This is a genomic window from Tractidigestivibacter sp., from assembly GCF_050946515.1.
GTDB lineage: Bacteria > Actinomycetota > Coriobacteriia > Coriobacteriales > Atopobiaceae > Tractidigestivibacter.
In genome coordinates, this window is sequence record NZ_JBMNUX010000013.1 from 1 (window position 1) to 57671 (window position 57671).

A 57671-nucleotide genomic window follows, 5' to 3' on the forward strand; every position below is an offset into this window, starting at 1 on the left:
AAGGGGAAACTGAAGCGACTCCCTCCACCCGCGCGCACTCGTGCTACACTCAACCACGTAAAACGGGGAGCTGGGGAAAGCCTGGCTGAGAGGCGGCGCGCGCGTCGCGACCCGAAGACCTGATCCGGGTAATGCCGGCGTAGGGACCAGAGCAGCACGTTCGGGCGCCTACGGAAACGTGGGCGCCTTTTTTGCGCGGCGCCCAGGGAAGGAGCGTTTATGGAGTGTTCCGTTGCTATCCAGTTCTTGCCGATGGACGCCACCACTGACGACGAGATTTGCCGCATCGTCGACGAGGTCATCGCCTACATTGACTCCACGGGCGTCGACTACTTCGTCGGCCCGTTCGAGACCGCCATCGAGGGCGACTACGACACCTGCATGGAGATCGTGAAGAACTGCCAGCTCGTGGGCGCAAAGGCCGGCTGCAAGAAGATGGCCGCCTACGTGAAGATCGACTACCGCCCCGAGGGCGAGGTCATGACCACCGAGCACAAGGTTGGCAAGTATCACGCCGGCGACCCCGAGTTTGCCCAGAAGGCAAGCGAGGTCGCATAGGGTGGCCGCTCGAGAAGGACATGGTCGCGCGAGAAGCGCCGCCACGCCGGCTTCCCCGAGAAGCGCCACGGCTCCCAGCCGTGCGCGTCGCATCCTGACGCCGCTGCTCACCATCGCTGGGCTTCTCGTTGTGTGGGAGCTCGTCGTTGACACGGGGCTCGTTGCCAACTACCTCTTGCCGACTCCGATACAGGTGGTGCTCGCGCTGGTCGAGGACTTCGGCCTCATCATGCAGCACGCAGGCACCACGCTCATCGAGTCGGCAATCGGCCTTGGCCTGGGCGTGGCGCTCGGCTTCGTGTTCGCCGTGCTCATGGACCGCTTTGAGGGGTTCCGCCTTGCCATGAACCCGCTTGTCACGATCTCGCAGACCATCCCCACCATCGCCATCGCGCCGCTTTTGGTGCTGTGGCTGGGCTACGGGCTTCTGCCCAAGGTGGTCCTGATCATCATCACCACCTTCTTTCCCATAACGGTCTCGCTGGTGGCGGGCTTTGCGTCTGTCGACCCCGACGTGATCGACCTCATGCGCACGATGGGGGCCAGCCGCTGGCAGATCTTCCGCTACGCGAAGCTGCCCGCCGCGGCCGACCAGTTCTTCAGCGGTCTGCGCATCAGCGCCACCTACGCCATCGTCGGCGCCGTCATCGCCGAGTGGCTCGGCGGCAACTGGGGCCTTGGCGTCTACATGACGCGCGTCCGCAAGTCCTTCTCGTACGATCGCATGTTTGCCGTGATCATCATCATCTCCGCGCTGTCGCTTGCACTCATGGAGCTCGTGAGCGCCCTGCAGCGCCTGTGCATGCCCTGGAAGAGGGCGGAGAGGAACAACAAACAATGAAGCATCTGAACCGTGCGCCCATGTCCCGCCGCGCCTTTCTCGCCGCGACGGCCGGCCTTGGCGCCGCCGCTCTGGCTGGCTGCGGCTCGTCCTCTAGTTCGAGCAGCGATTCCAGCGCTTCTGCCGACTCGTCGAGCAGCGATTCCAGCTCGTCGGACCTCACGCACATCTCGTTCGTGCTTGACTACACGCCCAACACCAACCACACCGGCATCTACGTCGCCAAGAACAAAGGCTGGTTCGCCGACGAGGGCCTGGACGTCGAGATCGTCCAGCCGCCTGAGGACGGCGCCGACGCCCTGATTGGCGCGGGCGGCGCCCAGCTTGGCGTGAGCTATCAGGACGTCATGGCCAACAGCTTCTCGTCTGACCAGCCCATGCCCTACACGGCAATCGCAGCCGTAATCCAGCACAACACCTCGGGCATCATGAGCCGCCAGGAGGATGGCATCACGAGCCCCAAGGCCATGGAGAACCACACCTACGCAACCTGGAACCAGCCCGTCGAGCAGGCCACGATCAAGGACGTGATGGAGGCCGACGGCGGCGACTACTCAAAGCTCAACATGGTGCCCTACGACGTGGACGACGAGGTCAGCGGCCTGCGCGCCAACATGTTCGACTGCGTGTGGGTCTATGAGGGCTGGGCCGTCCAGAACGCAAAGGTGCAGGACTACGCCGTCAACTACTTCTCGTTCATCTCGATTGACGACGTGTTTGACTACTACACGCCGGTCATCGCCGCAAACGACGACTTCCTGAGCGAGAACCCCGACCAGGCTCGTGCCTTCCTGCGCGCCGCGAAGAAGGGCTACGAGTTCTGTGCCGAGAGCCCCGACGAGGCTGCCGACATCCTTTGCGAGGAGGTTCCCGAGCTGGACGCCGACCTCGTGCGCGCAAGCCAGGAGTACCTGGCCGACCAGTACATCTCTGACGCCTCCTCGTGGGGCCAGATCGACGGCGAGCGCTGGGCGAAGTTCTACCAGTGGCTGAACGACCAGGGCCTCGTCGAGAACCAGCTCGACGTGAGCGCCGGCTTCGACACCCAGTATCTGGAGTAGCCATGAGCCAGGCGAGCGACGTGGAGAAGGGCGCGGGAGCCAGAGCGGCCGCCGGCAGGGGCGACGGCACGACTCCGGCGCTTGAGGCGGACGGCCTCACGCTTTCTTGGGACGGCGGCAGCCCCGTCGTGCGGGACATCTCTCTCTGCGTGGGCGAGGGAGAGGTGGCCTGCCTTGTGGGCCGCTCCGGCTGCGGGAAGACCACGATCCTCCACGCGCTCGCAGGCCTCACCACCCCCGACGAGGGCCGGGTCATCTTGCACGGCCAGGACGTCACTGGCCGCCCCGGCAAGATCAGCTACATGCTGCAGAAGGACCTTCTTCTGCCCAACCTGCGCATCATCGACAACGTGTGCCTTCCGCTGGTGATCGCGGGCGTCCCGCGCGACGAGGCGCGCAAGAAGGCTGAGCCCCTCTTTGAGCGCTTTGGCCTTTCGGGCACCGAGAAGAGCTGGCCGGCCGAGCTCTCCGGCGGCATGCGCCAGCGCGCGGCGTTCATGCGCACCTATCTGATGGGGACCGACGTCACGCTTCTGGACGAGCCCTTCTCGGCGCTTGACGCCATCACGCGCGCCCAGATGCGCACCTGGTTCTGCGACATGGCCCGCGAGCTGGGGATGTCCGCGCTGGTGATAACGCACGACGTGGACGAGGCGGTCTCTATGGCAAGCGTCATCTACGTGCTGGCGGGAAATCCCTCTGCGGGCGAGCCCAGCCGCCTTGCAGGCACCGTTGCGCCCGACCGCGGTAGCATGAGCGGCGTCGCGGGCGAGCAGGACTTTGCCCTGACGCCCGAGTTTCTCGCTGCAAAGCGCCGGGTCATCGAGCTTCTGGGGTAGGGAAGAGCGCCGTTCTGGCAGCGCAGTGCGCCTGCGGAACGGCATGACAAAAGAGGAGGGCCCCGCACGATGCGGAGCCCCCTCCCCGATGTATGGCGACGCGCCGTGGCGAAAATGGGACGCACGGCGCGTTGTCAACTAGCTTGACGAGCTCGTCCCCGTTCCGGAGGAAGTGGTGCTCGTCGTTGTGCTGGTAGTCGTGCTCGTGCCCGAGTCGCTTGAGGAGCTGTCTGTCGAGCCAGTGGAGCTGCCTGTGCTCGAGCTGGTGTCGGAGCTGTCCGTCGAGCTGCTGCTGTCGCTGCTGTCGCTGCCCGTGGTGCTCGACGAAGAGTCGGTCGAGCTGTCGCTTGTGTCGGAGCTGCTCGTGGTTGACCCAGAGCTCGTGGTGCCGGAGCCGGAGTTGCTGGAGCTTGTGCTGCCAGAGTTGTCGCTCGTGGTGCTGCTGCCGGTTGAGCTGGTGTCGGAAGTGTCGTCCGTCGTGGTGCCGGTGGTTGAGGTGTCCGACGTCGTGCTGTCATCCTTGGTGGGCGAATTGCCCTCGTTCTTGTCGGTGGGGCTTGTCGAGCTTTCGGTTTCCGTCGCCGTCTGCGTCGTGGTTGTCGTCGTGCGCCCGGGCGTGGTGCCGATGCCCTGGCCGGCGGTGGCAAAGTTGACGACAAGAGCCGTTACCAGCACGGATGCCAGCGCAATCACAACGCACACGATGGCGATCTTCTTGCGCGTGTAGGTCTTCGAGCGCTCGCGCACAGCGGAGCGCACGCTCTCGGGCGCGATGGGCGTGCCCGTGGAGGCAACCCTGCGCACCACGGTCTTGTCGGCGCTGCTGGCGCTGGCAGTGGCGCTCGTCTTGGCGTTGCCCCTCTCGTCAATCGCGGTTCCGTAGATTGTGGAGTCAAGGATCTTTGGAGCGTCAGCGGTCGAGGCGGCGTTGCCGCTCACCACGGTGGTCTTCTCGATGGAGCTGGAAGAGCCCGACTCGGCGTTGCTGCGGACCTTCTCGGCAGATGCGCTGAATAGGTTCTTCAACACGTTGGTGGTAATGGCGGTCACGGCGGTGCCTACGACGGTTCCGATGAGCGATCCCGCAAGGCCAATCTGAGACGACAAGGCAAACGAGACTCCAGCCGCAAGTGCGCTTGCCAAAACCTGTGCAAATGAGAGGTCTTCGAAGACGGTCTTGTTGTTGCTATTATTGCTATCGCTGGTAGATTCTTTGCTCTTAGCGCTACTGGTACGATATGCTGCGTTTCTGGTGTTTTTAGAAGTGGCTGGCACGAATCGTTCCTCCCTAACGAAGCGTCCCTTGGTTGGTGCTCACCTACAGTAGTACCCGCTTCGGACAAAAGCGACTCCGCCAAGCACTCGCCCACGAAAGAGACAATACCAAACGAACCTTAATTCGAATAGCTGGTTGGCCGTCTGATGGGTTCGAAGCCTCCAATATCCGCTATTATTAGCAAAGGTACGGCTTTACTTCTCACAACAGATGGAGGTAACTATGCTCGTCAATGCAGCTGCTATGCTTCAGAGCGCTGAGAAGGGCCACTATGGCATTGGTGCTTTCAACACCAATAACCTTGAGTGGGCCACGTCTATCCTGGACGCCGCTGAGGAGCTCCAGTCCCCGGTCATCATTCAGTGCACCGGTGGCGCTTCCAAGTGGCAGACCTCCTATCGCGTCGTCGCTGACATCGTCCGTGACCTCGTCGAGGACAAGCACATCACCGTTCCTGTCGCCCTTCACCTTGATCACGGCTCCTATGAGGACGTCTTCAAGTGCATCGACGCCGGCTTCACCTCTGTCATGTATGACGGCTCCCATGAGCCCGACTTCCAGACCAACCTCGACCGCACCGCTGAGGTCATCAAGGCTGCCCACAGCAAGGGCATCTCTGTTGAGGCCGAGGTCGGCGGCATCGGCGGCACCGAGGACGGCGTGACCGCCCGCGGCGAGCTGGCCGACCCCGACCAGTGCAAGCAGATTGCCGACCTGGGCGTTGACTTCCTCGCCTGCGGCATCGGCAACATCCACGGCATCTATCCTCCCAACTGGGAGGGCCTGTCCTTCGACCAGCTGGCAGCCATCAAGGCCAAGACGGGCGACCTGCCGCTGGTCCTTCACGGTGGCACCGGCATCCCCGTTGACCAGATCCAGAAGGCCATCTCCCTCGGCGTCTCCAAGATCAACGTCAACACCGACCTCCAGCTTGTCTTTGCTGCCGCCACTCGCAAGTACATCGAGGAGGGCAAGGACAAGGAGGGCAAGGGCTACGATCCTCGTAAGCTCCTGAAGCCTGGCCGCGAGGCAATCGTCGAGCGCACCAAGGAGCTCATCAAGGAGTTTGGCTCCGAGGGCAAGGGCTGGAACTAACAGCCTTGCGTTTCCGGCGCTCGTGCGTCGTTGATTTGGCACGCATGCGCATCTTTCAGGGGTCGGCCTGGCGCCGGCCCCTTTTCTTGTGGCGCGGAGAGCGGAGGGGAGGCGGTCGCGGCCGCCTCCGCTATGCGATCAGCGAGAGCGACTTCAGCAGCCAGAGCCAGGCGGTCAGCGTGAAGGCGCAGCCAAAGGTGGTCATCATGACCGTGGTCGAGGTGAGCGTGCCTTCATGGCCCATGTTCTTTGCCATGATGTAGCAGCTCACCGTGGAGGCGGAGCCCAGCATCACGAGAAGCGCCACAAGCTGCTGGTCGCGGAAGCCCATCTGGATCGCAAGCGGCATGAAGATTGCGACGAGGGCCACGAGCTTGATGAAGCTTGCGACCAAAGCCGCCGGCACCTCTTCTTTGGACCTCTCGAGCGAGAACGATGCGCCGAGCGCCATAAGACCCAGCGGCGTTGCCAGCACGGCCACGTTGTGGACGGTGGACGAGAGGATCTCGGGCATCGGGAGGCGCAGAAGCGACCAGGCAAGACCAACCAAAATGCCGATGATGATTGGATTCTTGATGATCCCGACGCCCGCCTTGCGCAACAGCTGGCCAACCGTCGGCTTCTTCTCGCCCGTGCTTGGGGCCGTCAGCGTCAGGTCGAGCACGGCCACGAGGTTGTAGAGCGGGACGCTGCCCAAGATCATCAGGGGAGCCATGCCGGTGGTCGCGGTGCCATAGATGTTCTGGATGAACGCGATGCCAAGGATGGCGGCCGAGCTTCTGTAGCTTACTTGGATGAACTCGCCGCGCCTGGGCGTGTCGTGAATCACAAAATGCGACACGCACACAATCAGGAGGATGCTCAGCGCCGTGGCTACCAGGCAAAAGAGAACGTATCGTCCGTCCCAGGCGGAGGCGAAGTCCTGTGTCGCGAGGTCCTGAAACAACAGCACGGGCAGCGCTACCTTGAAGACGAAGCTGTTGAGGTAGTCAGTGAACTTCTCGTCCATGACGCCGACTTTGCGAAGAAATGTTCCCACCAGCATCGTGAGAAAGATCGGCAGCGTGGCGTTCAGGCTGAAGATGAGGTCGTCCAAGGCGAGAAGTCCCTTCAATTATTGAGAATAACTTAGTCACTATGCGGTATTCGAGGCGGGGTATCGCCCGGGGCGATGACTCATTATCGGAAATTTAATGGGCATCCGGGCTTGCATCTGTTGGGTCTGGCGTCTATCCTTCATATAAACCTACCAGTTAACTAGGATTTAGAGGGGAGGACGCGATGGCTGCGTACGAGTGCCAGAGGATGTGTTGTTGTCGGCTGTGCCGCGCTGGTGCGCCATGTAGATGCCATCGATGTCTGCCACATCAAAGGTAGCAGCAAATAGGTACATCTATCTGGGCGGCGTCAGCGCAAGTTGACGCCGCTTTTCTGTTGGCAATCAAGTGAGGAGACCTCAATGGACATTGATTTGCAAGCACTTCTCGCCCTTGTCGTGGCGGCAGCGTTCTTTGCGCTGCTCGTCGTGCTGAAGCGCAAGTTCAAGATGGGCTTTGGCGCCCGCACGCTCATCGCCACCGGGCTGGGCGTCATCCTTGGCCTGGCGTTTGGGCAGGCGTACACGTACTATGCCGTGGTCGGCACGATATTCGCGAACGTGATTTCGGCCATCGTGGTGCCATTGCTGTTTTTCAGCATCATCGCGAGCATCACGAACCTCTCGCAGACGGTGCGCCTGCGCGGCATCGGCCTGAAGTCGGTGCTGTTCTTGGAGCTGAACACCCTGATCGCATCCATCCTGACGCTGCTCATTGCGGTGCCGCTGGGCGTCGGCCGCGGGTTCTCGCTTGAGGGCGTAGACTACCAGGCAGAAGAGGTTCCGTCAGTTACCGACACCATAGTGGGGCTCTTCCCCAAGAACCTTGCCGATGCGTGGGCAAACAACCTCGTGGTTCCCATCATCATCTTTGCGCTGATCGTGGCCTTGGCGTACAACCGCCTTGCCTCCAAGGAGGCAGCTGACGAGAAGGTCTCGGTCAAGCCGTTCAAGTCGTTTGTCGACGCAGCGAACAAGGTGCTCGGCGAGACCGTGAGCTGGGTCGTTGGCTTTACGCCTTACGCCGTGGTCGCGCTGATTGGCCGCGCTGTCGGACGCGCCGACGCAAGCCAGCTGGTGCCGCTTCTGGGCGTGCTCGCGATTGCGTACGTGGTGCTTGCCATCCAGTTCTTTGGCGTCGAGAGCGCGCTTGTCGCTTGGATTGGGCGCCTGTCGCCGGTGCGCTTCCTTCGCGGCATGGTTCCGGCGACCGTCACGGCCTTCACCACGCAGTCAAGCGTGGGCACCATTCCCGTCACCGTGCGCTCGCTGACCGAGAACCTGGGAGTGGACGAAGACGTCGCGAGCTTCACCGCGGGCCTTGGCGCCAACCTTGGCATGCCCGGCTGCGCTGGCATGTGGCCGACGCTCGTCGCCGTCTTTGCGATGAACGCGCTGGGCATGCCGATTGGCCCGACCCAGGTTGTGGGCATCGTCGTGCTGGCGCTGGTCGTTTCCATTGGCACGGTGGGCGTGCCCGGCACCGCCACCATTACGGCGACGGCGATGCTCGCCGCGATGGGGCTGCCGGTTGAGACCATCGCCGTCGTTGCGCCCATCTCTTCGATTGTCGATATGGGTCGAACCGCGACCAACGTGCTTGGAGCGGCTGAGTCCTCGCTTCTGGTTGCGAAGACCGAGGGCCTTGTGGACGAGAGGGTCTACGAGGGCGAGGAGAGCTACGTGCTCAACCGCAAGCAGCAGGGCGCTGCTGCGTAGGCGCTCGCGCTTGTAGCGGAGCGGCAGATTGGGGCGATGGGCCGTGATGGCCTGCCGCCCCTTTCTTCGCTCGCTGCGGAGCCAAAGTCTTGGCGCTACTGCTGCTGCTGATCCTGGTCGAGCTGCTCGGCGCCCTCCTCGATCTGCTCGGCGATTGGCTGTTCTGGCGATTCGGGGTTTACCGCGGACTTCGAGTGGCGGAGGATCGTCTTGTAGTCGTGGCTGAGGATGTTCGCCGCAGATTCGGGCAGGTAGACAGAGCACTTTCCGTCTCCCACGGGGAAGGTGGCGTTGCCGCCCTCGTCGATGTTGACTGCGTTCTCCTCGCCCATGACGCAGATCCAGCGCTCGTTTGCATGGCGCGTGCCCACGTACATGTTCTTCTCGCTGTGCTCCTTGTCGGTCAGGACCACGGCGCACCCCGAGACTTCCATGTCGTCCACGCCCTCGCGCGTCCATCCGATTACGTCGGGGTTGTCGAGGTAGTCATGCTGCGGACCATAGGCAAACCTGCGGCGCACCTCCATCAAAAGTGGAAGCTCCTTGACCGCCGGGATGCCACCGTCGTTGGGCATGCCAAACAGGTCGCCGAAGAAGACGCAGGGGTATCCGGCCTCGCGCAGAAGGATGATGGCGTAGGCACTCGGCTTGAACCACGCCTCGATGAAGCTCTGGAGAGCCTGGCCGGGCTGGGTGTCGTGGTTCTCCACGAAAGTTACGGCATGGATGGGGTCGACCTGCACGAGCGTGCCGTCAAAGAGGTGCGAGAGGTCCATCTGGCCCATGGAGTTTGACGCCTGGAAGAGCTTGTAGTGCAGCGGCACGTCGAAGAGGCTCATGATTTCGGAGTCGCCCAAGTATCCGCGCAGGTCGTCGAGGTTCGGCGACCAATACTCGCCGACGGTGAAGAGCTCGCGGCCGGTGTATTCGCGCATTGCGGAAAGCCAGCGCAGGTAGAAGTCTCGGCTCATGTGCTTGAGCGCGTCCAGGCGGAAGCCGTCGACGCCCGTGGTGTCGACGTACCACTTGCCCCACTTGACCAGCTGGTCATAGACGGGCTGGTAGCTGACGTCCACGTCGCAGCCCATCAGGTAGTCGTAGTTGCCGTTGTCGTTGTGGTCGACGGACTGGTCCCAATGCTTCCCGTCAAAGAGAAAGACGCTGCTGCGCTGGGTGTTCTCGTCCCAATCGGTTCCGTGGAAGTGGGTCCAGTTCCACGCGAAGTCATCGTAGGTGCCGTGGCGACCGGGAAAGGTGAAGCTGGTCCAGGCCTTGATGGTCTGGAGGTCGCCCGATATCTCGTTTCTGTTCTGCGGGTTTGCCTCGCGCGCCGGGACGTCTTCGCACGCGTCGCCGCCCATGCGATGGTTGAGCACGATGTCGCCAAGTACCTGGATGCCGACGTCCTGAAGCGCCTTGATGGCCGCCAGGTACTGGTCCTTTGTCCCGTACTTGGTGGCCACGCTTCCGCGCTGGTCAAACTCTCCAAGGTCCCATAGGTCATAGACGCCGTAGCCCACGTCCTCGGCGCCGCCCTGCCCCTTATAGGCGGGCGGCAGCCAGATTGCCGTGATTCCGGAGTCAGAAATTATCTTTGCATCCTCGACAAGGCGGTTCCAGTGCTCGCTATCGGCATCCAGATACCATGAGAAGCCTTGCAGCATGCATCCATTAACTGTTGTCATATTTGAACCTCCTGAATGGGTCGCACCTATACCGTACCCCTCTTTCGTGCACCCTTCTTGCACGGGGTGTTTCCCCCGTGTATCCGTTTCCGGCGCCGTCGCTGCTTCGGCGTTGCGCCGCCCTTTTCGCAAACCGCCACGTTCCGTAGCGTTTGACCCCTCTTTCGGGCCCATAACGGCACGGTTCGTGGCGGTTTGCGCCGTCCTTCTCACACACCTCCACGTTCCGTAGCGTTTGGCTGGCTTGAGCGCCCTGTACGCTACGGTTCGTGGAGGTGTGCGGAAGGTGGGACGGTCCGTGCCGCACATTGTGTGGGACGCAAGCCGCGTTGTGTGGGGATTCGCCATACGAAGAAACGTCTATTGTGTGGGACTTAGTGGCAATTGCGTGAACATCCAAGGCCGCAGGCAGACGCTCGGTCGGCACCCCCCTAGCATGTCATCCACCAGAGGCGTCTTGGGGAGGGGATGGCAATGCGAGGAGGAACGAGGAAAGAGGTACTTCGGCAAGTGAGGCTCGTGTGGAAGCGGGGCTCATGCCTCACGGCGAGAAGCGACCAGCAACGTCGATGGCTCATGGAGCTATGCGGCGAGGGGCTTCTCGCAATGCCCGACAGGGACTGCTTCGCCGAAAAGGCCGAGTGGGACAAACTCGATCCCGCACAGCGCGCCGAAGTGCGGATGCGTACGATCTGCTCTTCTCGACCAAGCTGCGTATTTTGCGGCATCTCTGCAGCACACATGCTTGGCCTTCCCATTCCGTACCGCGCCTTATCGCGGCTCCATTACTGCATTCCCGGGGACGACCACAGCCGACAGCTCATCTGCGGCGTCCAACATACGATGGGGAAGGTCGATTCAGTAATCGTGCGCGGCGTGCGCACGACCACCCTTGAGCAAACCGTCGCAGACTGTCTCTGCCATTTGGACTTTGCAAGCGGTCTCGCCGTTGCGGACAGCTACTTGCGGATGACGGGAGAAACGATAAGCCAGCTGCTAGCGAGGCTTGAGAAGTATTCACGGCATCGGGGCATCAAGCAGGCGCGGTTTGTTGCGCAATTTGCTGACCCGCGAAGCGAGAGCTGGGGCGAGTCAATCGCCCGCGCGACGTTTATTGAGCTGGGATACCAGATTCCCGACCTGCAGGTGGAGATTCCGAACCTTGTCGAGTGGGGGAGGGTCTATCGCGTTGACTATCTATGGAAGCTGCCGCGCGGCAAGCTGGTTGCGGGTGAGTTTGACGGAAAGGAGAAGTACGAGGCTCCCGAGATGACTCAAGGGCGTACGGCGCTCGAGGTGATGAGCGACGAGAGGGTCCGCGAGTCGAGAATATCGGCTGCCGGGGTGACAGTGATGCGGATGAACTTCCGTGACGTGCTGGACCTTGACAAGATGGACCGGGTCCTTTCGCTGTATGGCGTGCCGAGGTCGTCGGTCGATTATGGCGACCGCTTCGACTATCGTCCTCGGACGGCAGACCGCCGAGACGACCTTCGCTAGCGCTTCCGCGTCGCGGTGACGGTTCGTGGCGGTGTTGGCGGGCGGGTACGCAAACCGCCACGAACCGTAGCGTTTCGGGCGCTCCGACCAGCCAAACGCTACGGAACGTGGAGGTGTACGAGAAGGACGACGCAAACCGCCACGAACCGTGCCGTTGAGGGCCCGAAAGAGAGGCCAAACGCTACGGAACGTGGAGGTGTACGAGAAGGACGACGCAAACCGCCACGAACCGTGCCGTTGAGGGCCCGAAAGAGAGGCCAAACGCTACGGAACGTGGCGGTTTGCGAGAAGCGGGGCGGGGCGAGAAGCGGGGACGACGCGCAGGGGCTACGAAACGGCAGGGGCACCGCCGGCGTCGGCGCAGTTGTCGGCGTCTGGAGTGATGAGGTCGGCAAGGGTCTTGCTGTCGAGGTAGCTCGACGTCACGCGGCCAAGGTCGCGCCAGATGCCCACGGTGGGGCAGGTCTCGATGCGCGAGCAGATCTCGTCGTTGGTGCATTGCAGGCACGAGACGGGCGCAAGCGACCCCTCCGCGGCGCGAAGAAGCTCTCCCAGCGTGTAGTCCTCGGGCTTGCGCGTCAGGCGGTATCCGCCGCCCTTGCCGCGCTGGCTCTCCACGTAGCCGGCCTTGTGCATGAGAGAAATGACCTGTTCAAGGTACTTGCGAGAGATGTTCTGCCGCTTGGCGACATCGCCCAGCGACACCCAGCCGTCGTGCGAGGCGAGGTCAGCCATTGCGCGCAGCGCGTACATGCCTTTTGTCGAGAACATCCCAGCCATGATCAGTCCCTTTCTTTGGCGCTCCCCGCCTCTTTGTCCCATGAAGCGAGAGGCAAGCGGGAGGCGCACGTGTGAGGCGCCGTGAGGAGCTAGTCGGAGGCCTTGGCAGCCTCGGCCTTGCCCTCGCCCTTGCGCGCCTCGAGCATCTCCTTGAGCGTTCGCCACGCAAGCTCGGCGCACTTCACGCGCGCGGGCATGTGGGCGATGTCCTTCAGCATCTCGGCGTCCCCAAGCGGCGCGAGCTCGTCCTCGTCGGTGACCTCGCCGCGCACCATGCGCTCGAAGAGGTCGCAGAGCTCGATTGCCTGCTCGGGGGTCTTGTCCAGCATGAGGTCGCTCATGATGTCGGCCGAGGCCTGCGAGATGGCGCAGCCGCGGCCGGTGAAGGCCGCCTCGGCAATCTTGCCGTCGTCGCCCAGCCGCACGGAGAACTCGAGCTCGTCGCCGCAGGAGGGGTTCACGCCCTCATGCGTGCAGGTGGGGTTCTCCATCTGGTACTTGTAGTCGGGGTTGGAGACGTGGTCCATGAACTCCGCGTTGTAGAGGTCAGTTATTGCCATTGAAGACCTTCCAAACCTTGTCGAGGCCTGCAACCAGGCGGTCAATGTCCTGCTTGTCATTGTAGAAGGCAACGCTCGCGCGGCAGGTGCTGCCGATCTCGACGCCAAGCTCGTTGATGAGCGGCTGCGCGCAGTGGTGGCCGGCGCGGATGCAGACGTTGTCCATGTCAAGAATCGAAGCGACGTCGTGGGGGTGGATGCCGTGCACGTCGAAGGCGACCGACCCCACGTGGCGCGCGCCGTCGGCGGGACCGATGACCGTCACGTAGGGGAGCGCCGCAAGCTGGTCGGTGAGGTAGCGGGCGAGAAGCCGCTCGCGCTTCTCGAGCGCGTCAAAGCCCTTCTCGTTCAGGTAGTCGATTGCGGCGCCAAAGGCGTAGGAGCCCGCCGCGTCCTGCGTGCCGGCCTCGAACTTCTGCGGTACGGGCGCCCAAACGGCATCGGTCTCGGTGACGGAGTCGATCATCTCGCCGCCGGTCAAGAACGGCGGCATGGCATCGAGCACCTCGGGCTTGCCCCACAGGACGCCGATGCCCATAGGGCCGCACATCTTGTGGGCAGAGAAGGCGAGAAGGTCGCAGCCCAGCTTGCGCACGTCCACGCGAAGGTGCGGCACGGACTGCGCACCGTCGACCACCATGTAGGCGCCCATCTCGTGTGCGCGGGCGGCGATCATCGGGATGTCGTTCTCGACGCCGAGCACGTTGGAGACCTGCGTGACCGAGACGATCTTGGCCTTGGGGCCAATCTTGGCAGCAACCTCCTCGGGCGTGATCGTGTAGTCGTCGTTCATGCGCAGGTAGACAAGGTTGGCTCCGGTGGCGCGGCAGACCTGCTGCCAAGGAATCAGGTTGGAGTGGTGCTCCATGATGGAGATGACCACGTCGTCGCCCGGCTTGAGGATGGTGCGGCCAAGCGTCCATGCAACCAGGTTCAGCGACTCGCTGGCGTTTCTCGTGAAGACGATCTGGTTGCCACAGGGATTTCCCGCCTCGTCAACGGCTCCGATAAAAGAGGCAACCTTCTTGCGAGCGTCGTCAATGGCCGCGGTGGCCTCGACCGAAAGGCGGTACAGGCCGCGCAGCGGGTTGGCGTTCATGGTCTCGTAGAAGCGGCGCTGCGCGTCAAGAACCACGCCCGGGCGCTGAGCGGTGGCCGCGCTGTCGAGAAACACCAGGTCGGGGTTCTGTGCAAGCAGCGGGAAGTCTGCCTTGTAGGGGCTCTGCTCGATTTCCGCGAGCTCTTCGTTATTCAGCATGACACGCCTCCTCGGCCGCGTCGGCGTTCGCGCTGTCGTCGAAGTCGTGCGCGACCTCGGCGCCCAGCACTCTCTCGGCCTGGGTCACGGCAACCTTGTGCGAGAACTCCTCGGGTGCGTTGATGATGGCGTCCTCAAAGAGGGCGCGCACGAAGAGCGCCTCGGCCTGGCTGCGAGAAAGCCCGCGGTCGGCCAGGTACTGCATGGCCTCGGGGGCCACGGAACCGATAGTTGCGCCATGGTTGCCCTGGACGTCGTCCTCGTCGCAGAGGATGACGGGCATGGTCTTGTTGGTGACGCCGTCGCCAAAGACGAGCACGCTCTCCGCCTCGTTGCCCTTGGAGCCGCGCCCGCCGTGCACGAGGTCGATCGTGGCGCGCAGGGCCTTGGTGGCGTCGTCGTCCAGGATGCCTGACTCGTGCACCTCGGCGCGGGTGTTGTGGCCGCGCTGGCGCACCACGTGGTTCACGTCGAGCACGTCCTTGCCGTCAGCGAAGTAGCGCATGAGAAGGTCGGTGCGCGCGCGGTCGCCGTCGAGCGCCACGCAGCTGCCGAAGGCGATGGTGCCGCCGCCGAGCGCGTACTGGCGCACGGTGACCTGCGAGTCGTCGTCGGCGGTGACGCCCAGGCTCTCGAGGTGCTGCTGGCTGGCGCCCACGCCCACGACCTCGACGATCGAGACGTTCGTGTTCTCCTCGGCAATCACGCGGAGAAGCGAGGCGGACGTGGTGGCGCCGGCGTCCGTGCCCAAGGCGGCAACCACGATCGTGGCTGAGGCTCCGCTGCGCACCATGACGCCCGTGTCTGCGACCTCGCCCTTGTCGGCGTCGATGGTCACCACGATGGGCTCAGCGCGCTTCTCGTGAGCGCGGACCTCGACGTAGCGGGAGTCGGCCGCCTGCGAGGTGACCCAGCTGGTGACCTTCTCGCCCATGCCGCACTCCACGCGCTCGAAGAGCTGCGGAAGCGCAAAGTAGACGTCGCCCTTGCGCGAGAGCCTGGGCACGGTGAGCGTGATGTCGTTCACGCGAAGGCGGTTCCACGTCTCCGCAGGGGGCTCGTTCACGCGCTCAAGCGTGAGCATGGGCGTGTCTTCGGACGTCTCTGCCATTAGCCGATCGCCCCTTCCATTTCAAGTTTGATGAGGTTGTTCATCTCGACGGCGTACTCCATCGGGAGCTCCTTCGAGACCGGGTTAGCAAAGCCGTTGACTACCATCGTGCGTGCCTCGGCCTCGGAGCAGCCGCGGCTCATGAGGTAGAGGATCGTGTCGTCGGAGATGCGGCCGATGGTGGCCTCGTGGCCCACGCTTGCTGATGCGTTGCGCACGTCCATCGCGGGGATGGTGTCGGAGCGGCTGATGTTGTCGAGCATCAGCGACTGGCAGCTGACGGTGCAGCGCGCGTTGTCGGCGTGGCGCCCTACGACCACGGACGAGCGGAACGTGTTGATGCCGCCGTCCTTGGAGATCGACTTGGTGCTCACCGAGGCGGTGGTGTCGGCGCCGTTCAGGATGACCTTGCAGCCAGTGTCGAGGTCCTGCGTGGCGCCGGCGAAGGTGATGCCGGTGAACTCGCAGCTCGAGCGGTCGCCCTGAAGGATGGTGGTGGGGTAGAGGTAGGAGACGTGGCTGCCGAAGCTGCCCGAGACCCACTCCATCTTTGCGTCCGCGCCAACCTTCGCACGCTTGGTGTTCAGGTTGTACATGTTCTTCGACCAGTTCTCGATCGTGGAGTAGCGCAGGCGCGCGTGGTCCTTCACGTAGAGCTCGACCGCGCCGGCATGCAGGTTGGCCGCGTAGTACTTCGGCGCGGAGCAGCCCTCAATAAAGTGCAGGTCAGCGCCCGGCTCCACGATGATCAGCGTGTGCTCGAACTGGCCGGCGCCCTGGGCGTTCAGGCGGAAGTAGCTCTGCAGCGGGTAGTCAAGGCTCACGCCCTCGGGCACGTAGACAAACGAGCCGCCGCTCCAGACCGCGTAGTGCAGCGCGGCGAACTTGTGGTCGGTCATGGGGATGAGCTTGCCGAAGTACTCGTGGATGACGGGCTCCCACTTGGGATCGTGCAGCGCGTCCTCGATCGTGGTGTAGACGACGCCCTGCTTGGCGACCTCCTCGCGCATGTTGTGGTAGACGATCTCGGAGTCGTACTGGGCGCCCACGCCGGCCAGGCTCTCGCGCTCGGCCTCGGGGATGCCCAGGCGCTCGAAGGTGTCCTTGATGTCTGCGGGCACGTCATCCCAGCTCGAGGCCTGCTTGGTCTTGGGCGAGACGTACGTTGAGATATGGTCTAGGTCGAGCCCCGCGATCGACGGTCCCCAGTTTGTGGCCATCGGGCGGCGGTGGTACTCGTCGAGGGCCTCGAGGCGCATCTGGAGCATCCAGTCAGGCTCGTCCTTCTTTGCGGAAATGGCGCGCACGATGTCCGGCGTCAGTCCGTCGGCGTAGCGCTCGTATCCCTCCTCGGACTTCGTGAAGTCGTAGAGGGAGCGGTCAACGTCTTTGACCTGGGTCCTCTCTCGGCTCACTGGGCATCGGCCTCCTTGGCAGTGGTCTTCTCGAAGCGCTCGAAGCCGTTCTTGTCGATGTCGTCGATCAGCGACGCGGGGCCCTCGGCGACGAGGTGGCCCTTGACCATCACGTGCGTTCGGTCGACGGTCAGGCGCTCGAGGATGCGGGTGTTGTGCGTGATGATGAGCAGCGCGCCGCCCACGTTGTCGCGATAGCTTTGGATGCCGCGCGACACGGTTGCCAGCGCGTCGACGTCGAGGCCGGAGTCGGTCTCGTCGAGGATGGCCAGCTTGGGACGAAGCAGCAGCAGCTGGAGCATCTCGATCTTCTTCTTCTCGCCGCCCGAGAAGCCCACGTTGAGCTCGCGCATCAGGAAGGACTGGTCGAGCGAGAGCTCGTCGGCGATCTTGCCTACGCGGCGGCGGAACTCGCGCGCCGTGCACTTGAGCTCGGGGCGCATCTGGCTGATTGAGCGAAGGAAGCTGTAGAGGGGCACGCCGGGCACCTCGACGGGCGCTTGGTACGAGAGGAAGATGCCTGCGAGAGAGCGCTTGTCAGGAGTTAGAGAAGTGATGTCCTGGCCATCAAAAGCGATACTGCCTGAGCTGACCTTGTAGGTGGGGTCGCCCATGATGACGTGGCCGAGCGTCGACTTGCCGGCGCCGTTGGGGCCCATGAGGACATGGGTCTCGCCCGCGCCAACTGCGAGGCTGACGTTATGAAGGATGGGCTTGTCCTCGGTCCCGGCTGAAACCGAGTTCACCTCGAGAAGCGTATCTGCCATGCTGTACTCCTTGCCAACGAGCGCCGGGTTCTTTTCTATGTCGGCGCTTGCTCTTCTCACTTATTACCCACGCAGAGACCGCGGGGCAACCTAATTCATAGTAATTTGTAGGGAATTAAAGGCAACCCACAATTGGGCGTTTCTCGCCCCCTTCACAAATTCCTACATGATTGGGGGTATTTATAGGCGGGCCGAGCCAACTGGGGCGGTCCCGCGCCGACCGCGCCGCCTGCCGGAGGCACCTTGCAATGCTGACCCAAGCATGCTGAAATAGCGCGCGTAGTTGATTGGACCCTGGGAAGTGAGCGCATGGTGACGGGAACGACACTCAAGCACTAGGTCGGCGGCCGGCTGCCTATCTCTCCGTCCCTTCTCGCTCGATCTATCCAGGAGCTGCCATGTCTTCTGCTCAATCCGACAAAGCGTCTCTCGTGGCGTCCGAGCGCCGCCTTGTTGCAGCGTCCTTTCTGATCTTTCTCGGCTTCCAGACGACCTACTTCGTCGGCATCATCGGGCTTGTCACTTACGAGCTTGGCGCAAACGCCTACATCGTCTCCGCTATGGTCGTCATCCTGAACCTGGTGCTGGTGGCTGCGGGTGGGGTTGCCGGAGTGATTGTGGACCGCATAGGACCGCGCATCACCATCGCCGCGTCGTGCGCGCTCATGGCCATAGAAGGTTTTCTGCCGTTGGCGCTTCCGATGGGATATCCGCTGCTTCTGACCCTAGCGGTGCTTGACGGCGTCGTTGCGGGCGTGGGCGGAGCCGCGCGCGAGGCGTACCCGCGCTTTTTGACCGACGACGCCCGCGAGCTCTTGAAGACCAACAGTTGGATCAATACGGCAAGCAACCTCTCCGTGATTGTGGGACCGACGCTTGGCGGCGCCATCACGCACTTCACGGGGACGAGCCTGTCAGTCTTCTTTGCCATGCCGCTCGTGGCCGTGCCGGCGGCCATTATCGTGTGGCTGACCCCGGAGCTGCTTGACCTGAGCGCGGTGCGTACTGACGAACAAAGTCGCAGGGAGGAAGCGCGCGGAGGCTTTTGGCACGAGCTTGCGGCCGGGGTTCGCGCGACCTTCTCGTCGAAAACCCTGGCGGAGATCTTCCTGATCTACTTCCTTGGCTTCTTTGCGTACGGGGCGTTCGACTCGCTCGAGTCGATCTTCTATCGCGACGTCCTCAAGGTGGGCAACGAGTGGATGGGCTGGCTTTCTGCGTGCGCCGGCATCGGCGCCACGGCGGGGTCGCTTCTTGTCCTGCGCGTGCCGACGCGCAAGCTGAGCGTCCGGATGATCGCCGCGCTGCTTCTTGTGACGGGCATCGGTTCGATGATTTATGTCGGGACGTCGAGCGTTGCCGTTGCCGTGGTGGGCCAGCTCATCACCGGGCTCGGCTTTGGCGCGATGCCGCCCGTGAAGAACACGCTCGTGCAGCGCGACTGCGACCCCTCGGCGATCGGTCGCGTGACTTCCGTGATGCAGGTTGGCGCAAACAGCGCGGGCACGCTTCCGCTTCTGGTTGCGCCTTTCATTGCCGATGCCTTTGGCGTGCAGCAGACGCTCTTTGCCGCCTCGGCGCTGGTCGCGCTCATCGCGGCGGTGTTCGTGTGGATTTCTGGGCGAGGTGGCAAGCGCGCCTAGCGGCGGTTTTCCCGTCGCCGACGGCGAGGCTTGCCATCGTCGAGAAGCACGACGAGGCTCAGAACGACCGTGAGCATGGCAAAGAAGAGCTGCTTCAAGATCATGTCTTGCACGGTCTTAGGCCTCCTTGCCAGCGAAGGCGCAGGCGGCCATGAGAGCCATAACGAAGGTCATTGCGATGATTGAGACGATGCCGGTCATGTTGTGCCCCTTTCCGATTGGACGCTCCGCGTCCTGTTCTTGACGACTCAATGCTCTCAGTTGGGGCTCTGACCTGCCATCGAACTGGCTTACCCGTACCTTACGCTTTGGTAAGAATTGGATGATGAAGCGCCCAATGGATGCGGAAACTGCCACCGTTCGCGCCAATGGCGGCAACGCAGCGTTTGGAAACACTCGCGCGGGCAATAATAAACAGTGGTCTGTTGGCGGCGCCGCAAAAGGTGCGGTGCCTGAAATGGAAGGGACTTGGTTTTATGGTCAACCGCTTCGTCCTGAACAGCATCTCGTACCATGGCAAGGGCGCAATCAAGGAGATTCCGGGCGAGCTCACTCGGCGTGGCTACAAGAACGCCTTCGTCTGCTCAGACCCCGACCTCGTGAAGTTTGGCGTCACCAAGAAGGTCACCGACCTGCTTGACCAGGCGGGCATCGCCTACACGCTTTACTCCGAGATCAAGCCCAACCCCACGATAAAGAATGTTCAGGACGGCGTCGCCGCAATCAAGGCAGCTGGGTCTGACTGCATCGTGGCCATCGGTGGCGGCTCGTCTATGGACACCGCGAAGGCCATCGGCATCATCAACGAGAACCCTGAGTTCGCTGACGTGCGCTCGCTTGAGGGCGTGGCCGACACCAAGAAGCATGCCACCTTTACCATCGCCGTTCCGACGACCGCCGGCACCGCAGCAGAGGTCACCATCAACTACGTGATCACCGACCCCGAGAAGGTCCGCAAGTTCGTGTGCGTTGACACCAACGACATCCCTGAGGTTGCCGTCGTCGACCCCGACATGATGGCAAGCATGCCCGCCGGCCTTACCGCAGCTACCGGCATGGATGCGCTTACGCACGCCATCGAGGGCTACACCACCAAGGGCGCCTGGGAGCTCTCAGACATGTTCCACTACGAGGCCATCAACCTGATCTCGCACAACCTCCGCGACGCCTACGCAGAGGCAAAGAGCGGCAATCCCGGCTCTGGCCGCGAGCAGATGGCGCTTGGTCAGTACATCGCCGGCATGGGCTTCTCTAACGTGGGCCTGGGCATTGACCACTCCATGGCGCACACGCTCTCCGCGCACTATGACACCCCGCATGGCGTTGCCTGCGCAATGCTGCTGCCGATCTCGATGGAGTTCAACAAGCCGGTCGTCGCTGAGCGCCAGGCCAAGATTGCAGAGGCTATGGGCGTCGACACCACGGGCATGAGCACCGACGCTGCCGCCGACGCCGCAATCGACGCTGTGCGCCAGCTCTCCGCCGACGTCAACATCCCCAAGACCTGCGACGGACTCGTCGAGGCCGACCTTGACCAGCTGGCAACCGATGCGCTGAACGACGCCTGCTATCCGGGCAACCCGCGCGAGGCCACGCACGATCAGGTCGTCGAGCTGTTCCGCAAAATCATGGCGTAACAAGCGCGACCGAACCAGCGCCACTATTAATGACAAACAGGGGAGGGGCCTTTGCGCGGCCTCTCCCTTTTTCTGCATGGCGTTGGCGTCGATTCTTCGGATTGCCGGCTGGTCCTTGGGCCGAACTCGCCTTAGTGCGAGTTTGCGGCGGGCTTATGCACCGAACTCGCCTTAGTGCAGACGTTGTTTGGGGGTCATAGCGGGACATCAAGCTCTTACTTAGTTGCTTACCGCCTCTACCTGCGGAAACGCAAAGCCGCGCCAGCGCGTCACGCGCTGGCGCGGCTTTAGCTCGTGAGAGGGCCTGCACTAAGGCGAGTTCGGCCCAAATGAGATGCCAAAGTCTGCACTAAGGCGAGTTCGGTGCAACGGGCGGCGCCCCCGGCGTCTTATTTGCCGAAAGACGGCTGCACAAACTTTTCCACAACCTCAGCCAGGATGCCGTCGTCGCAGGTGGAGTGCGCAAAATAGTCGGCGCGCTCGCCAAGTCCGTCGACAGCGTTTGCCACGGCGACTCCTACGCCCGCTGCGCGCACCATGCTTTCGTCGTTTGCGGCGTCTCCGCAGGCAATCGTGTCGGTCATGTCGATTCCCAGTAGCTTTGCGAGCGTCCTAAGGCCGCTGCCTTTGTTGACGCCCTCAGGAACAAACTCCAAATAGCGTCCGCTGCTGAAGGTGACGTCGCAGCCCTGTTTGATTTCCGATGGCATGGACGAGTCGATAGCGCGTAGCTTCTCGGAGCCGTTGGGGATGCAGTAGAGGATCTTGGCAAGAGGGACGTCGCGCAAAAACTCGATCGAAGGGGTCTTGAGCGGCTCGTAGGCCATGTGTCCGTTGAGATAGCGCTCCTCGAGGGGCTGCAGTGCCCAAGTCCATACCTTTCCTGCAAGCTCGTAGACATGCATGCTCACAGGCTGGGTCAGCCCATATGCAAACAGCTGCGCCACGCGATCGAACGGCAGCGAGTTTTTGACCAGCGGCTCCTCGTCTCCGATGCGGTTGACGCAGCCGCCGTTGTAGCTGATGAGGTACGAGCCGTCGAGCAGCTCGAAGGGGACGCTTTCCAGCGACTCCATGACCGAGACGTAGCTCCGTCCGGATGCGGGAACGAAGAGGCATCCTAGCTCGCGCATCTTTCGAATGGCGTCAATGTTTGCCTGCGGGACCTTGTGCGAGTGGTCGAGCAGGGTTTGGTCCATGTCGCTGGCGACGATTCTGAACATTGATCCTCCGATGTGCTTGCATGTTGGGCGTATTGCTGACGAGGCGCCTGGGAGGCTGCCTGGCCGCTTGCTAGCTCAATCCTAGCGTAGCTAGCTCCCGCCGTGACGGAGCACGGCGCGTGCCGCAGCTCCGCGGCACACAATGTTGCGCCTGCGTCTCGGCGGGCACTGCCACGTGCGTGGACGTCCTAACCTGACTTAGAATGTGAAGCCGTGATTTCATACGAGAGGGGAGAGCCATGGCCCTGACCAGAGAAGATGTCGCGGGGATTGCGGACTACGCCCGCATTGCCCTGACTGACGAAGAGCTCGACGAAATGACGTCCTACATGAACGACGCCATCGACTTGCTCCAACCTATCCGCGAGTACGACCTCGAGGGAGTCGAGCCCACGTTCCATCCCATTGGAGACCTCTCCAACGTGATGGGCGAGGACGTCATAGACGACTCCGACCGCGCGCTGCCCATCGACGTCGCGCTCAAGAACGCTCCCTCGGCGCGTGACCGCTACTTCCGCGTGCCGTCGATCCTCGGCGATGAAGAGGGGGGCGATCGCTAATGGCAAACTTCGACGCGATGTCTGCCGCGCAGATCGCCGCTGGCGTCGCAAACGGCGACTTCACGGCCACCGAGGTCGCCAAGGCCTCGCTTGACGCAATCGACAAGCGCGAGGGCGACGTCCAGGCGTTCCTGCAGGTCTCTCCGGAGCTGGCGCTCGATGCTGCCGCCGCAACGGATGCCGCGCGCGAGAAGGGCGAGAAGCTCGGCCCCCTCGCCGGCGTGCCCGTGGCCTTCAAGGACAACATGCACCTCGTGGGCACGCGCACGACCTGCGCCTCGCGCATGCTCGAGAACTACGAGTCGGTCTTCACGGCCACCTGCGTCAAGCGCATGCTGGACGCAGGGGCAACGCCCATGGGCAAGACCAACATGGACGAGTTCGCCTTTGGCTCTTCGACCGAGACCAGCTACTTCCACCGTACGAACAACCCCTGGGACACCGAGCGCGTGCCGGGCGGCTCGTCGGGCGGCTCGGCTGCGGCGGTCGCAGCGGGAGAGGTCACCATCAGCCTGGGCTCCGACACGGGAGGCTCCATCCGCCAGCCGGCGAGCCTGTGCGGGGTCGTGGGATTGAAGCCCACTTACGGCGCGGTCAGCCGCTACGGCGTCGTGGCCTTCGGCAGCTCGCTCGACCAGGTGGGTCCCTTCGGCCGGAGCGTGGCGGACGTCGCGCTGGCGATGAACGCGCTGACCGGCCCCGGTCGCGACCCGCTTGACTCCACGAGCCAAGACTGCCCGGTCGACTTCCTCGAGCACCTCGAGGACCCCATCGAGGGCAAGACCGTGGGCGTCGTCCCCGAGCTCATGGACATCGCCGGTCTCTCGGACGAGGAGCGCGCCGCGCTTGACCGTGCCCGCGCCACTTTTGAGGACCAGGGCGCCAAGATCGTGGAGGTCAGCCTCCCCAACATCAAGAGCGCAATTGCCGCTTACTACGTGATCGCCCCCTGCGAGGCCTTCTCCAACCTCGCGCGCTTCGACGGCGTGCGCTACGGCTACCAGGAGCCGGGCTGCTCGACGCTCGCCGAGCAGACGAGCAAGTCGCGCGCGAAGGGCTTTGGCGAGGAGGCCAAGCGCCGCCAGATGCTGGGCGCATACCTGCTCTCCTCGGGCGTCTACGACAAGTACTACTATCCCGCGCAGCAGGTGCGCACCCTCATCACGCAGGACTACGTGCACGCCTTCGAGCAGTGCGACGTGATTCTCATGCCGGCGACCCCGCGCACGGCGTTCAAGTTTGGCGAGATCTCGGACCCCACGCAGATGTATGCGTCCGACATGTTCACGATTTCGAACAACATCTGCGGAAACGGCGGCATCTCGGTGCCGCTGGGGCTGGGCAAAGACTCGGGCCTCCCCGTGTCGGCGCAGCTCCAGGGCCCTGCCTTCTCGGATCGCAAGCTTCTGCAGTTTGCCCGCGCCCTCGAGCGCGGGGCTGGCGCCACGGGCGTCGTCGCGCCCGACTTTGCGGGGAAGGGAGGTGAGCTTGCATGAAGAAGCTCGCCGAGGTCCTGAAGGACTGGGAGGCCGTCATCGGCCTTGAGGTGCATACCGAGCTCACCACGCTCGACACCAAGATGTTCTGCAACTGCAAGCTCAGCCACGACGACCCGCCAAACACCAACGTCTGCCCCGTGTGCCTGGGCATGCCGGGCGCGCTGCCGGTGCCCAACCGCAAGGCCATCCAGTACATCGTGATGGCCGGCCTTGCCACCAACTGCCAGATTCAGCGCCGCTCGATGTTCTACCGCAAGCACTACTTCTATCCAGACATGGCCAAGAACTTCCAGACCACGCAGGGGCCGGTCGCCATCTGCATGCACGGCCATCTTGACTTGGCCGTCTCCGGAGAGGGCGCATCTGAGCGCCCGGCGTGGGAGACGCTCGCCGGCGACGGCGAGACGCCCATCGAGCGCGAGAAGGACGGCTCATACGTAGCCCCCATCCGCATCCTCAGGATCCACATGGAGGAGGACGCCGCCAAGATGGTGCACGTGGGCGGCGAGGAAGGCCGCATCACCGCGGCCACCGAGAGCCTCATCGACTACAACCGCTGCGGCACGCCGCTGATCGAGCTCGTGACCGAGCCCGACCTGCGCACCCCCGAGGAGGCGCGCCTCTTCATGGAGAAGCTGCAGCAGACCTTCAAGACGCTCGGCATCTCGGACTGCTCGCTCGAGAGCGGCTCGATGCGCTGCGACGGCAACGTCAGCCTGCGCCGACGCGGAGAGACCAAGCTCGGCACCAAGACCGAGATGAAGAACATCAACTCTTTCAAGAGCCTCCACGACGCGCTCGAGTACGAGATCTGCCGCCAGGCCGAGGTGCTCGAGGAGGGCGGCATCGTCTACCAGGAGACCCGCCACTGGGAGCCCAGCCGTCATCGCACCGTCGTGATGCGCGTGAAGGAGACCGCAGACGACTACCGCCTGTTCCCCGACCCCGACCTCGCCCCCTTTGACCTCACCGACGACTTCATCGAGGAGGCCCGCGCGAAGATTCCCGAGCTGCCCGACGCCAAGCGCGACCGCTACGTGGCCGACTTTGGTCTGAAGCGGGCGGACGCCGCGCAGCTTGCGGGCGATCCCTCGACGGCTGAGACGTTCGAGAAGTCCGTGGCGCTTGCGCCGGACAAGGCCGCCAAGACCGTGGCCAAGGTCATGGTGAACTTGGTGCCTGCCTACAAGGCGCTCGCCCCAGCGCAGATTGCCTCCATCTCGGCCCTGCTCGACGAGGACGCCATCACGTTCTCGCAGGCAAAGGACGTGCTCGAGGCCGTTGACGGCACCGACCGCGACCCTGCCGCCGTCGTCGACGAGCGCGGCATGCGCCAGGTGAGCGACACGGGCGCGCTCGAGCCCATCGTGGACGAGGTGCTTGCGCGGTGCACCGACCAGGTGCAGCAGTACCACGACGGCAACAAGAAGGTCGTGGGCTACCTCGTCGGCCAGTGCATGAAGGCGAGCAAGGGCACCGGCAACCCCAAGCTCTTCAACAAGCTGCTGAGGCAGAAGCTGGAGGCATAGCAGACGTAGATTCTGGGGCTGCGCGGACGTGGACGCAACGCTCTGCGCGGTCCCGCGTTACCTTGGCAGCGTGCCCTGCATGCATACGAAAAGGAGGCGGGTGCCTTTGGGCATCCGCCTCCTTGCGTTTCCGATTCAGCCTTCCCGCTGGCCGCCGCTATTCAACGTCATGCGAAAGCGAAGAGTCGCCCTCCTCGCGCATGCGGTCGATGCGACGAAGCAGGCTGTCCTTCAGCGGATAGGAGTGCGACTGGGCAATGTCGCCGCCATCGTCGGGATAGAAGCGGAAGAAGTAGTTGCCAGACAGCGTCTGGAAGATGCGATACTTGGGCGCCGGCACGTGCATGGTGCCATCGACCGTCGTGTCTTCGATTGCGGCGTCAGCGGCCGTCTTGCGAATCTGGTCGATGCCCGTAAGGCAGTCTTCCTTGCTCGCAAACACCATGGACGTGGCAATAACATGTCCGTTTGAGCCGCAGAGATTGAACAGGTACTTCCCGTCGTTCTCGTTCACAACGTACTGACCCATAAAAGAATCACCTCATCAGGTCGAGGGCTTTCACATATAGGTATCATTGCCCACCGTCTTCGTTCGAAACCACAAAATATGGCGAGCGGTTGAATCGGGTAGTGTAACAACCGACTAAAACCGCTCGCCATGGATAGCCGTTCGCTCAATGGGCGGCTAACGCATTTTGGGTGCCAAGAAAAGGCGGGGCGCCTCGCTACTGGCCCTGTGCCGCAGCGCGACCGGCGTCAAACGCAGCAAGGTTGGCGTCGATGGTCTTGGTCGGCACGCGACGCTTGATGGCGTCCTTCCACTCGTCCTCGGCAAAGGGCAGCGCCGTGGAGAGCGCGCCCACCAACACCACGTTGGTGGAGCGGGGGCTTCCCACCTGACGGGCGATCTCGCCGGCGTTGATGCGCACGGCGCCCGCGTCGTCCAGGCGCTTTCCGATGTTCTCGGGCATGCGCGCGTTGCCGATGTTCACCGGAACTGGCGTGATGGTCTCGTCGTTCACGAACAGGCGCCCACCCTCGCGAAGGAACTGCTGGTTGCGAAGGGCCTCGATGGCCTCAAAGGCCACCAGCACGTCGGCGCACCCTGGGTCGCATACCATGGAGTCGACCTTCTCGCCCATGCGGATGGTGGTCGAGACCGACCCGCCGCGCTGGCTCATGCCGTGGATTTCGGAGACCTTGACGTCGAGGCCCGCCTCTGAGGCGGTCATGGCCAAGATGTTTCCGGCGAGGATGGTTCCCTGGCCGCCGACGCCCACCAGAAGGACGGTCATCGTGCGGTCAAGGGTGACCCGCTTGCCAAGGCGGACGGTCGAGCTCTCTTGAGAAGCTGTTGCGTGAGGCATTGTTCTCCTCCTATTCGGACTGAATGCACCCGAAGGGGCAGACCTGCTGGCACTGGCCGCAGCCTACGCACTGGGTGGGGTCGATCACGGCATGGCCGGTCTCGTCCTTGCCAAGGGCGGGGCAGCCAATCTGGACGCAGCGACCGCAGCGGCGGCAATCGCGAATCACGGGCATGGCCTTCTTCGTGCGGTCGACCAAGCGGCAAGGCGCCTTGAAGATCACGACGGAGAGAAGGTCGGCGTGCGACGTTGCGGTCTTGAGCGCATCGCGCACCTCGGCGAGGCTCTGCGCGTTGGCCTCGATGACCTCGTCCACGCCGATGGCGCGGCAGAGGGCGGGCAGGTCGAGCGCATGGCCGGCGGGGCGGTCGAGGACGCTGGGCTTGTCTTGGGGATCCACGAGCGGGCTGATGCGCGCTCCCTGCTCAGAGAGCGTGATGCCGTTGACGGGGTTGCCCTGCGTTCCGGTCATGGCCGTCGTGCGGTTGTCCAGAATCACGAGCGTCCCCTTGCCGCCGTTATAGGCGGTGCCCAGAAGGGAGGTGATGCCGGAGTGCGCGAACGTGGAGTCGCCGATGACGCCCACCACAGGACGTCCCGTGCGCTCGGACACGCCGGCAAGCTCCATGCCGTGGTCCATCGAGAGGGACGCGCCCATGTCTATGACGGAGTCGACCGACTTGTACGGCGCGACGGCACCCAGCGTGTAGCAGCCGATGTCGCCCGTGACGATGGCCTTCATGCGGCGAAGCTCGCAGAAGACCAGGCGGTGAGGGCAGCCGGCGCAGAACGCGGGCGGACGAGGCGGAAGGTCGGTCGCCGCATTGAGGTGTGCGGGCTGCTCGACGCCAAAGCTGGCGCGGATGTCTGCGGGGAAGATCTCTCCGGAGCGGGGCAGGGGAGACGCGGGCGGCTCCTCGAGCTTGATGCCCATGGCGGCAACATGGTCGCGGAAGTAGCGGCAGGCCTCCTCGACAACGTAGAGGTGGTCGACTGAGGCGGCGAACTCGGCCAGGCGCTTGGGCGGCAGCGGCCAAGAGAGCCCCACCTTGAACACGGATGCGTTGGGCAGCGCCTCGCGAACGTGGTTGTAGAGGGCGCCTGCGCAGATGACGCCCACCTTTGTGTCGCGCATCTCGACGCGGTTGAGGTCGCAGGTCTCGGCGTACTCGACAAGCGCGTCCTCGCGCTTGTTGGTGGCCTCGGTGCGCCCAACGGCGAAGGCCGGCATCATGACGTACTTGGAAGGCTGGCTCTCGTAGTCGAGCTGTTTGGGCTCCACGCGCTCGCCAGCAGCCTCCACCATGGTGCGCGTGTGCGCAATGCGCATGGTCTCGTGGAGAAGGACGGGCGTATCGAAGCGCTCGGAGATCTCGAACGCGCGCTTTGCGAACTCGTAGGCCTCCTGCGAGTCGGACGGGTCAAGCGCAGGCACGCGCGCGAAGGCCGCGTAGTTGCGCGAGTCCTGCTCGTTCTGCGAGCTGTACATTGAAGGGTCGTCTGCAACGAGAAGGACAAGGCCCGCGCCCACGCCGGTGTTGGTGACCGACATGAAGGGGTCCGCCGCCACGTTGAGGCCGACGTGCTTCATGGTGACCAGCGTGCGCACGCCGCCCAGCGACGAGCCGATGCCAACCTCAAGCGCGACCTTCTCGTTAGGCGACCACTCGCAGTAGACCTCCTTGTGCTGAACGAGGTTCTCCAAGGTCTCGGTAGAAGGCGTTCCGGGGTAGCCCGTCCCCACCTTGCAGCCGGCCTCCCATGCCCCGAGGGCTATGGCCTCGTTTCCTGATAGAAGCTGCTTTCCCATGTGCTCTCCGTTCCTCTCGCCCAAGGCTTGGGCGTATAGACCTATCCCTTATTCTCGCGATCGACGAGGTTCTGCGCACCATAGCGCTTGCGCAGAAGGGGCTTCTCGATCTTGCCCGTGGGGTTTCTCGGCACGGGCGCAAAGATGATCTTGCGGGGGCGCTTGTAGCGGGGCAGCCCCAGGCAGAAGTCGTTGATGTCCTGCTCGGTGACGGTCTCGCAGCCTGGCTTGAGCTCGATGATGGCGCAGGCGATCTCGCCCAGGCGCTCGTCGGGAAGGCCAATCACGGCGACGTCCTTCACTGCCTCGTTAGCCGAGATGTAGTCCTCGATCTGCACGGGGTAGAGGTTCTCTCCTCCGGAGATGATGACGTCCTTCTTGCGGTCGACGAGCCAGTAGAAGCCGTCGGCGTCCTGTCGTGCCATGTCGCCGGTAAAGAGCCACCCGTCGCGCAGCGTCTCGGCCGTGGCCACGGGGTCCTTGTAGTAGCACTCCATGACGCCGGGCCCCTGCACGGCAAGCTCGCCAACCTCGCCCTGCTTGACGTCGTTGCCCTTGTCGTCCACGATGCGGCACTTCCAGCGATATCCTGGCACGCCAATGGCGCCCACGTGGTCGGTGTTCTCGACGCCCAGGTGCACGCAGCCCGGCCCGGTCGACTCGGAAAGGCCGTAGTTGGTGTCGTACTGGTGGTTGGGGAAGACCTCGAGCCAGCGCTTGACCAGGCTCTTGGGGACCGGCTGGGCGCCGATGTGCATCAGGCGCCACTGGTCAAGGTGGTAGTCAGAGAGGGTGACCGTGCCCTGCTCGATGGCCATGAGTATGTCTTGCGCCCATGGGACGAGAAGCCACACGATGGTGCAGCGCTCGTTGGAGACGGTCTCGAGGATGGTCTTGGGGCTCACGCCGCGAAGAAGCACGCCGCGCCCGCCAACGAGAAGCGAGCCCAGCCAGTGCATCATGGCGCCTGTGTGGTAGAGCGGCGGTATGCAGAGGAAGGTGTCGTCTGCGGTCTGGCTATGGTGCTTCTGCTCCATCTCGGCCGCCTGGGTAAGGCTCCTGTGGTGGTGAAGTATCGCCTTGGGAAATCCCGTGGTGCCAGAGCTGAAGTAAATCGCCGCGTCCTCGTCCTCCGAGAGCGGGATCATCGGATCTGCGGACGAGCAGAACCCCACAAGCTCCTGGTAGGGCTCGGCCCAGGTCGGGCAGTCGTCGCCTACATAAAAGAGCAGCCTCCCACGCGAGATCTGAGGCACGATCTGCTCCACGCGCCCGGTGAACTCAGGGCCAAAGACCAGCACGTTGGTGTCTGACTTCTCGATGCAGTACTGGATCTCGTCGGAGGAGTAGCGGAAGTTCAGCGGCACCACCGTGGCGCCGCTCTTGAGGACGCCGAAGTAGATGGGCAGCCATTCGATGCAGTTGTAGAGCAGAATGGCCACCTTGTCGCCCTTGTGGACGCCGCGCGAGGCCAGAAGATTCGCGAAGCGGTTGGCCTTCTCGTCGAAGACGCGCCAGGTGATCTCGCGACGATAGGGCTCGTCGTCCGTTGTCTCTACCAGCTCGTAGTCGCGCCACGTGATGCGGCGGCTCTCTCGACGCTGAGGGTTCACCTCAACAAGAGCGACGCTGTCTGGCGTCTTCTGCGCGTTCGCGCGCAGCATGTCGACGATGCTCACGGTACCTCCTTGGAAGCAAGCAAACGTACTTTATTAACAGCAAGTTGCAATGATAGTTGAGGTATGCGAATGCGCGCGCGAGAAGCGATGCCGCGTCACAGAGGGATAACCTTGGTCGCAAATGCCGCTCTGTCTCCCAGGGGCTCGCCCAGTCTGAAAGCGCGGAAAATTCGACAAAATATTACGCAGGGTTGATTTTTTTCAAATCAGGTTCAAAATATGCTCTCAGTATAACGTAAGGGAATTACGATAGCCGGCAAGGGTCGGCACATGCCCTCGGGCGAAAGGATCGTGGAACATGCAGTCTAAGATTGCGCATGCGGCCGAGCGCAAGGCGTTCAGCATCGCATTGGATCAGGCCATCAAGGGTGTCAGGAGCGATCATCCCGAGGAGGCCCTCGAGAAGTTCCTGGACATGGGCGGCAAGCTTCTTGCAGACACCGCTCCTGACATGGCAAACTCGCTTCGCCGTGCCTTCTATCCAGGCTCCAAGTGGGAGAACATGGTCATTGGCCTTGCTAAGAGGATCGATCCCCACATCCTGCACACGGCCGTGCTGAATGGCGCCTACGAGTCCGCCTTCCGCGGCCTGCGCGAGACCACCCAGTCCGCCGAGAAGTACCAGTGCAACGTGCCTTGGATCATCATCTTCGACCCCACGAGCGCCTGCAACATGCACTGCGTTGGCTGCTGGGCCGCCGACTACTCCAAGTCGCTGAACCTCACTTATGACGAGATGGATTCGCTCGTCACGCAGGCCGCCGAGCTTGGCTGCCACTGGTTCATGCTTACCGGCGGCGAGCCCATGGTTCGCTGGCGCGACATCGTCAAGCTGGCCGAGAAGCACGACGACTGCCTCTTCAGCCTCTACACCAACGGCACGCTGATCAACCAGCAGGTCTGCGACGACTGCAAGCGCACGGGCAACATCCTGTTCTCCGTGTCCCTCGAGGGCTTTGAGGATGCAAACGACAGCCGCCGCGGCGAGGGCTGCTTCGACAAGGTCATGGCCGCCTTCGACCTCATGAAGGCCAACGGCATCCCGTTCGGCATCTCCACGGCCTACACCCGCAACAACGTCGAGTCCGTCACCTCCGACGAGTACCTCGACATGGTCATCGAGAAGGGCGCCCTGTGGGCCTGGTACTTCCACTACATGCCCGTCGGCGAGGGCGCGAACGCCGACCTCATGCCCACGATCGAGCAGCGCGAGTACATGATCAAGCGCATTCGCGAGATTCGTGACTACGAGGGCGGCAAGCCCATCATGACCATGGACTTCCAGAACGACGGCGAGTTCGTCGGCGGTTGCATCGCTGGCGGTCGCGTGTTCTGCCACATCACCGCAAAGGGTGACGTGGAGCCCTGCGTCTTCATCCACTACTCCAACGCGAACATCAAGGAGAAGTCGCTCATCGAGTGCCTGCAGCAGCCCATCTTCCAGGCCTATCGTGCTCACTGGCCGTGGAACGACAACATGCTGCGCCCCTGCCCGATGCTCGAGAACCCCGAGATCCTGCCGCAGATCGTCCACGAGGCAGACGCCAAGTCCACCGAGTACGTCACCCCGGAGGACGTCGACCACCTGTGCGCTCGCACCACGCCGTACGCGAAGACCTGGCAGCCTGTTGCCGACCGCATCTGGAACGAGGAGCACCCCGGCGGCAAGAAGATCTACGAGGACGACATCTCGATGATGGACGTCGACAAGAAGGCCAAGATGCTGGCCAAGAAGGACGCTGAGCTCGAGGGCCAGATTGAGGATGGCACCGAGTTCGATGATGCCGCCATTGAGGAAGTTCGCAAGGCTGCTGGCGTCAGCGCCAAGTAGTAATAGCTTAGAATGTCGTGCGCGGCCCCGGAGAACCGGGGCCGCGTCATGTTGAGGGGTTCGGCGTGCTTTTTTGCATGCGAACGAAAACGAAGACGCGGAAGCCGATGAGTTTTCCCACCGGGCCTTGATGCAGGAAAGAGGGGGCATCGCTCATGTGGATTTTGGCAGCCGCGGGTTCGGCGTTCTTCGCCGGCGTGACGGCGATTCTCGCCAAGTGTGGCATTCAGAAGACCGATTCGGACGTGGCCACGGCCATCAGGACCATCGTGGTCCTTCTGTTTGCATGGCTGATGGCGGCAATTGTGGGCTCCATTCCCACCATTGGGCAGATCACCCCGCATTCGCTTCTGTTCCTCGCGCTTTCCGGCCTTGCGACGGGCGCAAGCTGGATCTGCTACTTCAAGGCTCTCTCGATGGGAGACGTGAACAAGGTCGTCCCGATTGACAAGTGCTCCACGGTCCTCACGGTGCTGCTCGCCATCGTGCTCTTTGGCGAGACCAACAACCTTCCGGTGAAGCTTCTGGGCTGCGCAGGCATTCTCGTGGGAACGCTCATGATGCTCGAGCGCAAGAAGCAGGACCACGACGTGCAGGGCAACTCGTGGATGTGGTACGCGGTGGGCTCTGCCGTCTTTGCCGCGCTGACCTCGATTCTTGCCAAGGTTGGCATCGAGGGCGTCGAGTCAAACCTCGCCACGGCCATCCGCACCTGCTTCGTGCTGGTTATGGCCTGGGTCGTCGTCGCCATGCGCGGAAAGATGAACCTCGTGCATGGCATCGACCGTCACGAGCTGGCGTTCATCTGCCTGTCTGGCGTGGCGACCGGCGCCTCCTGGCTCTGCTACTACTACGCCATCCAGAACGGCGTCGTCTCGGTCGTCGTGCCCATCGACAAGCTGTCCATCGTCGTGTCGATGGCATTCTCGGCAATCGTGTTCCACGAGAAGTACACCAAGCGCTCGCTGATCGGCCTTGCCATCATCGTGGTCTCGACGCTTGCGATGGCGATCTTCTCGTAGGGCTTGCCGGCTTCCCGTGGTCCCACGCGCCGGCAAGGCTGGCCGCCGGCTTCGTCTAGTACTTGTTGTGGATGTGCTCTGCTGCGCCGCGTAGGCCGCCTATGGTCAGGGCCGTGCCGTCGTCCAGCACGAGCGTGCCGTCAAGGGTCCCAAAAACCTGGTGCTGGATCGAGACGAGCACGCCTGCTATGTCGGTGTCGTCGCGACGGTCGAGCAGCGGCTTGAACGTCAGGTCGAGCCTGCCTGCGTCATCTGTCATGTGCCACGTCTCTAGGTAGCGATAGTGGCCAGGCTCGCCGGGGATTCCAAAGTCAACGCGCCCAAGCTTGTGGGCGATGCCGTCGACGAAGATCATGTTCTCGCTTGCCGCCGTTGTGTCGCCGAAGCCATAGCCAAGGTTGAGCCCTATCACGTGGCCTGCCTGGCGGCCTTGCGCAGCAGCCCAATACCACGTGTTGTCATAGGTCCAGACGCCACGACCCCAATCGAGGAGCCCGAAGGAGCTCTCGGGCGAGAACTCGTGGAAGGCGGCCCCACGGCGAAAGCCCCCGCGGGCGCGCATGCCGACGATCTTGCGGTTGTAGTAGAACGCCGTCGGGTCGTCTTGCCATGGCGTGCAGATCACCATTGAGTCGCGAGGCTCCTCATCAAGCAGAAGCTCGACGTCGAGCTCGTCGTCACCATCGAATCCGCTCATAAAAAATGAAAGCCTTCGCCCGCCGGGGACGTGGCGCCAGCTTACGCGGCAGCGCCGATTCTCCCACACAATGTCGCCGCTTCTTGAATCTGCGGGCAGCCCCATCGTTCCTAGGGGCACAGGCACCGTCTCGGTGGTCGTCTTGTAGCTGTGCTCGGCAAAATTGACGACCGAAGCAGAGACGATCCCCAGATATCCGAGGTCGCCAAACGTGAGGGCTATGGCCACCTCGTCGTCGTTTACAAGGTAATAGTCCCAATCCTTGATGCGCCAGATGGGCGCCGCGATGTCGTCGCGCCTGTACTCGAAGGGAGGACGGGTGGCCCATCCCGGCTCGCGGAGCCTTCCGGACTCGTCCAGCAGCCTGCCAGAACCGACAATGCGATGCTCGCCCATGCCAGCCTCCTCAAAAGAGCCATCCTTTCATTTAGCATCGGCCTTGTCCTAGCGAAATCTCCGCATATCTCGGTGCGCGGCGGGGCTCTATCCGCCTGTGGAGGCATAGGCTCTGAGCTGGCATTATTTCAGAAAATTGTCGGAAAAATCAACAAAAAGATACGTGAGCGATTCGAGCAGGTAGCATCTTTGTTCCGGACGGCAGCCGCTCTTGCCACTGGAAATAAAATTTTCTACGAAAGCGTGTATTCAGACGCGTCCGCTTGGCAAGCGCAGAGACACAACCACCCGACAGGCAGCTCTCTCGGTGCAGAGAAGAGCTCCCCGCACTACGGACAAGGCGCGCTGCCACAAGAGACAGGAACGCGCCCGCACGTGGCACTTATGGATGGCCGTGCGGACGCAGGAGAGGGAGGGACCCCATGAGTTCAACAGCAATGGGCAGCATGGGCGCCGGAAATCGGTCGCAGCAAGGGCTCTATCGGGAAGAGTTTGAGCACGACGCTTGCGGCATTGGCGCTCTTGCGCACCTGAAGGGACAGCGCTCGCACCAGATGCTTGACGACGCGCTCTCCGTGCTTGTGAACCTCGAGCACCGAGGCGGCAAGGGCCTCGAGCGAAACACCGGCGACGGCGCCGGCATCCTTTTCCAGGTGCCGCATCGCTTCTTCCGCAAGGAAGCCCAGAAGTGGGGCCACCTTCTTCCCGAGGAGGGCGACTACGGCGTTGCCATGGTCTTCTTCCCTCAGGACGACGAGGGCGAGCAGGTGGCCCGCCGCGTCTTCGAGGAGGGCTGCGCCGAGCTTGGCGTTCCGCTTCTCTTCTGGCGAGAGGTGCCCATAGACCCGCACGACCTGGGCGAGACCGCCCGTGCCTGCATGCCGAGAATCCGCCAGGCGTTTCTCGGCCGGCCCCAAGGAGTGAGCGCTGGCGACGACTTTGAGCGCAAGCTCTACGTCTGCCGTCGCACCATCGAAAAGGCGGCGAGCAAGAACTCCGGCCTTGACGGAAAGATCTTCTATATTTGCTCGATGAGCTCGCGCACGATCGTCTACAAGGGCATGCTCGTGGCAACGCAGATGCGCGGCTTCTATCCAGATTTGAACGACGCCTCCACCGAAACGGCGCTGGCGCTGGTGCACTCGCGCTACTCGACCAACACCACCCCCAGCTGGGAGCGCGCGCACCCCAACCGCTACATCGTCCACAATGGCGAAATCAACACCCTTCGTGGCAACGTCAACTGGATTCGCGCCCGCGAGTCCCAGTTCTACTCGCCCGTGCTCGGCCATGACCTCGGCCGTGTGATTCCGGTCATCAACCGCGAGGGCTCGGACTCAGCCATCCTGGACAACGTGCTCGAGTTTCTTACCATGAACGGTCGGCCGCTCGCCCGTGCCGTCACGATGCTTCTGCCCGAGCCGTGGGACAACAACACGCAGCTTTCCGACTCGCGTCGAGCCTACGACTGCTACCAGTCAATGCTTACCGAGAGCTGGGACGGTCCTGCCGCCATCGCGTTTTCCGATGGCATCATCACGGGCGCCGCGCTTGACAGAAACGGCCTTCGTCCCGCTCGCTACTACGTGACGCGCGACGACCGCATGATTCTTGCCTCCGAGGCCGGCGCGCTCGACGTCGATCCCAGCAACATCTTGAAGGCGGGCTCGCTCGGCCCCGGCGAGATGTTCGTGGTTGACCCCGCGCAGGGCCGCATCATCTGGGACGACGAGGTCAAGGGCCACTTTGCCAGCCAGAAGCCCTTCCGCGACTGGATTGACTCCCAGACGCTGTCCGTGTCTGACCTTGTCGACGCAGCTGGGGAAGATGCCGGTGGCGACCCCTTTGCCTCCGCTGACGCCGACGTGAGCGTGGTGGAGCGAATGTCTCGCCACGGCTACCACTTCGACGACGTCGAAGAGGCCGTGCGTCCGATGGCGCAGACCGGAAAGCCCCCTCTGGCCTCTATGGGCGCAGACATTCCGCTTGCCGTGCTCTCCAAGCGCCCCCGTTCGTTCTTTGACTACTTCAACCAGCTGTTTGCCCAGGTCACAAACCCGCCAATCGACGCCCTTCGCGAGAGCTTCGTGACCTCGAGCGTGCTTTACATCGGCAACCACGGCAACATGCTGGAGGATTCCAAGAAGAACTGCCAGCTGATCAAGCTGGACGACCCCATCCTGACGGGCGAGGAGTTCCGCCGGATTGCGACCGTCGACAGGAACGGCTTCCATGCCGCGCGCTTCTCGGCAACCTATCGCCGCGACGCCGGGGATGGAGCGCTTGAGGCGGCTCTCGACAAGCTCTGCGCAGACGTCGAGGCGGCCGTGCGCGCAGGCGCCAACATCGTGGCGATCTCCGACCGCGCCGGCAGGGGAGAGGTCTCAATCCCCTCGCTTCTCGCCGTCTCTGCCGTCCACAACCACATGATCCGCGCCGGCATCCGCATGAACGCCGACTTGGTCGTCGAGAGCGGGGACGCCATCACGCCGCACGACTTTGCTACGCTTGTGGGCTATTCCGCCTCGGGCATCTACCCCTATATGGCCCATGACTGCATCCGCGCGCTCGCCGAGCATGGCTCGCTTTCCGTCAGCGCAGAGGAGGGCGTCAAGAACTACGACAAGGCCGTGCTCTCTGGCATCACGTCGATCATGTCCAAGATGGGCATCTCCACGATGCAGGGCTACCACTCCGCGCAGATCTTCGAGATCATGGGCTTTGACGAGAAGTTCGTGGACAAGTACTTCTCGGGCACGGTGAGCCGCGTGGGCGGCCTGGACGCAAACGGCGTGCAGCGCGAGTGCAACGAGCGCTACGACGAGACCGACGCCATGCTCAAGAGCCCGTCTCCCAGCCAGCTCCCAAGCTCGGGTCTCACCAAGTGGCGTCCTCTGGGCGGCGAGCAGCACATGCTGACCCCCGAGGTCATCTACCTGCTGCATCGTGCCACGCGCGAGAACAGCCCCGAGCTCTTCGAGCAGTACTCGAAGGCGCTGCACCCCACCGACCGAGCCATCGTGCTTCGCGACCTGTTGGAGCTCGTGCCGCTTGAGTCCGGCCCCGTCCCCATCGAAGAGGTCGAGAGCGCAGACGACATCGTGAAGCACTTCCAGACGAGCGCCATGAGCTTCGGCGCCATCTCCGACGAGGCGCATCGCACGCTTGCCATCGCCATGAACCGGATCGGCGCCAAGTCGAACACCGGCGAGGGCGGGGAGAACCCCGACCGCGAGACCACGATGGAAAACGGCGACTCCGCCAACTCCAAGGTTCGCCAGGTTGCCTCCGCGCGCTTTGGCGTCACGAGCCGCTATCTGGTGGCTGGCGAAGAGATCCAGATCAAGATGGCCCAGGGCGCAAAGCCCGGCGAGGGCGGTCACCTGCCCGGCACCAAGGTGTGGCCGTGGATCGCAAAGGTGCGCAACTCCACTCCTGGCGTGGGCCTCGTCTCTCCTCCGCCTCACCATGACATCTACTCCATCGAGGACCTTGCTGAGCTGATCTTCGACCTCAAGAACGCGAATCCCGAGGCAAAGGTGTCGGTCAAGCTCGTCTCCGAGGCAGGCGTCGGCACCATCGCCACGGGCGTTGCCAAGGGCGGAGCCAACAAGATCTTGATCTCGGGCGCCAACGGCGGCACGGGCGCCGCGCCGCGCGACTCTATCTACCACACCGGCCTCCCGCTTGAGCTCGGCCTTGCCGAGGCGCAGCAGACGCTGCTGAGAAACGGCCTGCGCTCCCGCGTTGAACTCGAGGCGGACGGCAAGCTGATGGACGGCTATGACGTGGCGGTGGCTGCGCTTCTGGGCGCCGAGGTCTTTGACTTTGGCACCGCCGCGCTCCTCTCGCTTGGCTGCCTCATGCAGCGCGACTGCCAGACGGACACCTGCCCCATGGGCATCGCTACGCAGAACTGCGAGCTCAGGAAGCGGTTCACGGGCAAGCCCGAGTACGTGGTCAACTTCATGTACCTTGTTGCCGAGCAGCTGCGCGGCATCATGGCCAAGCTCGGCTTCCGCACCATCAAGGAGATGGTGGGTCATCCCGAGTGCCTGCGCCAGAAGAAGGTCAAGGGCAACTGGAAGGCCAACACGCTCGACCTGTCTCCAATTCTGGTCAACGTGACCAACGAGTACGGCAAGTCTGTGCCCGGCGCCAGCTGCAAGCACTATCTGCCCGAGATGGGACCCGTGGACGAGCTGCCCTGCGCCCTCGACTCGACGCTGTTCATCCCGTACACGGCGGCCGCTCGCGCCACCCTCACCCCGGTCCGCTTCCATGCGGACATCGCCAACGTCAACCGCTGCGTGGGCACCATGCTTGGCTCGGTCGTTACGCGCGCGCATCCCGAGGGGCTGCCAGAGGGGTCCATCACCATCGACTGCGAGGGCTCCGGCGGCCAGAGCTTCGGCGCGTTTCTGCCGGCGGGCATCACGATCAACGTCCACGGCGACGCCAACGACTACTTTGGCAAGGGACTCTCTGGCGGCATCCTGACCGTGGCGCCGTCGTCGAAGGCCACCTACAAGTTTGACCAGAACGTCTCCATCGGCAACGTCGCCTTCTATGGCGCCACCGGGGGAAGGGGCTTCATCAACGGTCTGGCCGGCCAGCGCTTTGGCGTGCGCAACTCCGGCGCCACGATCGTGTGCGAGGGCGTGGGCAACCACGGCTGCGAGTACATGACGGGCGGCACGGCGCTGATCTTGGGAGAGGTTGGAATCAACTTTGCAGCGGGCATGAGCGGCGGAGTCGCCTATGTCTACGACGAGTACGGCACGCTTGCCGAGCGCTGCAACACCGACATGGTTGAGCTGAAGCAGCCTACGCTGCGCGATCTCAAGACGATCCACGCCCTGATCGAGGAACACGCTGCGCGCACGAGAAGCCCGCGCGGCATCAAGATGCTCTACATGTTTGACGACATCAAGGACCGCTTCGTGAAGGTCATTCCGCACGAGTACGAGATAGCGCTTGAGCTGACCGAGGCTGCAGAAGCGGCGGGCAAGACGCGCGACGAGGCAATCGAGATTGCCTTCGAGACAATGAGGAACGGGAGGTAGGCCATGGGCAAGGTAGGAGCATTCATCGACACGAAGCGTGTCGCCCACGGCGAAAGGCCCGCGGGTGAGACCATCAAAGACTTTGACGAGTTCGCGGTACCGTTGGACGAGGAGAGGCAGCGCGCGCAGGCGAGCCGCTGCATGTACTGCGGGGTGGCGTTCTGCCAGACGGGATTCTCGTTTGGTCACGCCAAGAGCTCTGGCTGTCCGCTGCACAACCTGATTCCCGAGTGGAACGACCTGGTTTGGCGCGGCATGTGGTCGGACGCGGCAGAGCGCCTGGCGCTCACGAACCCGCTGCCCGAGTTCACGAGCCGCGTCTGCCCCGCTCCCTGCGAGGCCGCCTGCAACCTTGGACTTGCCGACGAGCCCACCACGATCAAGGACGACGAGCGCGCCATCTCCGATCACCAGTGGGCGACCGGAGGGCCCGCTCCGCTTTCGCCTGCGGCCGCCGATGCTCCTTCGGTCGCCGTCATTGGCTCTGGCCCTGCCGGGCTTGCGACGGCGTGGGAGCTTGCGCGCCGGGGCGCTCGCGTCACCATTCTCGAGCGCCACGACCGCGCGGGAGGCCTTCTCATGTATGGCATCCCCAACATGAAGCTGCCCAAGGAGGTTGTCGAGCGCCGTCTTCGGCTGATGGAGAAGAGCGGCATCAAGATTCGCTGCGGAGTCGACGCCACCGACCCCTCCGTGGTTTCTGAGCTCGGCGGCTATGACGCCATCGTCGTTGCCGCGGGCGCGGCGGACGCGCGCGGCCTGAAGGTGCCCGGAGCCGACCTTCCCGACGTGCACTTTGCCGTCGAGTTTTTGACGGCTCAGACAAAGGCGCTGCTTGAAGGACATGCCGGCAAGCCCGCCATCAGCGCAAAGGGCAAGGATGTCGTGGTCATCGGCGGCGGCGACACGGGCACCGACTGCGTTGCCACGGCGCTGCGCCAGGGCGCAAAGAGCGTCCACCAGCTCGAGTTCCTTCCCGCTCCTCCCGATGCCCGTGCGGCATCGAACCCCTGGCCGGAGTGGCCCAACGTCAAGAAGACCGACTATGGCCAGGTTGAGGCAGCGCTCGTTCAGGGGGAGGACCCCAGAAGCTGGGCGACCAACACGCTCGAGGTGCTGGATGACGGCAAGGGCGGCGTGCGCGGTCTGAAGGTCGTCTCGCTTGACTGGTCAGCCGGAAAGCCCGACCCCATCGAGGGCTCCGAGCGCGAGCTGCCAGCCCAGCTGGTGCTCCTGGCCATGGGCTTTACGGGCCCCGAGGCGTCGATTTATGAGGCGCTTGGCGTGGAGTGCACGGAGTTTCGCGGCGGCGTTCGCCCCAAGGCGGCAGGCGCGGGCTCACACCAGGTTGTTTGCACTGGAGACGTACCTGTCTTTGCCGCGGGCGACGCGCGCACCGGCTCGTCGCTTGTCGTCGCGGCCATTTCGGACGGCCTGGCGTGCGCCACGGAGGTCGCTGGGAGCTTGGGGCTGTAGCTATGGCTATCGCTCGGTCGCGGGCCTTGTTGGCTCGCTTGAGCGCCCGCGTGCGCCCTCTGCAAAGCGCGGCAAGAACTGGTACCAATTTGGGAGGAAAGCGAGGTTGCATGCTCATGTTTGGGGATTGGGGGTTGTCATGCCTTGGTCGTCAGCGGAAAGACGAGATGCAAGTCGCGAGAGATATCTGTCGCGAAGGAGGAGCGCTCGAAAAAGAGCCTCGGGAAGCCGGGCTGCTCAACCTGAGGATTCTGCCATGAACAATGCAAGCTCTGCTTCCGCCAGCCTCATCTGGCTCGAGGATGGCGTCGAGAAGAAGGCGCCGGAGTTTGAGGAGCCTGTGCGCCCTTGGCTCGAGGAGTCGTCTGAGTGGGGGAACGACCACGTGCGACAGCCGCTCAAGAAGTCCGAGGGCGACGATGATGACGGTGGCAAGCCCTCGCTCATTTGGGTGTAGCCAGGTCCCTTGACGGACGGATGCGCTTGGTCGGCTCCACACGATGCGCCCCGCATGGCAAATGCCGTGCGGGGCTTTTCTCGTCTCTAGCAAATTCTATTGCGTTATTCGGCGCTGCCGGGACAGCCGTCGTAGTTGATGCCGCCGACGAGCTTGGAGAAGTCATCCCTGTTGCCTCTGATGAAGCTCTCGGCGTAGCGCGGGTAGCGCTCGGTTGCGTCGACGAAGAGGTCGGCAAAGCTGAGCTGACTCATCTGTCCCGTGTAGGGGTTCTCCCAAAAATGGCACTTCAGGTTTGCCGCTGGGCACTCGCTGGTGCGCACCACGCGGTGCGCCATCGAGGCGGCCATAGAGTGCGGCCGTCCCAAACGCTCTACGTCTGAGATGAGGCGAGTCTTGGGGGATCCGGCGGGGTCGATGCGACGGAAGATCCAGCGGTAGTCTCGAAGCGAGCTCGCATAGTCTTCGGGCTCGATGCCAATTCCGAAGACTGACATCGCAGTCTGAGAGAAGAGCGCTCCGGCAACACGGTCGATGCGTGCGGTGCTTGCGAGGTTTGCCGAGGCGGGAGACTCAAGAATCGTCAGCTTGCGCTTCTCCCACAAGATCCAGGAGTCGATGTCGCTTTCAATGAGCGCATGGACCTCCGCGCTTGCATCGGGAAGGCCCATCTCCTTGAGAAGGTCAAACTGCTCGGAGAAGACGAACGGGTGCGTCGTGCTGTCAAGCACGTAGTGGGCAAGCATGCCAAGCGAAAAAGCGCGTCCGATGCGCTCGTCCGCGCGCGGAAGGTGGCCGACAGAGTTTCTGACGCTCAGAAACGCGTTCACCACGCTCTTCTCGTGCATTGCGTGAGCAAACCGATGGCATTCGCTGGCCCGCTCGGGAAGCATGAAGAAGGCGGCGAAGAAGGGGTCGGGACCCTGGTTTCCTAGCAGAAACGCGAGAAGCTCCTCCTCGCCCTCGACGATTCCCTCCGGGAGCTTGGTGACGACGTCCTCGCCAAAGATATGATGCGTGATAAGCGCAGGCATGAGAGGTGCTCCTTGAAAGCTTACTTAGATCCGAGTGACCGGATAAAGTTTCGTGGCAAGGTCAATAGCATAGCCTAACTTGTGCGTTGCGGGAAATGCTCCGTTGTTGCGTCCACTTGTTCAGTTCCTTGGTACAATTTCGCATTTGTTGGGCATGAGGGCATGACCGTTTGGAGCGCAATGAGCGTCGCTGAAATCTTTATCTTGGGTCTCGCACTTTCTGCAGACGCCTTCTCTGTCACGATTTCGAACTGCTTCGCCTACCAGCACGAGACTCTTGCGCGCCGGGCGCTCATGCCAATTCTCTTTGGCCTGTTTCAGGCTCTGATGCCGGTTGCCGGCTACTACTTGAGTGGCATCGCCGGCGACTTCATCGAGCGCTACTCCGGAATCATCACCCTTGTCATCTTGGGAATCATAGGCGGAAACATGGTGCGGGAGGGCGTCTTGGCGCTGAGAGAGTCAAAGAGATGCGGAGGCGCCCCCGCTGTGCGAGAGGGCCATCTTACCGTCTCCATGCTGCTCTTCCAGGCTGTCGCAACGGCCATTGACGCCTTCGCGATTGGCGTCTCGCTGAGGGCTCAGGCGGTTGACCTCGCATTTTCCGTGACTGTGATAGGTCTTACGACGGCTGCGTGCTGCATCCTCGCGCTCGTCATTGGCCGCAAGCTCGGAGACCTTCTGGGGGACCGCGCCGAGATCCTAGGCGGCTGCGTCCTTATCGCAATCGGCATCAAGGCGCTGCTCAGCTAGCCTCGTGGCATCTGGCCTCCTCGCGCTGCGCTACGACAGGGCGCGCGCCCTCGTCGCTTGGCCTCGGCGAAGCCACCTGCCGCTTCTGTAGTAGATGACAAATGCGATGGTGGTCACCACGTAGGTGATGGGATACACAATGAGCACCGAGTCAAGCGTGCGCACCTGCGGCACCACGGCAAGAAGCCATACGATGCGCAGAAGGCAGGTTCCCGCCATGGTGATGAGCATGGGCGTCATGCTCTCGCCGCAGCCCCTGATAGTTCCCGAGATGTTGTCCATGATCGAGAACAGCACGTAAAACGGCGCGATGTAGTAGATCATGTGGACCGCATTGGCCTCGATTTCGGCGTCGGACACAAAAAATGCCGCTAGCTGCGGGGCAAAGACCGTAACAAGAAGACCAGATCCACCCACGACGAGCAGCGTGAGCATAAAGGACGTGCGCAGCCCCGCCCGCACGCGCTTCTCGTCGCTAGCCCCAAAGTTTTGCGCTGCAAACGTGGTGGTCGAGACGCCCAAGGAGTCAGTGATCATCCACACGACGCCGTCGATGCGTCCGGAGAGCCCCCATGCCGTCACGATTGACGTGGAATTGAACGAGTTCACCGTCGACTGCACGATGATGTTCGAGATGGAATACGCCGAGGACTGCAGCCCCAGCGGAAGGCCGGTCACAATCATGACCTTTGCGGTGTGCGGGTTGATGAGCTGTCCCTTAAAGTCGAGGCGCCACGGCCCGTCGACATGCATCAGCTTGATAGTGGTGACGGCAGCGCCAAAGAGCAGCGAAATCGCCGTCGAAAGACCGGCGCCAGCCGCCTCCATGCGCATCCCCGCAATGAAGACGAAGTCGCACAGCACGTTAACGACGCAGGTGGCAGCCACGATCATTGCTGGCGTCTTGGTGTCTCCAACGGCTCGCTGGATCGCCGAGCCCATGTTGAACACGATGGAGAACACGAGCGCTCCCATATAGAAGCGCGAGAAGGCCAGAGACTGCTCCATCAGCTCGGCGGGAGTGCCCATCAGCCTGAGCGCGGGCTCAAGAAAAGCAAGGCTGAGCGCGGAGAAGCCCAGGCCGCCAACGACTGCTATGGACATGGCGGTGCGCACCGACGTGCGCAGCCGCTCGTTCTGGCCGGCTCCAAACTGCTGCCCGCAAATGATCGCGCAGCCCGTCCCAACGCCAATCGAGAAGCCGACAACAAGGTCGACGAGGCTCTGCGTTGCCTGAATGCCTCCCAGCGCGTTCGTGGTGGCGTAGTGCCCTATGACCCAGGTGTTTATCAGCGAATAGGCCTGCTGGAAAAATGAGCTCAAAAACACGGGAAAGAAAAGGCGCAACAGCTGTTTCCAGATGGTTCCCTTCGTTACGTCAAGCGAACCCGAAAAAGCCTTTGACGCCATACGCCGACACGCCGCCCTTCTCGCCTTTTGAGAGTGGTATTGCCTTACATCCCGACGTTAGCAGCGATTTTTTCCGCTGCCCTTTAGAAAGCCAAATCCAGGCAAACGCCATGCGCGAGAAGCTTCGGATTGCACGAAGCGCGATGAACCGAAAGCCACAAGGGCAGATAGTTAAATATTTTTCTTTGTCATAATTAGTCCAGAGCTTTGTAATGAGACGGTAATGGACTGAACCATACCGCTCGCCAAAATCAATTTTTGTAAAGCTCGAGTAAAGCTGACTATTGACTAGGAGGAAGTTTGGCAGGCTATGGCCTGCCTGCTTATGGGGAGGAGGGCCCTCGTGGTCTTCCAAAGAAATGAGGGGAATTGCGATGAGAAGCATTTCACGTAGGAACTTTATCGGTTCTTCCGCCGCGCTTGGCCTGGGCCTTGGCCTCGCCGCGTGCAGCAGCGATGACTCCAGCAGCTCTGAGAGCAGCTCTGGTACCGATACCAGCTCTTCTTCGGATGCTTCTGACGAGAACCTGAGCCGCATCGCTGACGACGACATGATCAGCGCCGCTAAGGAAGACGGCCAGCTGGTTGTTTACGGTTCCTGCGAGGAGCAGCACGTGGCAGCCTGCTGCGAGCACTTCCAGGAGCTCTTTGGCATCGAGACCAGCTATCAGCGCCTGTCCACCGGCGAGGTTGAGTCCAAGATCGAGGAGGAGAACGGCAACCCGTCTGCCGACGTCTGGTTCGGAGGCACCACCGATCCTTACAACGTCGCCGTGAACAAGGGCCTGCTCCAGGCCTATGAGGCAAAGAACGCCTCCCACCTCATCTCCGACGTGTACCGCGATGCCGACGGCTATTGGTATGGCATCTACAAGGGCATCCTCGGCTTCTTCTACAATACCGACGAAATCGACCGCCTTGGCATCGACGCTCCTCAGGACTGGCCCGACCTTCTTGACAGCAAGTATCAGGACCTTATCTGGATGTCCAACTACAACACCGCCGGCACTGCAAAGCTGATCCTCAACACCGTCATCCAGAAGTACGGCCACGACGAAGGCATCCAGTATCTGGTCGACCTCGACAAGAACATCGCTGTCTACACCAAGTCCGGCTCTGGCCCCTCCAAGAACGTCGGCACCGGCGAGTGCACCGTGGGCATCGGCTTCTTGCACGACGCCATCTACCAGATCGTCGACAACGGCTACAACAACATCGGCCTGGTCATCCCGTCCTCCGGCGCTTCCTACGAGATTGGCGCTACGGCAATCTTCAATGGCGCCACGCACCAGAACGCCGCGAAGCTTTGGATTGAGTACGCTCTGTCCCCGCAGTGCGTCGAGCGCGCGCAGGAGGTCGGCGCCTACCAGTTCCTGGTCATCGACGACGCCAAGCAGCCGCAGGTTGCTACCGACTACGGCCTGGATCCGGACAACGTCATGGACTACGACTTCGAGGACGCCAAGGAGAACACCGAGACCTACGTCAGCGACATCATGACGGCTCTCGCCAACTCCGGCACCAACACCGACGATACCTCGCGTTTCCAGACGGAGTAGCGCCTGTGTGTTGCCAATAAAAGGGCTTCGCTCAGAGGCTGGGCAGGCAAATTGCCTGCCCAGCCATCTGCCTGTCTAAAGGTAGCGACACATATCGTATTGGTCACGACAAAGAAAGGGGGGAGAAGATGGCAAAATCGCAATCAGAGGAGCTCGACCGAAAGAAATTTATGGCCGACCCCATCATGGTCACGACAATTGTTGTCTTGATCGCGTTTCTGGGCCTGTTCATTCTCTACCCGCTGGCCATCCTTCTGGTGGACAGCTTTATCACCGAAGACGGTCCCACGCTCTCGATCTTCCAGCGCATTCTCGCGATGCCTTCCTTTGAGACGGCCATCACCAACACGCTGTCTCTGGGACTTTTTGTAAGCCTGTTTGCGGCACTGATCGGGCTTTTGTTTGCCTACGTCGAGGTGTACGTGCAGCTGAAGTCGAAGTTCATGTCGAGGGTGTTCAAAGTCGTCTCGATGCTGCCTGTCGTCTCCCCGCCGTTCGTGCTGTCGCTTTCCGTGATCATGCTGTTCGGCAAGTCCGGCATCATCACTCGCTACATGCTGGGCATCTATGACAACAACGTCTACGGCTTCTGGGGCATCGCCCTCGTTCAGATCCTGACCTTCTTCCCCGTCTGCTACATGATGCTCAAGGGCCTGCTGAAGAACATCGACCCCTCTCTCGAGGAGGCCGCCCGTGACATGGGCGCTTCTCGCTGGAAGGTCTTCACGAGCGTCACGCTCCCGCTGATTCTCCCCGGTCTTGGCAATGCCTTCTTGGTCTCGTTCATCGAGTCGATCGCAGACTTCGCCAACCCCATGCTTATCGGTGGCTCTTACGACACGCTGGCCACATCCATCTACCTGCAGATCACGGGAGCGTACGACAAGCAGGGCGCGTCTGCCATGGCAGTCGTGCTTCTCTGCATCACGCTGCTCATGTTCATCGTTCAGAAGTACGTGCTCGAGGCCAAGTCCACGGCCACGCTCACGGGCAAGGCCAGCCGTCAGCGCATGCTCATCACCGACAACTCCGTGCGCATTCCGCTGTCCGTCCTGTGCGGCGCCATTGCCATCTTCGTCATCGTGATGTACATCTGCGTCCCGTTTGGCGCCCTGTTCCAGACCTGGGGCTATGACTTCCACCTGACGCTCAAGTGGTTCCAGCAGGTCTTCACGATGCACCACGGCCTCGAGGCCTTCACGGACTCGTTCCTGCTCTCCGCCATCGCAGCGCCTATCTGCGCGTTGCTCTCCATGATCATCTCCTATCTCGTCGTCAAGAAGCGCTTCCATGGCCGCGGCTTCATCGAGTTCGTCTCAATGCTCGCCATGGCCGTTCCTGGCACCGTCCTTGGCGTCGGCTACATTCGCGGCTTCTCCAGCGGCCTGTTCCACACGGGCATCATGCAGGGGCTTTACGGTACGGGCGCAATCCTCGTCATCGTGTTCATCGTCCGCTCGCTGCCTACTGGCACGCGCTCGGGAATCTCGGCGCTGCGCCAGATCGACAAGTCCATCGAGGAGTCTGCCTATGACATGGGCGCCAACTCCTTCCAGGTGTTCATGACGGTCACGCTGCCGCTCATCAAGGACTCGTTCCTGTCCGGCCTCGTCACGGCGTTCGTCCGCTCAATCACGGCAATCTCCGCGATCATCCTGCTCGTAACGCCCGAGTACCTGCTCATCACCGTCCAGATCAACGAGTTCGCCGAGAAGGGCGCCTACGGCATCGCCTGCGCGTTCGCCACGATCCTGATCATCATCACCTATGGTGCTGTGCTCCTGATGAACCTTGCCATCAAGCACTTTGGCACCAGCGCAAAGATCAACGCCGCTGCTGAGGAGGAGTAACAGATGGCAAAAGAGAAGAAGGGTGTGCGCCTTGAGCACATCTCCAAGATTTACCAGGACCCCAAGACCAAGAAGGACTTCTATGCCGTTCACGATGCCAACATCGACATCCAGCCGGGCGAGTTCGTGACGCTGCTCGGCCCTTCCGGCTGCGGAAAGACCACCATCCTGCGCATGATCGCCGGCTTCGAGAGCCCCGACGAGGGCCAGATCTACCTGGGCGGCGAGCCCATCAACGACCTGACGCCGAACAAGCGCGATACGGCCATGGTGTTCCAGAGCTACGCCCTGCTCCCTCACTACAACATCTTTGACAACGTGGCCTATGGCCTGAAGATCCGCAAGGTCCCCCAGGACGAGATCAAGAAGAAGGTCGTCAACATCCTTGGCCTGGTGGGCCTTGAGGGCATGGAAGACCGCATGACCAACCAGCTCTCCGGCGGTCAGCAGCAGCGCGTCGCCTTGGCGCGCGCCCTGGTGCTCGAGCCCGGCGTGCTGCTCTTCGACGAGCCGCTCTCCAACCTGGACGCCAAGCTGCGCGTTGACATGCGCACCGAGATTCGCCGCATCCAGCAGGAGGCGGGCATCACGGCCATCTACGTCACGCACGACCAGTCCGAGGCAATGGCCATCTCCGACCGCATCATCGTCATGAAGAAGGGCGTCGTTGACCAGATCGGCGACCCGCACACTATCTACTACCACCCGGTGGACGAGTTTGTTGCCGACTTCATCGGCGAGTCAAACTTCCTGCGCGGCAAGCTCGAGAAGAAGGAAGGCTCCGACGGCGTTGCTCGCATCGAGGGGCATGACGTTGAGGTCTCTGGCGTCGACCACCTGAGCGTGGGCGACGACATCGTGCTGGTTCTGCGTCCCGAGTCTGCAAAGCTCGCCGACGAGGGCGTCCTCAAGTGCAAGGTGACGCTGTCCCGCTTCATGGGCAACTACCAGAACTATCAGGTCATGGTTGGAGACACGCTGGTCAAGATCCAGGACTTCAACCCGAAGAACCACAAGATTTATAACGTGGGCGACGAGGCGTACGTGAGCTTTACGGCAGACGACGCCCATGCGCTCTAGTTTGTAGCTCTCAACCGCAAGCGCGCGGCAATGGCGGGCCCGCTTTCCTGCACTCCATGGGGAAGCGGGCCCGCCTTCTTTGCCTCTGGGGCAAAGGCACGCCTCGAGGCCAGATGCCGATTTCCGTTTTTCCCAAACTTGTATAAAGCGGCAAGAAATGGATAGTTTACTAACAGCAGATAAACCGCTTGTTGTTAATTTAGAGGGAAAGGGCTTGGCCATGGAATTCAAGTTCACTCGCTCCAAGGCGTCGACGATCATAGTCGGAATTCTGAGCGTCATCTTGGGCGTGATAATGTTCATCTATCCGTCGAGCGCAACGCAGCTCGTCACCTCGATCGTGGGGTGGGCCATGCTGATATCTGGCATCGTCGCCTTGGTAAGCGCCTTCAGCACGCCGAGCGTGCTGCTCTCCTCGATGGACTTGTACTGGGGCATCCTTGGGACGCTGCTCGGCATCCTTATCGTGAACAACCCTGGTCTCTTTGTCGCATGGATCTTCATCCTACTGGGCATTTTCATCATGATGGCTGGCTTCCAGATGCTCTTCGGCGCGAATGCCCTGCGCGTTGCCGGCGCCCCCCATTCTGGCTCGCACCTCGCCTTGGCAATCATCATGGTTATCCTCGGCATGATGGTCATGATGTCGCCCTTCGCAATGGCTGACGTCACGATGATGCTCTGCGGCTGCGCGCTCATCTACACGGGCATCGTTGGCGTGATCGACGGCGTCCAAATGAAAAGCGACAAGAAGTAACGCATCGACGCTTCGCAAATGATGGCTGGGCCCAGGTCATGTGCCTGGGCCCTTCTTTTTTGCCGATTCATAGCAAGTCGCGCCGAAGCGCCTCCGTGGAAAAAGACAAAATCTTGATTCATAATCTTGTCCATATGGTCATCACGCGTTACGAACATGTCATTATTTGTCATCGGAATGGATAAGCAGCATAAGGAACAGCACCTTCCTTTGTCGTTTACTAAGGCTGCTTCGAAAGAGCACTGATCGGAGGGGCATCGACACTGGAGGTGGGTTCGGTGGCATATAGGTACGCGGTAATTGGCTATGGGTTCATCGGTCGTAGGCACGTTGACACGCTCAAGTCCTTTGAGGAATCAGACTGCGTCGCCGTCTGCGACATCAATCCGAGGCGCCTTGCCGAGGTTCGCGAGAAGTACCCTGACATGCCCGTGTATGAGAGCGCGAACGAGATGTTTGCCAACGAGTCGCTTGATGGCGTGATCATCTCGGCAAACAACAACCAGCACAAAGACCTCGTGCTGCTGGCGGCGCAAAACGGCGTCAACATCCTTTGCGAGAAGCCCGCGGCGCTCTCGGTAGCAGAGTTTGACGAGATGATGGACGCCGTCGACAAGGCGGGCGTCTCCTTTACGGTGCATCAGCAACGTCGCTTTGACAAGGACTTCGCTACGGTTGAGCGCTGCTACAAGGAAGGGCTCGTCGGCGACATCTACACAATCCAGAGCTCGCTTTATGGCTACAACGGCAACATGCACGACTGGCACCGCTTCAAGGCCGAGGGCGGAGGCATGCTGTATGACTGGGGCGTGCACCTGATCGACCAGATACTCTACCTCGTGGAGGGAAAGCTCAACACGGTCTATGCCGACGTGCGCAACGTCATCAACAAAGAGGTGGACGACTACTTCAAGATCATCCTGCGCTTTGAGAACAACGTGACTGCCGAAATCGAGCTGGGAACGTACTTTTTGAACGACCGTCCCGACTGGTTTGAGCGCCACTGGTTTGTGGGCGGCAACACCGGATCGATGGTCGTGGACAAGTTTGAGCCCCAAGGCGCCATTGTAAGGACGACCCATCTTCTTGAAAACGTCGCCGACGACCAGGACAAGTCCGCAGCCTCCTACGGACCCACGCGCTCGTTTGGCGTCCCGGCTCCCGGCCTTATCGTCAGCGAGCCCCTGCCCAAGGTGAACGTGAGCCAGTCCGACTTCTTCGTCAACTACTTTAACGCTCTCGCCGGCAAGGAGGACATGCTCGTCACGCCTCAGCAGGTGAGGCGCGTGCTCTCCGTCATGGAGGCCTGCCGGGAGTCGGCAAGGACGAAGCGCAGCGTTGACTTTGAGCTCTAGGCTCGAGCGGCATGGCCTGGGCTGGAGCGCGCCTGGGCAAAAGAAGGGGGTCATGAGACGTCATGGTGATTGACGCGCACGTGCACATCGCGGTGAACGAGGGCGAGAACCCCATGTCGAAGCCCGAGAACGTCATCCGCTCCATGGACAAGAACGGCATCGACAAGATCGTCTGCTTCACATTTCGCCCGGGACTTGACAACCAGCGGCGCCTCGCCGAGGTAATCGAGCCCTACCGCGACAGGATGATCCCCCTCGCCTTTGTCGGACCGAGGGACTCGGACTGCGCCGAGCAGCTCACCTACTGCCTCGATGTGCTGGGATTCCAAGGAGCAAAGCTGCACCCGTACATCTCAAACTTCGTTGTGGCGGACATAAAGCTTCTCTCTCCAATCTTTAGCATCCTAGAGGAGCGCAGCTCGTATGCCGTCATCCACTGCGCAAGCGAGGACTTCCGCAATCACCCCACGATGTTCGAGCGCCTTGGCAACTGCTTCCCCCACGTGCTCATCCAGATGGCGCACATGGGCGAGGTCATGTCCACAAAGTATGCCGTCGATGTGGCGAGCCGTGTCAGAAACGTCTACCTTGACACTTCGATTTGCTCCTACAATGCGGTGAAGCGCGCGGTGAGGGGATGTTCCGACAAGACGTTCATGGGCTGCGACTACCCTTTCTACAAGTTCGAGATGGAGATCCAGAAGCAGCGGCTTGTTGCCGAGGACCTCAACGTTCCCAATGAGATTGCGACGATCATGGGAGGCAACTTCGAGAGGGTCTTCGACATCGACGAGAGCGGCTGCATTCAGCACAAGCCGTTTGATTAGGTCCCTGTCGTCATCCCAGCTCGGGTGGTGGCGTCCTGAGATGGCTTAGAGAGGAGAAAGGCGAGTGCGTCCAAATGAGGTAGTCACCATTAGCTTCCTTGACGAGAGACGGTCTCTTCCAAGACATCACGAGAACCCCGAGATTCTCTTTGTTCTCGAGGGCACGCTGAACGTGACCGCAGACGACCGGGAATTCTGCCTTGGAGACGAGGACTTTCTTCTGGTAAACGCAAACCACCCGTACAGCTATGTCGCCGTCGAGCATCTCCTGGCCGTGCGTCTCGAGGTCTCGAGCGCACGGCTTTACGAGGTTCTTCATCGCTCGCCCATCGTGTTCTGGTGCTGCTCGCTCAACAATGAGGCGGATACCGGCTCGTACGACGAGCTGCGGCAGCTGTTGAAGAACATCCTCTTCTTCAGCGTCAACAAGTCGGCGAACGACGAGTTCTATGCAAACAGCCTTTACTACCAGCTCATGGGGCTTCTTTGCAACAGCTTTCTTCTTACCGACGCCAAAGGGGCTGGCGAGGAGGGCGTGGCCGAGAGCCGCCTCGATGCGGTCGTCTCGTACATTCAGGCAAACTACCGTGGCAAGATATCGCTGACAGAGATTGCAAACGAGCTTGGGCTTTCGCCGACCTACCTCTCGAAGTACGTCAGAAAGGTCAGCGGCAGCAGCCTCATAGAGCTCGTCAACCAGGTGCGGCTCTCGCACGCCCTTGATGACCTTCTCTACACTGACAAGTCTGTGCTGAGGGTCGCCATGGACAACGGCTTCTCTTCGGTAGCCTCCTTTGACAGGGTCTTCAAGGACGCCTATGGATCGACGCCTTCGAAGTATCGCGTCTCGCACTCTACGCCGCAGGAAAGCGATGACGTCCGCGCTCAGAAGGCGGTGGCCTACCTGCGCAAATACCTTGTCGGCCACAACGAGGGCACCGGGGCGAGCCGCGAGGACCTCGCCATCTTCCGGGAGACCTATCGCCCAATGCGGCTCGAGGCGATAGTGAACGCTGGGCGAGCGTCCAGCCTCTTGCAGGCTGTCACCCAGGCTGAGCTCCGCCGCTGCCGAGACGAGCTCAGCATCCGCTACGTCAGGTTCTGGAGCATCTTTGAGCCCGACATGCACTTTGGCGCAAGCTCTTCCGACGGCAGGCCGAACTATGGCCGAATCGACGAGGTCCTCGACTTTCTTCTGGGCAATGGGCTCAAGCCCTATCTCGTTCTGCGGTCAAAGGAGAACCGCATCCTGCAGACTGCCGACAAGGCCTACCAGGACGAAGGCCTTTCTGGCTCTGCTGCCAGCCTTGACGAGCTCGACCGGCGCTATACCGACTTCTTTGCCCACCTTACGCGGCGCTACGGGAGGGGAGAGGTCAACAGCTGGGTGTTTGACTATCCCATGAAGACCGACTCTCAGTTTTCCGGCGGCTCAAAGACCTATCGGCTGCTTGACGACCAGAGCTGGGAAGAGTACCTGTGCGAGTTCGACGTGGTTGCCGCCGCGCTCAGAAGGCGTGCGCCAGATGCCATGATTGGCGGCGCTGACGTGCCCGTCCAGCATTATGGGAGAAAGGCGCTCACGCGCTTCTTCTCGCGCTGGAACGAGCATTCGCAGCGGCCGAACTTCGTCAGCGTCACGAGCTTTCCCTACCAAATCGTCAACGTCGACGGGCAGAGCTACGAGCGGCGCAGGGCGCATCCTGGCTTTGCGGTTGACGACGTGGAAGTGGTTCGCACCGCCATGGCCGATGCGGGTTTCGGCCTCGTCGGCCTTCATCTGGCCGAGTGCAACCTTACGCTTTCGGACCGCAGCTACATCAATGACACCTCGATGCGCGCCGCCTTTATCGCTAGCACCATTTCAAAGGTCTGCGACAAGGTTGACTTCTTTGGCGTCTGGAATATGAGCGACTCGTATTCTGAGTCGTCCGATACGGTGAGCCCGCTTTTTGGTGGGAGCGGCATCCTCACGAGGTCGGGGATTGCCAAGCCAGCGTTTCATGCCCTCTCCTTCATCTCGCGCCTCTACCGCGAGGCCATTGTCGAAAAGGGGTCGGGCCTTGTGACAAAAAACGAGCACGGTCACTACAAGCTCCTTCTCGTCAACCTCGTGAACATGAACGTCTCCTACTACATGAAGAACGAGGACCAGCTCTCGCCTTCCGGCCTCGAGCAGATGACCGAGACGGAAGAGCACCGAGTCATCCACGTGCGCATCTCCGGGCTCAAGCAAGGATGGTGGCAGGTAAGGCGCTACAGCCTGAGCAGGGAGTCCGGGTCGGTCTTGAACGAGTGGATCAACCTCGACATGAGCCTCGATTTGCGCCAGAGCGAGCTTGAGTACCTTGCCAAAGTAAGCACGCCGCACATGTACATCCAAAAGATGAAGAGCGAGGCGGGCGTCCTCGAGTTTGACGTGGACCTCGAGCCAAACGAGGTCCAATACCTGCACGTCACCGAATACAACTGATAGCTGACGCTCTTCTCTGCGTTTCTCGCGCGCCGGTCACGATGGCAAATAATCGTGGCCGGCGCGCTGCCATTAACCCAGGTAGGCAAAATCTAGACTCAAAAAATTGGCTTCAGCTGGGAAACAGCTAGGAACTGGACAAAATGTCGCGCTTCCTTCGCTTTGCGGCGGATAGAGCAAACATCGCCCCCTCCGTATTCTTCTAATTGTCAAACGAAGAGCATCGTCGCAGGTAGCAGGGTGATTTTTGACATGAAGCGCGTACGGTTTTTCTACGTAAGGCATGGGGAAACCCTCTTCAACGTTATGCATCGCATGCAGGGTTGGTGCGATTCGCCCCTTACTGAGAAGGGCGTCGAGGACGCGCGCGCGGCAGGAGCGCTTTTGGCTGGCGTCCCTCTCAGCGCCGCATACGTCTCGACGAGCGAGCGGTGCCGCGACACCTGCGCGCTTGTGCTTGAGGGGCGAGATGACGTTCCCGTCTACGAGCGCAAGGGCCTCAAAGAGGTCTTCTACGGAACCTGGGAGGGCGTCAAGGTCGACGACCACCTCGACGAGATCAACCGTCGCCGTGGCACGGGCATCCATTGGGATGATTGCGGCGGCGACAGCGACGAGTCGTTTGCCCGCCGCGTTCGCAAGACCTACACGCAGATCTTCGACGAGCGCGACGACGGCGACAACGTCTTGATCGTGTCGCATGGAGCGGCATGGCTCTGGCTTCAGCGAGTGCTGTTTGGCATCGACCCTGGCGAGTTCGGAAGGGTCAAAAAGGCCAAGGGCCTCCCAAAGCTGCCCAACGGCTATAACGGGTCGTTCACCTGCACCGATGGCGTGTGGCGACTCGAGTCGGTGCCAGGGCTTGATGACGCAGACGTTCTCCATCTGATGAGCGGGGAAAGCAACTAGGTCATAGCGCGCTTGGTCCGCCGAGGCCAAGTGCACGAGGTCACGAGGGTCGGGTCCGACCACAAGGAGGGGCGCATGTTCGATAACTTTCTGATTCGCAGCGACAGCCTGAAAAACGACGTCGATAAGGACGGCAACGTCGTCGGCTTCCAGATGGCCGTCCGCAACGCCAACTACCGCGGCGTGTATCTCTCGCTTCACAACGGCTACTACCTCAAGGTCGACGGCGTCCAGTACAAGCGAGACGTGCAGACCTTTGAGATCAACGGCAAGGAGCCGAGAAGCTTCGAGGAGATCAAGAAGTACGTCTGGGAGCACTGGGACTTCGACGACGAGGGCATCCTTCACATTCGCAAGCCTGGCGGCCTTGAGCCGGGAATGCACACGATCGACTTCCAGCAGTCCATCCTTGCCGCCTATGGCTATCTGCCGACAGACGAGGAGTGGGTCAAGAACCCGCCGGAGCCTGGCAATGGCGCGGGCTCTGACAAGACCAAGAACATCGTCACCTACCATCTGCAGCTCAGCGAATAGGGGAGGACAAAACATGGGAATCAAGCTCGGCGTTGACTTCTACAGCTATCAGCAGGCGCAGTTCTTCAAGCAGCTCGACCTTGAGGGGATGCTCAAGGAGGCGTCCAGCATCCCCGACGTTACCGGCTTTGAGATGCTCGACGAGCAGTCGCTCCACTATCCCAACCCTGACCCGCGCTTTCTTGACAAGTGGGACCAGTGGATCGACGAGTACGGAATCCAGCCGGTCACCATGGACGTGTTCGGCGACGTTCTGCAGTTCCGCGACCACGTCATGAGCATCCACGAGCTCGCCGAGCGCCTCATGCACGACATCCGCCTGGCGCACCGCCTGGGCTTCAAGTACGTCCGCACGCTCGCGACCACGCCGCTTGAGGTCATGACCATCGCGCTTCCCGTTGCCGAGGAGCTCGGCATGCGCATCGGGAAGGAGATCCACGCGCCCATCTCGCTGCACGGCCAGTACGTGCGCGAGATTCGCGAGTACGTTGACCGCACGGGCACCAAGGCCTTGGGCGTCGTTCCCGACTGGGGCGTCTTCGCCTACAGGCCCTCCGAGGTCACGCTCGACTGGTACGTGCGCCAGGGGGCCAAGCGCAAGACCTGCGAGCTCGTTGACCAGCTCTGCATGGACAACTACCTCGGCAAGAGCGACGAGCTCGCGCAGATCGACACCTCCCTCTACACGGCGGGCAACATCGAGTCGTTCTTCCACGGCTACCTCAAGACCGGCAACGCCCCCGCCGACCTCGTCCCCGCCTTCCAGAAGATGGAGGCGCTCGTGAAGGAGAACGTGGAGGGCTACACCGACATCGACTTCGAGGTCATGGGCCAGGCGCTCCTGCTCACGAGGGCCAACCCCGACGAGCTGCGCGACCTCTTGCCCTACATCGTCAACTTCCACGGCAAGTTCTACAACATGTCGGAAGACCCGGACCATCCCGGCGAATACGTCGACAAGTCGGTTGACTACGCGGGTCCCATCAAGGTCCTCAAGGAGATCGGATACGACGGCTACATCAACACCGAGTACGAGGGCCAGCGCCGCTTCCAGGACCGTACCGAGAAGGAGCTCATCAGCGAGGTCGACCAGGTGAGGAAGCACCAGGCGATGATGCGTCGCCTGATCGCCGAATAGGCACATAAGAAAACGACACAACAAAAAGAAAAACAGGAGGTATACCCATGAGCAAGCTGAGGCTAGGCATCATCGGCACGGGTGGAATCTGCAACAACAAGCACCTTCCTTCCCTGGCGAAGGTCGCAGACAAGGTAGAGGTCGTCGCGCTGTGCGACCTCATCGAGTCGAAGGCAATTGCCACCAAGGAGCGCTTCGGGCTCGACGACGCAAAGATCTACACCGACTACCACGAGCTTCTCGCTGACCCGACAATCGACGTCGTGCACGTCTGCACGCCCAACGTGGCGCACTGCCAGATCACGGTCGACGCCTTCGAGGCTGGCAAGAACGTCCTGTGCGAGAAGCCCATGGCCGCAACGTCTGCCGACGCGGCGCGCATGATCGAGGCATGGAAGAAGTCGGGCAAGAAGTTCACCATCGGCTACCAGAACAGGTTCCGTCCTGACGTTCAGGTACTCAAGAAGTCTTGCGCAGCCGGCGAGCTCGGCGAGATCTACTACGCCGAGGCCAACGCCATCCGCCGCAAGGCCGTTCCC

47 protein-coding genes and 1 riboswitch (1 of these 48 running past the window's edge) are annotated in these 57671 nt (G+C 62.0%); of the genes, 29 read left to right on the top strand and 18 right to left on the bottom strand.

Features of this window, described 5'->3' with window-relative positions:
- The first annotated feature begins 53 nt into the window (after nt 1-53).
- Nucleotides 54-163: riboswitch (TPP riboswitch) on the top strand.
- Between the two features lie 56 nt (nt 164-219).
- From ACOYJL_RS08160 to ACOYJL_RS08175, 4 genes are all read left to right on the top strand, one after another.
- Nucleotides 220-558, top strand: coding sequence for a thiamine-binding protein (locus ACOYJL_RS08160; protein WP_433569731.1), 339 nt, complete (start codon nt 220-222; stop codon nt 556-558).
- Between the two features lie 91 nt (nt 559-649).
- Entirely contained in the window at nt 650-1399 is a 750-nt protein-coding gene (locus ACOYJL_RS08165) for an ABC transporter permease (protein WP_433569795.1), read from the top strand.
- Nucleotides 1396-2460: an ABC transporter substrate-binding protein gene (locus ACOYJL_RS08170; RefSeq protein WP_433569732.1), complete on the top strand. Its 1065-nt coding sequence runs from the start codon at nt 1396-1398 to the stop codon at nt 2458-2460. The genes ACOYJL_RS08165 and ACOYJL_RS08170 overlap by 4 nt, the downstream gene beginning before the upstream one ends.
- A 2-nt stretch (nt 2461-2462) precedes the next feature.
- Entirely contained in the window at nt 2463-3299 is an 837-nt protein-coding gene (locus ACOYJL_RS08175) for an ABC transporter ATP-binding protein (protein ID WP_433569733.1), read from the top strand.
- Nucleotides 3300-3437: 138 nt separating this feature from the next.
- Here ACOYJL_RS08175 and ACOYJL_RS08180 read toward each other — a convergent pair whose 3' ends face one another.
- Nucleotides 3438-4406: a hypothetical protein gene (locus tag ACOYJL_RS08180; RefSeq protein WP_433569734.1), complete on the bottom strand. Its 969-nt coding sequence runs from the start codon at nt 4404-4406 to the stop codon at nt 3438-3440.
- A gap of 391 nt (nt 4407-4797) precedes the next feature.
- Between ACOYJL_RS08180 and fba the strand changes: the two genes are divergently transcribed.
- The gene (fba, locus tag ACOYJL_RS08185; RefSeq protein WP_433569735.1) at nt 4798-5670 is read left to right on the top strand and encodes a class II fructose-1,6-bisphosphate aldolase; all 873 of its coding nucleotides are present in this window, start codon (nt 4798-4800) and stop codon (nt 5668-5670) included.
- Nucleotides 5671-5800: 130 nt separating this feature from the next.
- On the opposite strand, the gene ACOYJL_RS08190 is transcribed toward fba, so the two are convergent.
- A complete protein-coding gene (locus ACOYJL_RS08190; protein ID WP_433569736.1) occupies nt 5801-6766 on the bottom strand; it encodes an AEC family transporter in 966 nt (321 codons plus the stop codon).
- A gap of 363 nt (nt 6767-7129) precedes the next feature.
- On the opposite strand from ACOYJL_RS08190, the gene ACOYJL_RS08195 reads away from it, so the two are divergent.
- Nucleotides 7130-8485, top strand: a complete 1356-nt coding sequence (locus ACOYJL_RS08195; RefSeq protein WP_433569738.1) for a dicarboxylate/amino acid:cation symporter — start codon at nt 7130-7132, stop codon at nt 8483-8485.
- 95 nt (nt 8486-8580) lie between these two features.
- Here ACOYJL_RS08195 and ACOYJL_RS08200 read toward each other — a convergent pair whose 3' ends face one another.
- Nucleotides 8581-10170 carry an alpha-amylase gene (locus tag ACOYJL_RS08200; protein ID WP_433569740.1) on the bottom strand — a complete coding sequence of 530 codons (1590 nt, stop codon included), beginning with the start codon at nt 10168-10170 and terminating at the stop codon, nt 8581-8583.
- Between the two features lie 606 nt (nt 10171-10776).
- On the opposite strand from ACOYJL_RS08200, the gene ACOYJL_RS08205 reads away from it, so the two are divergent.
- On the top strand, nt 10777-11670 hold the full coding sequence (locus ACOYJL_RS08205) for a hypothetical protein (RefSeq protein WP_433569741.1): 894 nt from the start codon (nt 10777-10779) through the stop codon (nt 11668-11670).
- Between the two features lie 327 nt (nt 11671-11997).
- On the opposite strand, the gene ACOYJL_RS08210 is transcribed toward ACOYJL_RS08205, so the two are convergent.
- From ACOYJL_RS08210 to sufC, 6 genes are all read right to left on the bottom strand, one after another.
- On the bottom strand, nt 11998-12450 hold the full coding sequence (locus tag ACOYJL_RS08210) for an RrF2 family transcriptional regulator (RefSeq protein WP_433569742.1): 453 nt from the start codon (nt 12448-12450) through the stop codon (nt 11998-12000).
- 89 nt (nt 12451-12539) lie between these two features.
- Nucleotides 12540-13010, bottom strand: a complete 471-nt coding sequence (gene sufU / locus ACOYJL_RS08215) for a Fe-S cluster assembly sulfur transfer protein SufU (RefSeq protein ID WP_433569743.1) — start codon at nt 13008-13010, stop codon at nt 12540-12542.
- A complete protein-coding gene (locus tag ACOYJL_RS08220; RefSeq protein ID WP_433569744.1) occupies nt 12997-14268 on the bottom strand; it encodes an aminotransferase class V-fold PLP-dependent enzyme in 1272 nt (423 codons plus the stop codon). The genes sufU and ACOYJL_RS08220 overlap by 14 nt, the downstream gene beginning before the upstream one ends.
- Nucleotides 14258-15379, bottom strand: coding sequence for a SufB/SufD family protein (locus ACOYJL_RS08225; protein ID WP_433569745.1), 1122 nt, complete (start codon nt 15377-15379; stop codon nt 14258-14260). The genes ACOYJL_RS08220 and ACOYJL_RS08225 overlap by 11 nt, the downstream gene beginning before the upstream one ends.
- Nucleotides 15379-16794: a Fe-S cluster assembly protein SufB gene (gene sufB / locus ACOYJL_RS08230; protein WP_433569747.1), complete on the bottom strand. Its 1416-nt coding sequence runs from the start codon at nt 16792-16794 to the stop codon at nt 15379-15381. The genes ACOYJL_RS08225 and sufB overlap by 1 nt, the downstream gene beginning before the upstream one ends.
- Nucleotides 16791-17561, bottom strand: coding sequence for a Fe-S cluster assembly ATPase SufC (sufC, locus tag ACOYJL_RS08235; protein WP_433569748.1), 771 nt, complete (start codon nt 17559-17561; stop codon nt 16791-16793). Before sufC ends, sufB begins: the two co-directional genes overlap by 4 nt.
- 398 nt (nt 17562-17959) lie before the next feature.
- Here sufC and ACOYJL_RS08240 point away from each other — a divergent pair, with 398 nt between their 5' ends.
- On the top strand, nt 17960-19204 hold the full coding sequence (locus ACOYJL_RS08240; RefSeq protein WP_433569749.1) for an MFS transporter: 1245 nt from the start codon (nt 17960-17962) through the stop codon (nt 19202-19204).
- A gap of 117 nt (nt 19205-19321) precedes the next feature.
- On the opposite strand, the gene ACOYJL_RS08245 is transcribed toward ACOYJL_RS08240, so the two are convergent.
- A complete protein-coding gene (locus ACOYJL_RS08245) occupies nt 19322-19456 on the bottom strand; it encodes a hypothetical protein (protein WP_433569750.1) in 135 nt (44 codons plus the stop codon).
- Between the two features lie 224 nt (nt 19457-19680).
- Here ACOYJL_RS08245 and fucO point away from each other — a divergent pair, with 224 nt between their 5' ends.
- A complete protein-coding gene (gene fucO / locus ACOYJL_RS08250) occupies nt 19681-20841 on the top strand; it encodes a lactaldehyde reductase (protein ID WP_433569751.1) in 1161 nt (386 codons plus the stop codon).
- Nucleotides 20842-21230: 389 nt separating this feature from the next.
- Here the strand turns inward: fucO and ACOYJL_RS08255 are convergent, their stop codons facing one another.
- Nucleotides 21231-22064, bottom strand: a complete 834-nt coding sequence (locus ACOYJL_RS08255) for a Cof-type HAD-IIB family hydrolase (RefSeq protein WP_433569752.1) — start codon at nt 22062-22064, stop codon at nt 21231-21233.
- Nucleotides 22065-22303: 239 nt separating this feature from the next.
- Between ACOYJL_RS08255 and gatC the strand changes: the two genes are divergently transcribed.
- Genes gatC through gatB form a run of 3 tightly spaced genes read left to right on the top strand, consistent with a single transcriptional unit; the run spans nt 22304 to nt 25652 of the window.
- Nucleotides 22304-22624, top strand: coding sequence for an Asp-tRNA(Asn)/Glu-tRNA(Gln) amidotransferase subunit GatC (gatC, locus tag ACOYJL_RS08260; RefSeq protein ID WP_433569753.1), 321 nt, complete (start codon nt 22304-22306; stop codon nt 22622-22624).
- Nucleotides 22624-24120, top strand: a complete 1497-nt coding sequence (gene gatA, locus ACOYJL_RS08265) for an Asp-tRNA(Asn)/Glu-tRNA(Gln) amidotransferase subunit GatA (protein WP_433569754.1) — start codon at nt 22624-22626, stop codon at nt 24118-24120. The genes gatC and gatA overlap by 1 nt, the downstream gene beginning before the upstream one ends.
- Nucleotides 24117-25652, top strand: coding sequence for an Asp-tRNA(Asn)/Glu-tRNA(Gln) amidotransferase subunit GatB (gatB, locus tag ACOYJL_RS08270; protein WP_433569755.1), 1536 nt, complete (start codon nt 24117-24119; stop codon nt 25650-25652). Before gatA ends, gatB begins: the two co-directional genes overlap by 4 nt.
- 157 nt (nt 25653-25809) lie before the next feature.
- Here the strand turns inward: gatB and ACOYJL_RS08275 are convergent, their stop codons facing one another.
- The 4 genes from ACOYJL_RS08275 to ACOYJL_RS08290 form a co-directional block, all read right to left on the bottom strand.
- Nucleotides 25810-26181 (bottom strand): DUF1508 domain-containing protein, encoded by a 372-nt coding sequence (locus tag ACOYJL_RS08275; protein ID WP_433569756.1) that lies wholly within the window; start codon nt 26179-26181, stop codon nt 25810-25812.
- A gap of 196 nt (nt 26182-26377) precedes the next feature.
- Entirely contained in the window at nt 26378-27019 is a 642-nt protein-coding gene (locus ACOYJL_RS08280) for an indolepyruvate oxidoreductase subunit beta (protein WP_433569757.1), read from the bottom strand.
- A gap of 10 nt (nt 27020-27029) precedes the next feature.
- The gene (locus tag ACOYJL_RS08285; protein ID WP_433569759.1) at nt 27030-28829 is read right to left on the bottom strand and encodes a thiamine pyrophosphate-dependent enzyme; all 1800 of its coding nucleotides are present in this window, start codon (nt 28827-28829) and stop codon (nt 27030-27032) included.
- 41 nt (nt 28830-28870) lie between these two features.
- Nucleotides 28871-30508, bottom strand: coding sequence for a class I adenylate-forming enzyme family protein (locus ACOYJL_RS08290; RefSeq protein WP_433569761.1), 1638 nt, complete (start codon nt 30506-30508; stop codon nt 28871-28873).
- Nucleotides 30509-30806: 298 nt separating this feature from the next.
- On the opposite strand from ACOYJL_RS08290, the gene ACOYJL_RS08295 reads away from it, so the two are divergent.
- Nucleotides 30807-32339, top strand: a complete 1533-nt coding sequence (locus tag ACOYJL_RS08295) for a radical SAM protein (RefSeq protein ID WP_433569762.1) — start codon at nt 30807-30809, stop codon at nt 32337-32339.
- Nucleotides 32340-32494: 155 nt separating this feature from the next.
- Nucleotides 32495-33361 (top strand): EamA family transporter, encoded by an 867-nt coding sequence (locus ACOYJL_RS08300; RefSeq protein WP_433569763.1) that lies wholly within the window; start codon nt 32495-32497, stop codon nt 33359-33361.
- A 55-nt stretch (nt 33362-33416) separates the two neighbouring features.
- Here the strand turns inward: ACOYJL_RS08300 and ACOYJL_RS08305 are convergent, their stop codons facing one another.
- The gene (locus ACOYJL_RS08305; RefSeq protein WP_433569764.1) at nt 33417-34454 is read right to left on the bottom strand and encodes a DUF2804 domain-containing protein; all 1038 of its coding nucleotides are present in this window, start codon (nt 34452-34454) and stop codon (nt 33417-33419) included.
- 422 nt (nt 34455-34876) lie between these two features.
- Between ACOYJL_RS08305 and gltB the strand changes: the two genes are divergently transcribed.
- The 3 genes from gltB to ACOYJL_RS08320 all read left to right on the top strand — a co-directional run bounded on the left by gltB (nt 34877) and on the right by ACOYJL_RS08320 (nt 41453).
- Entirely contained in the window at nt 34877-39520 is a 4644-nt protein-coding gene (gene gltB / locus ACOYJL_RS08310) for a glutamate synthase large subunit (protein ID WP_433569765.1), read from the top strand.
- A gap of 3 nt (nt 39521-39523) precedes the next feature.
- Complete coding sequence (locus ACOYJL_RS08315) at nt 39524-40996, top strand: glutamate synthase subunit beta (protein ID WP_433569766.1); 1473 nt, start codon at nt 39524-39526, stop codon at nt 40994-40996.
- A gap of 256 nt (nt 40997-41252) precedes the next feature.
- Nucleotides 41253-41453 carry a hypothetical protein gene (locus ACOYJL_RS08320; protein WP_433569767.1) on the top strand — a complete coding sequence of 67 codons (201 nt, stop codon included), beginning with the start codon at nt 41253-41255 and terminating at the stop codon, nt 41451-41453.
- Between the two features lie 104 nt (nt 41454-41557).
- On the opposite strand, the gene ACOYJL_RS08325 is transcribed toward ACOYJL_RS08320, so the two are convergent.
- Nucleotides 41558-42487 carry a zinc dependent phospholipase C family protein gene (locus tag ACOYJL_RS08325; RefSeq protein WP_433569768.1) on the bottom strand — a complete coding sequence of 310 codons (930 nt, stop codon included), beginning with the start codon at nt 42485-42487 and terminating at the stop codon, nt 41558-41560.
- 180 nt (nt 42488-42667) lie between these two features.
- Here ACOYJL_RS08325 and ACOYJL_RS08330 point away from each other — a divergent pair, with 180 nt between their 5' ends.
- Nucleotides 42668-43240 carry a manganese efflux pump MntP gene (locus ACOYJL_RS08330; RefSeq protein WP_433569769.1) on the top strand — a complete coding sequence of 191 codons (573 nt, stop codon included), beginning with the start codon at nt 42668-42670 and terminating at the stop codon, nt 43238-43240.
- A 30-nt stretch (nt 43241-43270) separates the two neighbouring features.
- Here ACOYJL_RS08330 and ACOYJL_RS08335 read toward each other — a convergent pair whose 3' ends face one another.
- Nucleotides 43271-44587, bottom strand: a complete 1317-nt coding sequence (locus tag ACOYJL_RS08335) for an MATE family efflux transporter (RefSeq protein WP_433569770.1) — start codon at nt 44585-44587, stop codon at nt 43271-43273.
- Between the two features lie 437 nt (nt 44588-45024).
- Between ACOYJL_RS08335 and ACOYJL_RS08340 the strand changes: the two genes are divergently transcribed.
- The 11 genes from ACOYJL_RS08340 to ACOYJL_RS08390 form a co-directional block, all read left to right on the top strand.
- Nucleotides 45025-46209, top strand: a complete 1185-nt coding sequence (locus ACOYJL_RS08340; protein WP_433569771.1) for an ABC transporter substrate-binding protein — start codon at nt 45025-45027, stop codon at nt 46207-46209.
- Between the two features lie 128 nt (nt 46210-46337).
- Entirely contained in the window at nt 46338-48059 is a 1722-nt protein-coding gene (locus ACOYJL_RS08345; protein ID WP_433569772.1) for an ABC transporter permease, read from the top strand.
- A 3-nt stretch (nt 48060-48062) separates the two neighbouring features.
- Nucleotides 48063-49139: an ABC transporter ATP-binding protein gene (locus tag ACOYJL_RS08350; protein WP_433569773.1), complete on the top strand. Its 1077-nt coding sequence runs from the start codon at nt 48063-48065 to the stop codon at nt 49137-49139.
- 220 nt (nt 49140-49359) lie between these two features.
- The gene (locus ACOYJL_RS08355) at nt 49360-49896 is read left to right on the top strand and encodes an HdeD family acid-resistance protein (RefSeq protein WP_433569774.1); all 537 of its coding nucleotides are present in this window, start codon (nt 49360-49362) and stop codon (nt 49894-49896) included.
- A 278-nt stretch (nt 49897-50174) separates the two neighbouring features.
- Nucleotides 50175-51251, top strand: a complete 1077-nt coding sequence (locus ACOYJL_RS08360) for a Gfo/Idh/MocA family protein (protein WP_433569775.1) — start codon at nt 50175-50177, stop codon at nt 51249-51251.
- A gap of 62 nt (nt 51252-51313) precedes the next feature.
- Nucleotides 51314-52078, top strand: coding sequence for an amidohydrolase family protein (locus ACOYJL_RS08365; protein WP_433569776.1), 765 nt, complete (start codon nt 51314-51316; stop codon nt 52076-52078).
- A 64-nt stretch (nt 52079-52142) separates the two neighbouring features.
- Nucleotides 52143-54551, top strand: coding sequence for a GH39 family glycosyl hydrolase (locus ACOYJL_RS08370; protein WP_433569777.1), 2409 nt, complete (start codon nt 52143-52145; stop codon nt 54549-54551).
- Between the two features lie 252 nt (nt 54552-54803).
- Nucleotides 54804-55460 (top strand): histidine phosphatase family protein, encoded by a 657-nt coding sequence (locus tag ACOYJL_RS08375; protein WP_433569778.1) that lies wholly within the window; start codon nt 54804-54806, stop codon nt 55458-55460.
- Nucleotides 55461-55535: 75 nt separating this feature from the next.
- Nucleotides 55536-55994 carry a C-glycoside deglycosidase beta subunit domain-containing protein gene (locus ACOYJL_RS08380; protein WP_433569779.1) on the top strand — a complete coding sequence of 153 codons (459 nt, stop codon included), beginning with the start codon at nt 55536-55538 and terminating at the stop codon, nt 55992-55994.
- A gap of 13 nt (nt 55995-56007) precedes the next feature.
- On the top strand, nt 56008-57132 hold the full coding sequence (locus ACOYJL_RS08385; protein ID WP_433569780.1) for a sugar phosphate isomerase/epimerase family protein: 1125 nt from the start codon (nt 56008-56010) through the stop codon (nt 57130-57132).
- A gap of 47 nt (nt 57133-57179) precedes the next feature.
- Nucleotides 57180-57671, top strand: the 5' end (the start) of a protein-coding gene (locus ACOYJL_RS08390; protein WP_433569781.1) for a Gfo/Idh/MocA family protein. Its footprint extends 615 nt past the window's final position; 492 of the gene's 1107 nt are visible here — the first part of the coding sequence; it begins with the start codon at nt 57180-57182; the stop codon falls past the right edge of the window.

Excerpts from the sequence above, each read along its gene's own strand:
- ACOYJL_RS08160 (WP_433569731.1), top strand. The coding sequence starts at position 220 with ATGGAGTGTTCCGTTGCTATCCAGTTCTTGCCGATGGACGCCACCACT.
- ACOYJL_RS08280 (WP_433569757.1), bottom strand. The coding sequence starts at position 27,019 with ATGCCTCACGCAACAGCTTCTCAAGAGAGCTCGACCGTCCGCCTTGGC.
- sufU (WP_433569743.1), bottom strand. The coding sequence starts at position 13,010 with ATGGCAATAACTGACCTCTACAACGCGGAGTTCATGGACCACGTCTCC.
- ACOYJL_RS08380 (WP_433569779.1), top strand. The coding sequence starts at position 55,536 with ATGTTCGATAACTTTCTGATTCGCAGCGACAGCCTGAAAAACGACGTC.
- sufC (WP_433569748.1), bottom strand. The coding sequence starts at position 17,561 with ATGGCAGATACGCTTCTCGAGGTGAACTCGGTTTCAGCCGGGACCGAG.
- ACOYJL_RS08195 (WP_433569738.1), top strand. The coding sequence starts at position 7,130 with ATGGACATTGATTTGCAAGCACTTCTCGCCCTTGTCGTGGCGGCAGCG.
- ACOYJL_RS08200 (WP_433569740.1), bottom strand. The coding sequence starts at position 10,170 with ATGACAACAGTTAATGGATGCATGCTGCAAGGCTTCTCATGGTATCTG.
- ACOYJL_RS08365 (WP_433569776.1), top strand. The coding sequence starts at position 51,314 with ATGGTGATTGACGCGCACGTGCACATCGCGGTGAACGAGGGCGAGAAC.
- ACOYJL_RS08340 (WP_433569771.1), top strand. The coding sequence starts at position 45,025 with ATGAGAAGCATTTCACGTAGGAACTTTATCGGTTCTTCCGCCGCGCTT.
- ACOYJL_RS08375 (WP_433569778.1), top strand. The coding sequence starts at position 54,804 with ATGAAGCGCGTACGGTTTTTCTACGTAAGGCATGGGGAAACCCTCTTC.
- fucO (WP_433569751.1), top strand. The coding sequence starts at position 19,681 with ATGGTCAACCGCTTCGTCCTGAACAGCATCTCGTACCATGGCAAGGGC.
- ACOYJL_RS08300 (WP_433569763.1), top strand. The coding sequence starts at position 32,495 with ATGTGGATTTTGGCAGCCGCGGGTTCGGCGTTCTTCGCCGGCGTGACG.
- ACOYJL_RS08220 (WP_433569744.1), bottom strand. The coding sequence starts at position 14,268 with ATGCTGAATAACGAAGAGCTCGCGGAAATCGAGCAGAGCCCCTACAAG.
- ACOYJL_RS08205 (WP_433569741.1), top strand. The coding sequence starts at position 10,777 with ATGCCCGACAGGGACTGCTTCGCCGAAAAGGCCGAGTGGGACAAACTC.
- ACOYJL_RS08295 (WP_433569762.1), top strand. The coding sequence starts at position 30,807 with ATGCAGTCTAAGATTGCGCATGCGGCCGAGCGCAAGGCGTTCAGCATC.
- ACOYJL_RS08350 (WP_433569773.1), top strand. The coding sequence starts at position 48,063 with ATGGCAAAAGAGAAGAAGGGTGTGCGCCTTGAGCACATCTCCAAGATT.
- gatB (WP_433569755.1), top strand. The coding sequence starts at position 24,117 with ATGAAGAAGCTCGCCGAGGTCCTGAAGGACTGGGAGGCCGTCATCGGC.
- ACOYJL_RS08385 (WP_433569780.1), top strand. The coding sequence starts at position 56,008 with ATGGGAATCAAGCTCGGCGTTGACTTCTACAGCTATCAGCAGGCGCAG.
- ACOYJL_RS08315 (WP_433569766.1), top strand. The coding sequence starts at position 39,524 with ATGGGCAAGGTAGGAGCATTCATCGACACGAAGCGTGTCGCCCACGGC.
- ACOYJL_RS08285 (WP_433569759.1), bottom strand. The coding sequence starts at position 28,829 with ATGGGAAAGCAGCTTCTATCAGGAAACGAGGCCATAGCCCTCGGGGCA.
- ACOYJL_RS08345 (WP_433569772.1), top strand. The coding sequence starts at position 46,338 with ATGGCAAAATCGCAATCAGAGGAGCTCGACCGAAAGAAATTTATGGCC.
- ACOYJL_RS08170 (WP_433569732.1), top strand. The coding sequence starts at position 1,396 with ATGAAGCATCTGAACCGTGCGCCCATGTCCCGCCGCGCCTTTCTCGCC.
- ACOYJL_RS08240 (WP_433569749.1), top strand. The coding sequence starts at position 17,960 with ATGTCTTCTGCTCAATCCGACAAAGCGTCTCTCGTGGCGTCCGAGCGC.
- gltB (WP_433569765.1), top strand. The coding sequence starts at position 34,877 with ATGAGTTCAACAGCAATGGGCAGCATGGGCGCCGGAAATCGGTCGCAG.
- ACOYJL_RS08225 (WP_433569745.1), bottom strand. The coding sequence starts at position 15,379 with ATGGCAGAGACGTCCGAAGACACGCCCATGCTCACGCTTGAGCGCGTG.
- ACOYJL_RS08330 (WP_433569769.1), top strand. The coding sequence starts at position 42,668 with ATGAGCGTCGCTGAAATCTTTATCTTGGGTCTCGCACTTTCTGCAGAC.
- ACOYJL_RS08325 (WP_433569768.1), bottom strand. The coding sequence starts at position 42,487 with ATGCCTGCGCTTATCACGCATCATATCTTTGGCGAGGACGTCGTCACC.
- ACOYJL_RS08320 (WP_433569767.1), top strand. The coding sequence starts at position 41,253 with ATGAACAATGCAAGCTCTGCTTCCGCCAGCCTCATCTGGCTCGAGGAT.
- ACOYJL_RS08275 (WP_433569756.1), bottom strand. The coding sequence starts at position 26,181 with ATGGGTCAGTACGTTGTGAACGAGAACGACGGGAAGTACCTGTTCAAT.
- ACOYJL_RS08175 (WP_433569733.1), top strand. The coding sequence starts at position 2,463 with ATGAGCCAGGCGAGCGACGTGGAGAAGGGCGCGGGAGCCAGAGCGGCC.
- fba (WP_433569735.1), top strand. The coding sequence starts at position 4,798 with ATGCTCGTCAATGCAGCTGCTATGCTTCAGAGCGCTGAGAAGGGCCAC.
- ACOYJL_RS08355 (WP_433569774.1), top strand. The coding sequence starts at position 49,360 with ATGGAATTCAAGTTCACTCGCTCCAAGGCGTCGACGATCATAGTCGGA.
- gatC (WP_433569753.1), top strand. The coding sequence starts at position 22,304 with ATGGCCCTGACCAGAGAAGATGTCGCGGGGATTGCGGACTACGCCCGC.
- ACOYJL_RS08255 (WP_433569752.1), bottom strand. The coding sequence starts at position 22,064 with ATGTTCAGAATCGTCGCCAGCGACATGGACCAAACCCTGCTCGACCAC.
- ACOYJL_RS08305 (WP_433569764.1), bottom strand. The coding sequence starts at position 34,454 with ATGGGCGAGCATCGCATTGTCGGTTCTGGCAGGCTGCTGGACGAGTCC.
- ACOYJL_RS08210 (WP_433569742.1), bottom strand. The coding sequence starts at position 12,450 with ATGGCTGGGATGTTCTCGACAAAAGGCATGTACGCGCTGCGCGCAATG.
- gatA (WP_433569754.1), top strand. The coding sequence starts at position 22,624 with ATGGCAAACTTCGACGCGATGTCTGCCGCGCAGATCGCCGCTGGCGTC.